Genomic DNA, 57,671 nt, shown 5'->3' with positions numbered 1-57,671 from the left:
GACTTCCTGGTAGCCGTGGGGGAAGCGGCGCAGGACGCGGTTTGGAAGACGCAGCATCCGCTCACCCACCACCTGGCGGAGGATGACCCGCGCCGGGTGCAATACCTGCGCGAGTACCAGATGTCGGTGGGCCGCCAGGTGATCGCGGCGATCGAGCACCTGCGCCGCGGCGGCTCATGCCACGACGCACCCCGGGAATGCGCGCCCGTAATGCCGCCGAAGACGGATTTCGCCTTGCTTCCGGTGGCGCGGATGCCCGCCGGCGGGTCGTCACTTCCAGGCGAGCACTTCCGCCCGTAAGCCTTCTCCGTCACGCATTGACGGCGCACCGGCGGGTTGACCCGCCGGTGCATTCGAGGCAATGCCACATTCGCGCACATCCGCCGGGTAGGCGACGGTAGTTTCAGTCTGTGCCGCCGGCGTGCCCGCCGGCGCGAAGGCCGCGCTATCGGCGTGCCGTACGGACGGACGAAGGAGGATGGGTGAAAACCATTCCTAAGATGCTGGTCTTCGCTGTTATCGAGTTTGTCGTCTTCGGCGCGATGCTGTTTTTCCCGGCGGGCACATTCAATTACTGGCAGGCGTGGGTTTTTCTGGTGGTGGTCGGCATCTCGGCCTGGATCCCCGCCGTGTACTTGCTGCGGATGAACCCGGCCGCCCTCGAGGCCCGGATGCGTGGCGGGCCGGCGGCCGAGGGCCGGATGGCGCAGCGGGTCATCATCGCCGGCTTGTACGCGTCGCTGGCGGCGATGGTCGTGGTCAGCGCCCTTGACCATCGCTTCGGCTGGTCGCCCGTGCCGACGGCGGTTTGCGTGGTCGGAGACGTTCTGGTCGCCATCGGACTGGGTGTGGTGGCGATGGTGATCATTCAGAACAGCTACGCCTCGGCGACCGTCCAGGTTCAGGCGGACCAAAAGGTCGTCTCCAGCGGCCTGTACGGGATGGTGCGGCACCCGATGTACACCGGCAACGTGATCATGATGGTCGGCATCCCCCTGGCGCTCGGTTCTTACTGGGGACTGATTTTCGTCGTGCCCGGCCTGCTCGTGCTGGCCTGGCGCATCGGCGACGAGGAGAAGCTCCTCCAAAAAGAGCTGGACGGCTACCGCGAATACACGCAGAAGGTTCGCTATCGCCTCGTGCCGTCGATGTGGTAGCAGCCGCGCGTGGTACTAGAGATCCGGGATGACCGGAACTTCTTCCACCGAGCGGGCATGTCCGCCCAACCGCTGGCTCAAGCGCCTGACGGACGGGGCCTCGAATAGGGCGGTTACGTCGAGGTTGGCATCGAGGGCCGTGTTGATCGTGGCGGTGGCTCGCATCGCGGCAAGGGAGTCCCCGCCGAGGTCGAAGAACGAATCGTCGACGCCGACCCGGTCCACGCCCAGCACCTGCGTGTAGATGCCGGTCAGGATCTGCTCGACCAGGCTGGTCGGGGCGTGGTGGCCCTCGCCGTTGTGATGGTGCTCGGGAACCGCGACCGCCGGCTGGGCCAGCTGCGCGTGGCGGCCCGACCGCTCCGGGCGCGCGTGCTTGCCCTCGTCTTGCACGTCGACCGACGACAGCGGTCGCGCCGGGTCGGCGGTCATGGCGACCAGCGTCTCCTGGAACCGCTCGATCAGCGCCTCGATGTCGGCCGGGTCGAAAACGTCGGCGCGGAATTGGACGTGCAGCTCCAACTCGCGGCCCGGCACCGCTTGGACCGTGAGCGGGTAGTGGTAGTAGTCGCGGTTGCTGATCTCGGTGACGGCCAGCCCGTCGGTCCCCGCCAACGCGGCGGCGTCGGCCGGGTAGTTCTCGTACACGAAAACGGTGTCGAAGAGCCGTCCGTGGCCGGTGACGCGGTGCACCTCGCTCAGCGCGAGGTGCTGGTGGTCCAGCGTGCGGTTGTGGTCGTCCTGCAGTTGATCGAGCAGGTCGGCGGCGGTCGTCTCCCCCGTGACGGTCGCCCGCACCGGCACCGTGTTGATGAACAGGCCCACCATCGAGTCCGCGCCCGGCACCTCGGCCGGTCGCCCCGAAACCACGGCGCCGAAGGCGACGTCGCGCTGGCCGGTCAGCCACATCAGCAGCTGCGCCCAGGCGGCCTGCAGGACGGTGCTCACGGTGGTGTGGCGCGAGCGCGCCAACTCGCCCAGCGCCCGCGTGGTCTGTTCGGGCACCCGGAACGACGCGACGCCGCGCCGGCCCAGCCCGAACCAATCGGGCGGCCCGACCAGGGTGGGCGCGGCGAAGCCGGCGAACATATCCCGCCAGACCGCGCGGGCGCCCTCGAGGTCACGGCCGGCCAGCCAGGACACAAACCTGCGATACGACCCCGCCGCGGGCAGCCGCTGCCCGTAGTAGCTGGCGAACAATTCGCCCAGCAGGATCGGCAGCGACCAGCCGTCGAGCACGATGTGGTGGTTCGACAGCACAAACCGGTGCCGGTCGTCCGCGGTGCGGATCAACGCGACCCGCAGGGCCGGATGGTCGGCCAGGTCGTAGACCGCGGCGCGTTCGGCGGCGCAGACCTGCTGGATCTGTTCGTCGAGATCGGCGTCGCCGCCGCTGAGGTCGAGATAGCGCCAGGGCACCACGGGATCGGCGGGGATGATCTGCACCGGCTGGTCGAACCGGGCGCTGAAGCGGGCCGCCAGGTTGGGGTGGCGGGCGACGACCGTGTGCACGGCGTCACGCAGGCGGTGCTGGTCGAGCCGGCCGCTCAACGTGACATCGAGCTGCACCGCGTACACGTCGTCGCCGCCCTGGGCGGTGCTGGCATGAAACAGCAGCCCCTGCTGCAGGGGGGTCAGGGGCAGCACGTCGGCGATGCGGTATTGCCGCGCGAGCTCGTCGATCTGCAGCTGGCTCAGCCGCGCGGGCGCGATGTCCGACGGCGTCAACCCGCCCCCGCCGCCGCGCACGTGCGCGCAGATTCCGGCCAGCGCGTCGAACCACAACCGGCTCAGGCGGCTGACCTGCGCCTGATCCAGGGCCGAGGGCGCCCACGTCCAGCCCGCACGCAGGCGCGGACCGGTCGCGGCGTCCAGCGTGCCGGCGTTGAGCTCCACGGTGTGCATCAGCGGCATCGGGGTCGCCGCGGCAACGCCGGTCACCGACCAGCCGTCCTGGCGGATCTCCCAGATGTCGCCGGACACCTCGGTCGCCGCGGCGCCCAGCCGGCCCAGGTAGTTGAACCCGATCGTCGGGTCGGCCCCCTCCAGGTCGACGTCGCTGTTCAGGTAGCGCAGCACCCCGTAGGTGAGACCGTCCGGCAACGCCCGAAGCTGCTCTTTGGCGTCCTTGATGACCGCCCCCAGCCCCGCGTCGCCGGCCAGCACCTGCGCCCAGTCCAGCCCGCCCACCGCGAGCGCCACCGGGTACTTGGTGGTGAACCAGCCCACCGTGCGCGACAGGTCGACATGGGGGTCCAGCTCCTCCTGGCGCCCGTGGCCCTCCGAGTCGATCACGACCGGCGTCGCGCCGGTCCCCAAGAACTCGGCGCACGCCAAAGCGAATGCGATCAGCAGGATCTCGTGGATCCCGGCGTGGAACGCCGCCGGCACCTCACCGAGCAGCATCCGGGTGGTCTCGGCGTCCAGCTCCACCGACAGGTTCCCGGCGGTCGCATAGGTATCCACCGCCGGCTGCACCGCCGGAAGCTGCGCGGGCAACGCGGCGATCTGCCGCCACGCGGGCGCCTGCGCCACCACCTCGGGCCGGCGCGCGTATTCGGCCAGCAGCGCGGCCCACCGGGCGAACGACGTCCTCGGCGCCGGCAACACCACCTGCTGCCCGCCGCGGTGCTGGGCCCACGCGAGGTTGAGGTCCTCGAGCAGGATCCGCCACGACACCCCGTCGACCGCCAGGTGGTGAACGATCAACAGCAACTGGCCGGTGGGCGCCGCCCACAGCGCGCTCACCATCACCCCGGCGGCCGGGTCCAACCGCGACCGCGCCGCCACCACCGCGTCGTCGGACAGCACGTCCACCGTTTGCAGGCACCCGCGCGCGTCGACCGAACCGGGTTCGGGCACCGTGACGGACCACCCGTCGGCGCCGTCGTCGTCGACGCGCAGCCGCAACATCGCGTGCCGATCGAGCAGGGCCTGCAGCACCGCGACCACGTCGGACGAGGTGACCCCGACCGGGGCCTGCACCAGCACCGTCTGGTTGAACTCCGTCACCGGACCGTCGACACTGCGCAGCCAGCGCATGATCGGGGTGGCCACCACCGCGCCGACGCCCTCGTCGATCACCTCGGCGTCGTCGGCGACCACCCCGGCCACCCGGGCGAGCTTCGCCACCGTTTGCTCGACGAAGATGTCGCGGGGCCGGCACACCACGCCGGCGGCGCGCGCCCGCGCCACCACCTGCATCGACAGGATGCTATCCCCGCCGAGCTCGAAGAACGACTCCTCGACGCCGACGCGCTCCAGCCCCAGCACCTGTGCATAGATGCCGGCCAGGATCTCCTCGACCGCGTCGGCGGGGGCGCGGTAGTGGTCGACGTCCTGATACTCCGGCGCCGGCAGGGCGCGGGTGTCGAGCTTGCCGTTGACCGTCAGCGGCAGCGCGTCCAACGCCACCACCGCGGACGGCACCATGTAGGCCGGCAGCCGGTCGGCCAGCGCGGCGCGCACCTCGGCCAGGTCCACCGGTCCGGTCACGTATCCCACCAGGCGTTTGTCGCCGGGGCGGTCCTCGCGGGCGATCACCACCGCCTGCTCGACCCCGTCCAGGCCGTTCAACGTCGCCTGGACCTCGCCCAGCTCGATGCGATAGCCGCGGATCTTGACCTGCTCGTCGGCGCGGCCCATGTAGCGCAGCTGCCCGTCGGCGCCCCAGGACATCAGGTCCCCGGTGCGATACATCCTTTGTCCCAGCGCTCCCGCGCTGACGAACGGGCACGCGACGAACCGCGTCCCCGTCAGACCCGCGCGGCCGATGTACCCGTGCGCCAACCCGGCGCCGGCGACGTACAACTCGCCGACCACCCCGGGGGGCACGGGCTGCAGCGACCCGTCGAGCACGAAGAAACCGAGGTGGGCCAGCGGCACCCCGATGGGGCTCACGGCGGTGTCGACGTCGCTGGCGACGATCTCCCGGAACGAGGCGTGCACCGTCGTCTCGGTGATGCCGTACATGTTGATCAGCCGGGGCCGGGCAGGGTGAGCGTCCAGCCACGCGCGCAGGCGCTGCGGTTCGAGCGCTTCGCCGCCGAACACCACGGCCTCCAGCTCCAACCGGGACCCCAGCTCGGGCTGCAACGCGTCGGCGGCCTGCAGGGCATAGAACGCCGACGGGGTCTGGCTCAGGACACTGACCCGTTCGGCCACCAGCAGCGCGTGCAGCTCCTCGGGCGAGCGCACCACCGAGTCCGGCGCCACCACCACGCGCCCGCCGTACAGCAGCGCGCCCCAGATCTCCCACACCGAGAAGTCGAACGCCAACGAGTGGCACTGCGTCCACACCCGGCCCTCGAGCTCCATGTTGCCGGCCAGCGTCGCAAGCAGCCGGGTCACGTTGCTGTGCGGGACGGCCACGCCCTTCGGCGTTCCGGTCGTGCCCGAGGTGTAGATGATGTAGGCGACGTCGTCCGGGCAAGCCACCGACCGTGCGGTGCCGAGGCGGGTGTCGACGGCGGGGTCGTCGGCGTCGTCGACGTCGACGATCAGCAGATCGCGTCCGGCCAGCCGGGGGCGGTACTCCGCGGTGGTGATCGCGGCGAGCGGCGCCGCGTCGCCGAGCACGAACTGCATCCGCGCCTCGGGCACCGCCGGGTCGATCGGCACGTACGCCGCCCCGGTCTTGACGACCGCGAGGATCGCGACGATGGCCTCGGCCGAGCGGGGAAGCAGCAGCGCCACGCGCCGACCCGGGCCGACGCCCCCGCCAGTCAGCCGGCGCGCCAGCCGGTTGGCCGCCTCGTCGAGCTCGCGATAGGTCATCGAGCGGCCCTCGCAGGTCACCGCTGCGGCGTCCGGCACCCGCGCCACCTGCGCGGCGAACAGGTCCGGAATCGACACCGGCGGGCCGACCGGCTCGGTCAGCGCCGCCCGGTTGCCCCAATCCGCCAACCGGGTGCGCTCGACGTCGTCGAGCACGCCGATCGACGACAGCCGCCGGGTCGGGTCGGCGGTCATCTCGACCAGCACGCGCTGCAAACGCTCGATCAGCGTTTCGATGGTGGCCGCGTCGAACACGTCGGTGCGAAATTCCACCACCCCGCCGATGCCGGCCGGCTCGCCGTCGGCGTCCACGTGCTCCTCCAGCGCAAACGCCAGGTCCATGCGGGCGGTGCCGGTGTCCACCGGCATCTGGGTGAGCTCGAGCTCCCCCGACGCGAACCGGGCGGTGGGGTCGCCGGTGGTGTCGTGCAGCGTCCGCCAGGCCAGGATCACCTGCACGAGCGGGTGGTGGGTGAGCGATCGGGTGGGGTTCAGCCGCTCGACGACCACTTCGAACGGCACGTCCTGGTGCTCATAGGCGGCCAGGCTGCGCGCCCGCACCTGGGCGAGCAGCTCGGCGACGCTGGGGTCGCCGGTCACATCCACGCGCAGCACCAGCGTGTTGACGAAGAAACCGACCAACTCGTCCAGCGCGGGGTCGCGGCGCCCGCCGATCGGGAACCCCACCGCCACATCGGAACTCGCGCTGAGCTTGGCCAGCAGCACCGCCAGCGCCGCCTGCATCACCATGAAATTGGTCGCGTTGTGTTCGCGGGCCACCCGCACGACCTGCCGCTGCAACTCGACGGGCAGATGCACCGCGACGCTGGCGCCCCGTTGGTCGGCGACCGGGGGGTAGGGCCGGTCGGTGGGCAAGCCGAGCCGCTCGGGCATCCCCGCCAGGGCGTGCTGCCAGTACTCCAGCTGCGCGGCGATCGGGCTGTCGGGATCCGTCAGATCGCCGAACTGCGCGCGCTGCCACAGCGTGTAGTCGATGTACTGCACCGGCAACGGCGTCCAGCCGGGGGCCTGCGCCACGCAGCGGCTGGCGTAGGCCACGGCGATGTCACGCACCAGCGGGGGGATCGACAGCCCGTCGGCGGCAATGTGATGCACCACGGCCACCAGCACGTGTTCGTCGTCGGCGACGCGGAAAAGCTTTGACCGCAAAGGGATCTCGGCGGCGAGATCAAAGCTGTGCCGCGCGGTCTCCTCGATGGCCTCCTGCAACCGGCCCGGCGACCACGCGGCCGCGTCGACCACGTCCCAACCGAAGTCGGCCCGCTCGGCGGCCAGCACCAGCTGTTGCGGTATTCCGTCGGGGGCGGTGAACAGCGTGCGCAGGCTTTCGTGGCGGCCCACCACGTCGGCCAGCGCCGCGCAGAACGCGTCGGCGTCCAGCGGCCCGCGCAGCCGCAGCGCGACCGCCAGGTTGTACACCGGCGACGGGCCCTGCAACTGGTCGATGAACCACAACCGGTTCTGGGCGAAGGACAGCGGAACCACCGCGGGCCGCGCCGCGGCCACCAACGGCTCCAGCACGCCCTCGCCGCCGTGGATTCGCGTCGCCAACTGGGCCACGCTGGGCGCCTCGAACACGGCGCGGACCGCGACGGCGGCGCCCAGGCCGCTGTTGATCGCGGCGACCAGACGCATCGCCGACAGCGAATCCCCACCCAGGTCGAAGAACGAGTCGTCCACCCCGACCCGGTCGACGCCCAACACCTGGGCGTAGATGCCGGCCAGGATCTCCTCGGTCGGGGTGGTCGGTGCGCGGTAACGATCGGTGGCGTCGTATTCCGGCGCGGGCAGGGCACGGGAGTCGAGCTTGCCGTTGACCGTCAACGGCAGCGCGTCCAACCCCACCACCGCGGCGGGAACCATGTAGGCCGGCAGCCGGTCGGCCAACGCGGATCGCACCGCGGCCGGATCCGCGGTCCCGGTGATGTATCCCACCAGGCGCTTGTCGCCGGGACGGTCCTCGCGGGCGACCACCACCGCGTGCTCCACGCCGTCGAACGCGGCCAGCGCGGCGCGGACTTCGCCCGGTTCGATGCGATAGCCGCGAATCTTGACCTGCTCGTCGGCGCGGCCCAGGTATTGCAGCTGCCCGTCGGCGCGCCACCGCACCAGGTCGCCGGTGCGGTACATGCGCGTCCCGGGCGCGTCCGCGCCGGCGAATGGGCAGGCCACGAAGCGCGACGCGGTCAGCCCGGTCCGCCCCACGTATCCGACGCCCACGCCCCGCCCGGCCACGTACAACTCCCCGACCACCCCGGCCGGCACCCGCCGCAACGACTCGTCCAGGACGAACAGCGCCGACGTCGACACCGGTCCACCGATCGGGGCCGCCCCGGTGCCCGCCGTCAACGGCGCGCTCATCGAGGCGTAGACGGTCGCCTCGGTGGGGCCGTAGGCGTTGATCACCACCCGCCCGGGCGCCCACTGGTCCACCACCTCGGCCGAGCACGCCTCGCCGCCGAGTAGCAACGCCTCCGCCTCCAGCCGCTGCGGGGACAGGGCGGCCACCGCCGACGGCGTCTGGGTGAGCACGTTGACCCGTTCGCGGGCCAGTAGGTCGTGGAAGTCGTCCGGTGAGGCGACGACCCACTGGGGCACCACCACCAGCCGCGCGCCGCCGAGCAGCGCGGCCCAGATCTCCCACACCGAGAAGTCGAAGGCATAGGAGTGGCATTGCGTCCACACCTGGGTCGCGGGCAGCGATGTGGGTGTCGACGGCGCCAGGTGGGCCAGGTTGCGGTGGGCGATGGCGACACCCTTGGGCGTCCCGGTGGTGCCCGAGGTGTAGATCAGGTAGGCGATGTCGTCGGCCGACGGCGCCGGCGGCGCGGTGGCGGGCTGGTTTTCGACGGCGGGGTCGTCGATGTCGATGACCGTCAGGTCCCGCCCGTCCAGCCGGTCGGCCAGTGCGGCGGTGGTGACCGCGGCGACCGGCGCGGCGTCGTCCAGCATGAAGTCGACGCGTGCCGCGGGCAGCGCCGGGTCGATGGCCAGGTAGGCCGCCCCGGTCTTCAGCACGGCCAGCATGGCCACGACGGCCTGGGCCGACCGCTCCAGCAACAACGCCACGCAGGCGCCGGGGCCGACGCCTTGGCCGGACAGCAAGTGCGCGAACCGGTTAGCGGCGTCGTCGAGTTCCCGGTAGGTGATCGACCGGCCCTCGAAGGTGACCGCCGGCGCCTCGGGGGCCCGGGCCACCCGCGCGGCGAACAGCTCCGGTACCGACACCGCCGCCGGGGCGGGGGCCGTCAGGACCGCCCGGTTGCCCACCTCGTCGAGGCAGGCGCGCTCGGCCTCGTCGAGCAGATCCACCGACGACAGCCGGCGCGACGGATCCGCCGTCATGGCGGCCAACACCCGTTGGAGTCGCTCGATCAGCGTTTCGATGCTGGCGGCGTCGAACACGTCGGTCCGGAATTCGACCGCCCCGGCGATTCCGGCGGGCTCGCCGGCGTCGGTCCACGTCTCGCCCAGGGAGAACGCCAGGTCGGTGCGGGCCGTCCGGGTGTCCAGCGGCAACGGCGTGACCTGCAACCCGCCCAAGGCCAAGCCGGCCGCCGGGCCGGTCGGGCCCTGACCCTGCCCGCTCTGCCAGGCCAGCATCACCTGGACCAGCGGGTGGTGGGTCAGGCTTCGGGTCGGGTTGAGCCTTTCCACCAGCACCTCGAACGGCACGTCCTGGTGCTCGTATGCGGCCAGGCTGCGCGCCCGCACCTGGGCGAGCAGTTCGGCGACGCTGGGGTCACCGGCCAGATCGACCCGCAACACCAGGGTGTTGACGAAGAAGCCCACCAGCTCGTCCAGCGCGGGGTCCCCGCGCCCGGCGATCGGAAACCCTACGGACACATCGGAACTCGCGCTGAGCTTGGCCAGCAGCACGGCCATCGCGGCCTGCATCACCATGAAGCTGGTGGCGTTGTGTTCCCGGGCCACCCGGGCGACCTGGCGCTGCAGCTCGGCGGGCCAGTCCACCGACACGCTCGCGCCGCGGTAGTCGGCGACCGGCGGGTAGGGCCGATCGGTGGGCAGTTGCAGGTGCTCCGGCATCCCGGCGAGAGCCTCTTGCCAGTAGGCCAACTGCGCGGCGATGCGGCTGCCGCTGTCGCTGAGATCCCCGAGCTGCGCGCGCTGCCACAACGTGTAGTCGGCGTACTGCACCGCCAGATCGGCCCAGTCGGGGGCCTGCCCCACCCTGCGGCTGGCGTAGGCCACCCCGAGATCCCGCACCAGCGGGGCGATCGACGCGCCGTCGGCGGCGATGTGGTGCACGACGGCCACCAGCACGTGGTCATCGTCGGCGACCCGGAAAAGCCTTGCCCGCATGGGGATCTCGGCCGCCAGATCGAATCGGTGATGGGCCACGGCGTCGAGGGCCTCGGCCAGCCGGCTTTCCGCCCAGCCGACGGCGTCGACGACGGCCCAGCCGAAGTCGGCCCGGTCGGGGGGCACGATCAGCTGGCGCGGTATGCCGTCGCGCGCGGCGAACAGGGTGCGCAGGCTCTCCTGCCGGACCACCACGTCGGCCAGCGCCGCGCCCAGCGCTTCCTCATCGAAGGCATCCATCCGCCCGCGCAGCCGCAGCGCGACCGCCATGTTGTAGATCGTCGAGGGGCCCTGGAACTGGTCGATGAACCACAACCGGCTCTGGGCGAACGACAGCGGAATCACCGCGGGCCGCTCGACGGCCGCGAAAGGCACCAGGGGCTCCAACCGGGCTTCGTCCCCACCGATGCGCGTCGCCAGCTGGGCGACGGTGGGCGCCTCGAACAACGTGCGCACCGAGAGGCCGGCGTCCAGGCCGCTGTTCACCGCGGCGATCAGGCGCACGGCCGACAGCGAATCCCCGCCGAGATCGAAGAACGAATCGTCGATCCCGACCAGCCGCGGCGGCTCCACGCCCAGAACCTGCGCGTAGATGCCGGCCAGCAGCTCCTCGACGGCGTTGGTCGGGGCGCGGTAGTGGCCGCCGTCCTGATATTCGGGTGCCGGCAGGGCGCGGGTGTCGAGCTTGCCGTTGACCGTCAGCGGCAGCGCCTCGATCACCATCACCGCGGCCGGCACCATGTACGCCGGGAGCCGCTCGGCCAGCGCCGCACGCGCCGACGCCGCGAACGAGGCCGGATCCGCGGGCCCGGTGACGTAGCCCACCAGGCGCTTGTCCCCGGGGCGATCCTCGCGGGCGATCACCGCGGCCTGCTTGACGCCGTCCAGCGCACCCAGCGCCGCCTGGATTTCGCCGAGTTCGATGCGATAGCCGCGGATCTTGACCTGCTTGTCGGCCCGTCCCACGTAGCGCAGCTGCCCGTCGGCGCCCCACCACACCAGGTCCCCGGTGCGGTACATCCGCTGTCCCGGCTCCCCGAACGGGCACGCCACGAACCGCGTCGAGCTCAGCGCCGGCCGGCCGACGTAGCCGTCCGCCACCCCGGCACCGGCCACGTACAACTCCCCCACCACGCCCGCCGGGACCGGCCGCAGCCACCCGTCGAGCACGAAAAATCCCAGATGGGCGAGCGGCACCCCGATGGGGCTGGCCAGGGTGTCCACGTCGCCGGCGACGATCTCCCGGAACGAGGCGTGCACGGTCGTCTCGGTGATGCCGTACATGTTGATCAGCCGCGGCAAACCGGGATGTTTGTCCAGCCAGTTCTTCAGCCGGTGCGGTTCCAGCGCCTCGCCGCCGAACACCACGGCCTCGAGCTTCAGGCGGGGTTCCGGCTCGGGCTGCGCCGCGTCGGCGGTCTGCAACGCATAAAACGCCGACGGGGTCTGACTCAACACGGTGACCTCTTCGGCCACCAGCAAGGCGTGCAGGTCTTGCGGCGAGCGCACCACCGAATCGGGCACGATCACCAGCCGGCCGCCGTAGAGCAGCGCCCCCCAGATCTCCCACACCGAAAAATCGAAAGCCAGCGAGTGGCACTGCGACCACACCTGCCCCGCCAGCTCAAGGTCGGCGTCCAGCGTGTCCAGCAGCCGGGTCACGTTGCGATGCGGGATCGCCACGCCCTTGGGGGTTCCGGTGGTGCCCGACGTGTATATGAGGTAGGCGACGTCGTCCGGGGCGGGCGCCGGCAGCGGGGTGCTGGGCTGACCGTCGATGGCGGGGTCGTTGATGTCGATGACCGCCACATCGCGCCCGTCCAGCCGATCCGCCAGGCCGACGGTCGTGATCGCCGCGATCGGCTCGGCATCATCGAGCACAAACCCCATCCGGGCCGCCGGCACCGTCGGATCGATCGGCACGTACGCCGCGCCGGTTTTGAGCACCGCCAGCATCGCGACGACGGCGTCGGCCGACCGCGGCAACAACAGCGCGACCCGCTGCCCAGGACCCACGCCCTGGTCGGCCAGCAAGTGCGCCAGCCGGTTGGCCGCCTGCTTGACCTCGCGGTAGGTCCACGAACGCTCGCCCGCGCTGATCGCCACCGCCTCCGGCGTGCGCGCCACCTGCGCGCCGAACAGCACCGGGATCGACACCGGCACGCCGACCGGCTGGGTCAACCCCGCGCGATTGCCCCACCTCTGAAGCTGGGCGTGCTCGGCGGCGTCGAGGACATCCATCGACGACAACCGCCGCCTCGGATCGGCGGTCATCGCCGCCAGCACCCGCTTGAACCGCTCGATCAGCGTTTCGATGTCGGCCGCGGCGAACACGCCAGTGTCGAATTCCACCCGCAGACCCATCTCGGTGCCCGGCATGGCCTGGACCGCGAGCGGGTAGTGGTTGTACTCGCGGTGGGTGAAATCGGTGATGGCCGGCCCGTCGGTGCCGGACAGCGCGGCCGCGTCGAGCGGGTAGTTCTCGTACACGAAAATGGTGTCGAACAGGTGGTCCTGGCCGGTGATGCGGTGCAGCTCGCTCAGCGCCAGGTGCTGGTGGTCGATCGTGTGGTTGTAAGAGTTCTGCAGCTGATCGAGCAGGTCGGCGGTGGTGGTGGTCGCCGTGATGCGGGCCCGCACCGGCACCGTGTTGATGAACAGGCCCACCATCGAGTCCGCGCCGGGCACCTCGGGCGGCCGGCCCGACACCGTCGTGCCGAAGGCGACGTCGGGCCGGCCGGTCAGCCACATCAGCAGCTGGGCCCAGGCGGACTGCACCACGGTGCTGACGGTGGTGTGGCTGGAGCGTGCCAGCTCGCCGACCGCCCGCGTGGTCTGCTCGGGCACCCGGAACGACGCGACGCCCCGCGGCCCCAGGCCCAACCGGCCCGCCGGGGCCACCAAGGTGGGGGTGTCGAATCCGGCCAACACCTCGCGCCAGGCTTCGCGCGCGGCGTCCAGGTCGCGACCGGTCAGCCACGTCACGTAGCTGCGGTACTTCGCCGCCGCGGGCAGCCACCGCCCGTGATAGCTGGCGAATATCTCCCCGACCAGGATCGGTAGCGACCAGCCGTCCAGCACGATGTGGTGATTGGTGAGCACCAGGCGGTGCTGATCCTCGGCGGTGCCGATGAGCGCGGCGCGGAAGGCCGGCTGGTTGGTGAGGTTGCAGACCGCGGCGCGTTCGGCCACGCACACCTGCTGGATCTGCTCGGCGAGGTCCGGGCCGCCCCCGCGAAGGTCGACGTAGCGCCAGGGCACCACAGGATCGGCCGGGATGATCTGCACCGGCTGGTCGAACTTGTCGGAGAACCGGGCCGCCAGGTTGGGGTGGCGGGTGACCACCGCCTGCACCGCGTCGCGCAGGCGGTCCTGATCCACCGGACCGCTCAGCGCGATCTCCAGCTGCACCGAATAGACGTCGTCGCCGCCGTCGGCGGTGATGGCATGGAACCACAGCCCCTGCTGCAAGGGGGTCAGTGGCAATACGTCAGCTATCCGCATATTGCCGCTGGAGGTCGTCGATTTGTTGCTGGCTCAGGCCGGCCGCGATGTCGGAGGGCGTCAACCCGCCCCCGCCGCCGCGCACATGGGCGCAGATGCCGGCCAACGCGTCGAACCACAACCGGCTCAGCCGGCTGACCTGCGCGTGGTCCAGCGTCGAGGGCGCCCAGGTCCAGCGGGCGTGCAGCTGTGGGCCGGTGTCGGCGTCGACCGTGCTGGCATTGAGCTCCACGGTGTGCATCAGCGGCATGGGAATGGCGGCGGCGACGTCGGTGACCGACCAGCCGCCCTGGCTGAGGCGCCAAACGTCGCCGGACACCTCGGCCGTCGCACCGAGGCGGCCGAGGTAGTTGAACCCGATCGGCGGGTCGGAGGGGGGCAGGTCGACGTCGTCGTTCAAGTACCGCAACGCGCCGTAGGTCAGGCCGTCGGGCAGCGCGCGGAGCTGCTCTTTGGCGTCTTTGACGACCGTCCCCAGGCGCGCGTCGCCGGCCACCACCCGCGCCCAGTCCAGCCCGCCGACCGCGAGCGACACCGGGTACTTGGTGGTGAACCACCCGACCGTGCGGGACAGGTCGACATGGGGGGCCAGTTCCTCCTGGCGCCCGTGGCCCTCCACGTCGATGACGATCGGCGCGCCGCCGCCGCCCACGAATTCGGCCACGGCCAAGGCGAACGCGATCAACAGGATCTCGTGCACCCCGGCATGAAACGCCGCCGGCACCTCGTCGAGCAGCGCGCGGGTGGTCTCGGCGTCGAGCTGCGCGGACAGGTTGCCCGCGCTGACATAGGTATCCACCTCGGGACGCACCGCCGGCAGGGCCGCGGGCGCCGCCGCGATCTGCCGCCAGGCGTCGGCCTGCGCCACCACCTCGGGGCGGCGCGCGTGCTCGGCCAACAGCGAAGCCCAGTGGGCAAACGACGTCCCGGGCGCCGGCAACACCAACTGCTGCCCGCCGCGGTGCTGGGCCCAGGCGATGTTGAGGTCCTCGAGCAGGATCCGCCACGACACCCCGTCGACGGCCAGGTGGTGAACGATCAACACCAACTGCCCGGTGTCGGCCGCCCACAGCGCGCTGAGCATCGCCCCGGCCGCCGGGTTCAGCCGCGACCGCGCCTCGACCACCGCGTCGTCGGACAACACCGGCACCGCGCGCAGGCACCCGCGGGCGTCCACCGAGCCGGCCTCGGGCACCGTCAGCGCCCAGCCGCCGGCGCCGTCATCCTCGACCCGCAGCCGCAGCATGGCGTGGCGATCCAGCACGGCCTGCAACACCGCCACCACGTCGGCCTCCGTCGCCCCCGCGGGGGCCTGCACCGACACCGTCTGGTTGAACTGATCGACCGGCCCCTCGACACCGCGCAGCCAGCGCATGATCGGTGTCGCGTCCAGCGGACCGAGGCCCTCGTCGCCGAAATCGGCGTCACCGGTGGCCACTTCGGCAACCCGGGCCAGCTGGGCCACGGTTTGCTCGACGAAAATATCCCGCGGTCGGCACACCACGCCGGCGGCCCGCGCGCGCGCCACCACCTGCATCGACAGGATGCTGTCCCCGCCGAGCTCGAAGAACGACTCGTCCACCCCGACGCGCTCCAGCCCGAGCACCTGCGCGTAGATGTCGGCCAGGATCTCCTCGACCGCGTTGCCCGGGGCCCGATAGCGGTCGACGTCCTGATACTCGGGTGCCGGGAGGGCCCGCTTGTCGAGTTTGCCGTTGACCGTCAGGGGCACCGCGTCGATCACCACCACCGCGGCCGGCACCATGTACGCCGGCAACCGCTCGGCCAGCGCGGCGCGCGCGGCGGCGGGCTCGGCGGACCCGGTCACGTATCCCACCAGGCGTTTGTCACCGGGGCGGTCCTCGCGCGCGAGCACCACCGCCTGCTCGACCCCGTCCAGGTCGGCGAGCGCGGCTTGGACTTCGCCGAGCTCGATGCGGAAGCCGCGGATCTTGACCTGCTCGTCGGCGCGCCCGACATACCGCAGCTGCCCGTCGGCGCCCCACCACGCCAGGTCGCCGGTGCGATACATGCGCGCGCCGGGCTCGCCGAACGGGCACGCCACGAACCGCGTCGACGTCAAACCCGGACGCCGCCAGTACCCGCACCCCGCGGCGCCGCCGGCCACGTACAACTCCCCGACCACGCCGGCCGGCACCTGACGCATCCACCCGTCGAGCACGAAGAACGCGTACTGGCCCAACGGCACGCCGATCGGACTGGCGGAGCCGTCGACATCCTCGGGGAGGATCTCCCGAAACGAGGCGTGCACCGTCGTCTCGGTGGTGCCGTACAAGTTGAGCAGCCGCGGTGATTCGGGATGATTGTCCAGCCACGTCCGCAACCGCTGCGGTTCCAGTGCCTCACCGGCGAAGATCACCGCCCGCAGTTCCAGCTGACGCCCGAGCTCGGGCGAGAGCGCGTCGGCGGTTTGCAGCGCATAAAACGCCGACGGGGTCTGGCTCAAGACCTCGACCCGTTCTTGGGCCAACAACGCATGGAAATCCTCGGGCGAACGCGCCACCGACTCGGGCACCACCACGAGGCGCCCGCCGGACAGCAGCGCACCCCAGATCTCGCACACCGAGACGTCGAATGCCAACGAGTGCCACTGCGACCACACTTGCCCCGGCGACAGTTCGACGGCCAGGGACTCCAGCAGCCGGGTCACGTTGTGATGGGTGATGGCCACCCCCTTGGGCACGCCCGTGGTCCCCGAGGTGTAGATGAGGTAAGCGATGTTGTCCGGCTCCGGCATCGGCAGCGCGGCGCCGGATTCGGGGCCGACGGCGGGGCCCGCCAGGTTCGCGACGTCGATGACGAGCAGGTCGCGGCCGGCGAGCCGGTCGGCCAGGCCGGCGGCGGTGATCGCCGCGGTCGGCGCGGCGTCGTCGAGCATGAACTCGATTCGGGCCGCCGGCACCGCCGGGTCGATCGGCACATACGCCGCCCCGGTCTTGAGCACCGCCAGGATCGCCACGATCGCCTCGGCCGACCGCGGCAACAACAGCGCCACCCGCTGCCCCGGGCCGATCCCGTGGCCCGCCAGCAGGTGCGCCAACCGGTCGGCGGCCTGCTCGACCTCGCGGTAGGTCCACGACGATTCCCCGAACGTGATCGCCACCGCCTCCGGCGCGCGGGCGGCCTGGGCGGAGAACAGCGCCGGGATCGACGACGAAGCGGGTGCCGGCCGGCTCAACACCGCGCGGTTACCCCACCCGTCGAGCCCGTGCAGCTCGGCGTTTTCGAACAGGTCCATCGACGAGAGCCGCCGGCCCGGATCGGTGGTCATCGCCATCAGCACCCGGCCCAGCCGTTTCGCCAATTCGGAGACCTCGAAATTCGCGAGCGGGCTCCCGGCGCCCGCCGTGCTGAGGAAAAGCTGGTCGCCGCCGCCGGAGAACATCAACGCGAAGGCGCCCACCTGAACGGGATTGGTGAACGACGCAGACGCGGCGACACCGGCGAAGTCCATCGTCATCTTCGACGGCATGAAGTTGACGCTCACCCGGTCGGCTCGCTGTCCGGCCCCGGCCTTGCGTTCGAGGGCGTGCACCGGGAACCGCTGATGGTCCAACGCCTCCCGGATCCGCGCATCGACATACTCGCAAAAGCCGGCGACCGTGGATTGCGGCGAAACGCTCAACACCAGCGGCACCACGCCGGAAACCATCCCCGGCAGCGTCTTCGACTCCGGACGCACGCGCCGGCTCACCGGAAACTCGAGCACCACCTCCGAGCCCTCGGCGCACCACCCGCGCACCAGGAGGGCGCACGCCGCGGTGATGACCGACGAACGCGGCACATTCCACCCGTCGGCCAGTTCTTGAACGCGTCGAAGGAGGGCGGGGTCCAGGCGAACCGGCGCGGACGGCTGGGACCGGTCCCCCTCCTCTTCCGCGGCCGGCAGGAACCCGTTTTGCGGCCCGCTTTCCGGTGGGAGATTCCTGGTCCAATAATCCTGATCTTCCGCGTAATCGGCGGACGCTTCGTATTCTGATTCGCACCGAACCAATTCCTCCAGAGAGCCGAAGAAAGCGGGAGGAATGGGTGCGTTCGAAACAATTGCGGCGTAGACGGTTGCAATTCGATTCGCGATAAGCGTGATTCCGGTGCCGTCCACGATCATGTGATGGAAGCAGCCGAACAAATAGAATTCATCGGACCATGTTTGGAATAAAGCAAACTTGAACAGCGGGCCGGCCGGGGGCAATGGCGTGCGTTGTATCGACAACGCCATCCGACGGGCTTCCTGCACCGGATGGCGCGTGTCGCTCAGGTCGTGGAAGGCCACCTCGAAGTCCGGGTAATCGATCGCCTTCTGGAAAACCCGGCCATCCACTTCGAAGACGGCGGCCCGGGCCGGTTCGGCCTCCCGCATCGCGTGACGGATCGCCCGCTGGAGCAGGTCTCGGTCCACCGTGCCGTCGAATCGCACAAGGACGCCGAGCTGCCACTCCGTACCGGAGTGACCCGTTTCCTGCGCGAGCCAAATGTCCAGCTGTCCCCGCGTCAGCGGGAGAGCCCGGTCATCAAGTTCCATCGGGATTACCTATCAAACCCCTGTCCCGCCGCTAACCGTTCGCGCAGAGTTTTCGGCCGTATATCGGTCCAGTTCTGTTCGATGTAGTCCAGGCACGCTGCGCGGTCCGCTTCGCCGTGCACCACCCTCCAGCCGGCTGGAACATCGGCGAACGCCGGCCACAGGCTGTGCTGTTCCTCGTGGTTGACCAAGACGAAAAAACTGCCGTCGTCGTCGTCGAACGGATTAGTGCTCACCGCGTCTCCAGACCGTCTAACTGGACATGGGTATAACAAGTTCTAAACCATACTGGAGCCCCACAGAGCTTGTCTAAGCCTTCGCAGAATTTGAGGTGGCGGCGATCTACTGGCACGACCACATCCGGAATGTTGCCTAGACGAACTATTGGTACGGTTTTAGCGCCCGCTCCCCTACGCGTGGTCTGCCGAAACGGCGGCCACCGGCCTCGGCGCGGCGCTCACCCGCGGCGTCGCGGGCAGAACCCGCAGGCAGGGGACCGTCGGCAAGGACCGACCGGCCGCCGGGACTTCGATCGCCGTCCGCGACGCACATATGTATATAGGTGTCGAAATTGCGGAGCCGCCCGGCGGGACTCGTCGCAGCCTCGGGAACTACGCCCTCTCGTCGCGACTACACGTCTTCGAGCCTGCGGCCGGCTTGATCACGGTTGCCGCCCGGTTACGACGGGCCCGCACATTCGGCGACGCTCTCTTCCGAACTTCCGGACTTCCGAACTTCCGAACTTCCGAACGCGACGAAGCGGCCGTCTTCGGGACCGCACACATCGACGCTTCCGGGTAGCGCATCGGCCACGTCGCCTTACCGAATTCGCGCGGTCGCGGCGGCCCCGGACTAGATGAATTCATGAGGCCTGACGCGCGAAGCTTGAGCCCCTTCCGGTCGCGTGCCGGTCGTGTAGCATGCAACCTGATTGGGCGGCACGTTGAACCGGGTGAATTTCGAATCGAATATCCACAATAAAGACACCATGTGACCGATCATGGGTCAAAGCAGATCTGGTTGGGGCGACATAAATGGATAGCCATAGCGAATCTTCGGCACAGGTCGAGTCGAAGGATAATTCACCCGTTGCAATGTCGGAGCACCTCGCTGACGACCTACTTTCCACGACCGCCGGCGGGTGGAAAAGCTTTTATAATTTGCTCAGCCGCCGCCTTGAGGATGCCGGTGTCGCTGATTCATCGTTTTTCCTCAATTATGGGTACGCGTCGCTGGGTTCCAATGACGAATCCGCGTTCGACATTCGCCCGGGCACGTTCAACGCCAACTCGGTCCGGTTGGTGTTCGAAGTCCTCGGGCCGGTCGACCTCAACGACCGCACCGTCGTGGAGATCGGGTGCGGCCGCGGCGGCAACGCCGCGCTGGTCGCGGAGAAGTTCAGCGCCCAGGTGATCGGCATCGACATGTCCTCGGAAGCGATCGCCTTCTGCAGCAAAACGCACGTGAAGCGGCCGATCGACTTCCGGGTCGGCGATGCGCTGAACATCCCCCTGCCCGACGCGTCGTGCGATGCCGTCGTCAACGTGGAGTCCTCACATTCGTACGGCAACCTGCCGAAATTCCTGGGCGAAGTCCGCAGGATCTGCCGGCCCGGAGCATGGTTCCTGCACACCGACTTCCTGAGCCCCGAGGACTGGGAGCAGGTGAGGATGCGTCTGAAGCGCTCCGGCTTCGTCACCGAAAGCGACCGGGACATCACCGGTAACGTGCTGGCCTCGCGCGATCAAGCGAGCGATACCTGGGCTGAGGTATACGGAGACCGAAATGCCCGCGTCGCGAACTTCCTCTCCCTGCCCGGCTCCGCGATCTACGAACAGATGCGGGCCGGGCTATTGGAGTACCGGATTCTGAGATCGCAACTGCGGACCGAGGCCGCATAGCGTCGACATCACCACTCGAGGTCTGAGTAGAACAGCCTCGATATGTCGCCCGTCAGCTCTTTGATGGTCGTGATTTCGCGGTCGCTGAGCCGACTCTTCCAGTTCAAGACGTTCACCCTGCTGTTTCGCCTGATGCTGAATTCGTCGCCCCGCACCGGTTCCGATGGGTTCTGCTCGCCCGAGCTCGCCTCGATGGCGGTCCGGGCGCCGGTTGTGAATTCCAGGCCGAGCGCGGCATAGACTTTTTGAAAACTGTCCACCGGGTCCATGGACAGTTCTTCGTGCTTGAGGAACAGCCATCCCGGATAGCGCGTGCGGTACTCATTCACCACCGCGTAGATGCAGTTCCATAAAAGGGCCCCCACCAGGATGATTTCCTGCTCATGCGCGGCGAAATAACGGATCTCCGATTCAAAATCCGCCAACCGGGTTTCGCGCATGAGTCGCGGTTGCCTCAGGAAGTGGTTGAAATCGAATTTCCAATTCAGAATCTTCAGGCTGGAACACAACGCGGCCGGGTGCCGGATCATGACCACGACGTTCATGTCGAACCGGCGAGCCAACCAGGGGGCGGAAAAGACGGCGACCGGATCTTTCATGACCGCCGTGTCTTTTCTCAACCGGTGCGTGGACAGATTCGCAAACGCCAATAGCACTCGCGCCGCTTCCCTCGCGGTCCTGGTGTGAACGAGGTTTGTCCACACGGGATACTTGAAATCAACCAGGCCCTCGAGATAGTTGTCGAATTGGCAAGCGTTCTCGTCGGTTATGTACTGAAACTTGACCTTTATCGGATTGGCGAAGCCGCATAAGTCGCCATTTTCCGGGGTGAAGGGTTCATGGATATAACCCATCCCGGGCGCATGGGCGATCATTCGGCCGGCCCAGGTGGTGCCCGATCGGGGCGCGCCGGTAACGAGAATCCGCTGCCTGCCCTCGACAGGGTTGGCGAACTCCCGTTCTACGGCCACGTCCCACATGCTCCCGTCTAATTTTGTGCTGTCTGGCGAGGCTCAAGGGGAACGGCTATCGGCCTCCTGATTTACAAACTGGGTCGCTGACTTACCGGCATCCTTCGTCGAACTGACACGCGCGCGAACGCCGCCCTGTCCCGGTCATTTCGTGGCGCGGATTACGTGGGCTCGGCCAGGCCGACCGAATCCGCCTTATCCGACTCCGGCACCTGGCCGGCCAGGTACTCGGCCAGCGACCCGATGGTCGGATAGTCGAATACCGCGGTGGCGCTGATCGTGAACGCGCCGCCAAACTGCGGGAGCAACCGGTTGCTGAATTCGACCGCCATCAGCGAGTCGGTGCCCAGTTCCAGGAACCGGCTGGTGGCGGCCGGCGGTTGCGCGAGCCTCAGGAAATTCTGGACTTCGTAGCGCAGGTATTCCGTGAGGAAGCTGCCGCGTTCGGCCTCGGGCACCTCGTGCAGCTGCCGCAACAACTCGCTGTCGCCGCGTGTCGCCGTGACGGCACTCGGCAGCACATGGTCGAGCATCGCCGGGCGGGAGGCGCCCAGCCCCTTCGCGGCGCGCTGCCAGTTGGCTTTGATGACGGTTGCCTGCCCGGTTCCGTGGGCGAGGATCTCATCGAGCGCGTTGAGGGCGGCCGAGGGTTCCAGCGGGATCAGGCCTTGGGCGCTGAGATTTGCGCGCGCGGCGTGCGACGTGGCCATGCCGCCCTTGGCCCATGGACCCCAGTTGATCGCGGTCGCGGGCAGGCCCTGGGCCCTGCGCTCCGCAACGAGCCCGTCGAGCAGCGCGTTGGCGGTCGCGTAGTTGGCCTGGCCGGGCGAGCCGATCACGCTCGAGGCCGACGAGTAGACGACGAAGAAATCAAGATCGTCGTTCTTCGTCAGGTGATGCAGGTGGCAGCCGCCGAAGGCCTTGGGCGCCAATGCCTTCCGGAAGCCTTCGAGGCTCTGCTGTGGCAGGAGCGCGTCGTCGAGGACGCCCGCCAGGTGGGCCACCCCCGCCAGCGGCGGCAACTCCGCCCGGATCCGCTCCAGCAGCCTTGCGACCTCCGACTCCTCGCCGACGTCGGCCGCGACGACGTGGATGCGGCTTCGGTAGCGCTCGGTGATGTCGTCGATTGCCGCCTGTGCGTCCGCATCGGGTGCGCGGCGGCTGGTCAACACGATGTCACCGGCGCCGAGCTGGGCCAGGTGGGCCGCCGTGTGCAAGCCGAGCGCACCGAGCCCGCCGGTGATCAGATAGCTGCGGTCCGCCCGCGGCTGCAGCGGTTGCGGCATCTGCAGCACGATCTTGCCGATGTGGCGCGCCTGCTGCATGCGCCGGAACGCCGTCTTCGCCTCCGTCACCGGGTAAACCTCGGCCGCGAGCGGCGCCAGGTCGCCGGCGGCCATGCTGTCCGCCAGCTCGGCCAGCAGGTTCCCGGTCCGTTCGGGTTCGTGCTCGATGCACCAGTCCAGCGCGATGATCTCGTAGGCGAGGTCGGGACGGGCCGCCGCCATCTGCTCGCGCGTCCAGATGTCCCGCTTGGCGATCTCGGCGAACCGGCCGCCCTGCGCGGTCGCCCGCACGGTCGCCTCGATGAACCCCTCGTTGGTCAGGCTGTTGAGCACCACGTCGACGCCGGCGCCGCCGGTGTCCGCCAGTATTTGGTCGGCGAAATCCGTGCTGCGCGAGTCGTAGATGTGCTGCACGCCCATCTTGCGCAGCGTCGCGCGCTTGTAGGCGCTGGCGGTGGCGAACACGGTCGCACCGCGCTGCTGGGCGATCTGGATCGCGGCCAGGCCCACACCACCGCTGGCGGCGTGGATCAGCACCCGATCACCGGGCCCGACCTGCGCCCAGTCGAACGCCAGCCGGGTGGTCAGCGCCCCGGCGGGGATGGTCGCCGCTCCCACGGCGCTCACGCCGTTCGGCACCGCAGCCAGGAACTGTGCCGGCACGTTGACCCGGGTGGTGAACGACCCCGGCATGAAGCCGAAGACGCGCTGGCCGACCTCGAAACCGGTCACGCCGGAACCCAATTCGGTGACGACGCCGGAGAGGTCGCCGCCGCCGATCCGTCCCGGATCGCCCGGGTACAGGCCGAGTACGTTGAGCACGTCCCGGAAATTGAGGCCCGCGGCCTCCACCCGGATCTGGACCTGGCCCGCCGCCGGCGGCGGCACGGTCATCTCGGTCAGACGAAGGTTGTCGATCGCGCCGCGTTCCGTCACGTCCAGGATGTAGTCGGTCGCGCGCGGCACCTCGAGGTGGCCGTCGCGCGTCCAGGGCAGCAGCCGCGGCACGAAGTACTTTCCTTGCCGCAAGGCGATTTCGGGTTCGTCCGCGGGCGTGCCGAGCAGGCCGGCCAGCGAGCGCACCGCGTCGCCGGCCCCGTCGCTGTCGACCAGCCGGCAGCGCAGGCTCGGCTGCTCGGTGATGACGGTCCGCCCGAAGCCCCACAGCGCCGCCTGCGCCGAGTCGACCGGCTCGCCGGACTCGGTCGCCACCGCCCGTTCGGTGACGATCCACAGCCCGCCGCTGAGCTTGAGGTCTTGCTGCGCCAGCAGCGCGCGCACGACCGTGAGCAGCTCGTCGATCTCGGTCTCCAGCCGGGTGGCGAATTCGGCGCCCGACTCTTGGGCGTCGGGCCGCCCGGGGCTGCGCCAGACGACGCCGGAGACCGGAGCGCCGCGCTCCTGGGCCTCCGCGAACAGCCGCTTCCAGCGCTCCGCGTCCGCCGACGCACGGTCGACCGAGACGCAACCCGCCACCTCGGCCGCCAGCTCGTCGAACCCGGCGATCAGCCAGGTGCCGTCGCCGTTCGCGGCGGCGCCGTCCGTCGCCGGCGCCGGCACTTCCTCCCAGCCGAGGGTGTACAGGTTGCGGGTGGCGTCGCCGCCGAGCCCGCGCAGCAGCGCGTCCCGGGGTGCGCGCTTGACCGTGAAGTCGCGGATCTCGCCCAGCTGGCGACCGTCGCGATCCACGAAATCGAGATCGAAGGCCTGCGTTTCGCTGTCGAGGCCGCCGCTTTGCCAACGCGCGCGGCAGTAGAACCGCCGCGGCATCTTGTCGTGCAGCACCACCCGCCCGTACCGCAGCGGCAGGAACAGGTCGCTCAACCCGCCGCCCTCCTCGGTCGCCGAGAGCGCCGCCTCCAGGGCCGGGAAGGCGATGCCGGTGCACAGGTCCAGCAGCACCGGGTGGATCGGCTCGGCGCCGAGCTGTTCGGCGAGCTCCTCGCCGATGGCGATGTCGCCGACCGCCTCGCCGTCACCGGCCCACAGCGATTTGAGCGACGTGGACCAGGTGGGACCCCAGGTCAGCTCCATGTCGGCGAAGGTGTCGAACAGCTGCTGCGGACGCGTGCGGCCCAGCCGCTCGCAGGCCGCGTCGATCGATTCCGTCGGCTCCAGCGCGGGCTCGTCGTCATCCCCACTGACGATCCGGCCGTCGGCGTTCAACGCCCACTCGGCGTCACGGTCACCGTACGGGCGGCTGTGCACCTGGAAGGTCCAGCCGCCCCCGTCCACGGGATGCACGGTCAGCTGCACCTCCCGGGAGTTCTTGTCGGGCAGGATGATCGGCTCGTAGAAGAAGACGTCGCGCACCTGGGCCGGGGCCCCGACCGCGGCGATGGCCATCGCCGCGTAGGTCGCGCCGGGAACGACGACGGTGCCGTAAATGACGTGATCGGAAAGCCACGGCTGCGACTTGACGGACCACCTGCTGGTGTAGACGGAGTCGCCGGAGGCGAGATCCTTTGCGCTGCCCAGGATTCCGGACGCGGCGGCGCCGTCGATCGCGACGTCGGCGGTCTTGGGCCAGAAGCGACGGCGCTGGAACGGATAGGTGGGCAGCTCGACCGTGTGATGTGGCCGCTGGTACAGCGCGGCGAACTCGGGCCGGTGCCCGGCCACGTACACCGCGGCCAGCGCTTCGGCAATCTGCCCCCGGGCGTCGACGCCCTTGCGCAGGGACACGATGGAACGCGGAGTGGCCGAGGATTCCGGCCACGCCTGCACCGCGGCGCCGGTCAGGACCGGTTGCGGCCCGATCTCCATCAACACCGAGCAGCCCAGCGCCGCCACGGTTTGCACGCTTTCGGCGAACTGCACCGGCTGGCGGGAATGCCGCCGCCAATACTGTGCGTCCAGCGGGGTGTCCGCGGTGATGACCGCGCCGGTGCGGTTGCACACCAGGGGCAGGGTCGGAACCGCGAACGCGAACCCCTTTGCGTACGACTCGAACTCGTCGAGCGCCGGCTCCAGCAGCTCCGAATGGAAGGCATGGCTGGTTTCCAGCCAGGTGCAGCGGGTTCCGTCGCCGCTGAGCCTGGCGACGATCTGCTCGAGGTCCGCGGCCGGGCCCGACAGCACCGTGTTGGGGCCGTTGTAGGCGGCGACCGAGATGTGCGGGAATTCGTCGGCGATGCGCTCCACTTGCTGGGGGTCGGCGAACACCGCCACCATCCGGCCGCCCTCGGGCAGGTTCCCGAACAGCCGGCCGCGTTCGGCCATCAGCCGCGCCCCGTCCTCGAGGCTGACCACCCCGGCCACGCAGGCCGCCGCGTACTGGCCCACGCTGTGGCCCAGCACCACGTCGGGCTCGACGCCCCACGACTGCCACAACCGCGCCAGGCCCATCTCGACGGCGAACAGCGCCGGCTGGGCAAAAGAGGTGTGCCGCAGGGTGTCCCCGGCCTCGTCGTCGAACAGCACCTCAAGCAGCGGGCGCGGCAACATCGGGTCGATCGCTTCCGCGCACCGCTTCACGGTGTCGGCGAAAACCGGCTCCGTGTCGAACAGCTCGCGCGCCATTCCCGAATATTGGCTGCCCTGCCCGGTGAACAACCACGCCGTCTTCGGCGGGTCACCGCACTCGCCACGCACCGCGCCCGGCCCCAGCCGGTTCTCGGCCAACCCGGCCAACAGATCGCGGGCGCCCTGAACCGAGTCCACGACCAGCGCCGCCCGGTGTTCGAAATGCGAACGCCCCACGGCCGCCGTGTAGCACGCGTCGGCGATGTCGGCCTCCGGGTGCTCCTCCAGCCAGGCCCCATACCGCTGCGCCAGCGACACCAGCGCCTGCGGTGAGCGCGCCGACAGCGGCAGCACGCTGACCGGCGCGTGCTCGGCGGCCGGCTCGGTCGCCGCGGCGACGTCGCCCGAAGAGTCCTCGGGCGCCCCGGATTTCGCCGGCGCCTCCTCGATGAGGACGTGCGCGTTGGTGCCGGAGAACCCGAACGAACTCGTCCCGGCGCGGCGCGGCCGGCCGTTGGCGTGCCACGGAATCGGCTTGTCCACCACCCGAACCGGCAGCGAGTCCCACGGAATGTTCGGCGACGGGTTCTCGAAGTGCAGGTTCTGCGGCAGGGCCTCGTGCTGCAACGACAACACGACCTTGATCAGGCCGGCGATCCCCGCCGCCGATTCGAGGTGACCGATGTTGGTCTTCGCCGATCCGATCAGCAGCGGCCGGTCCGGGTCACGACCGACGCCATAAGCAGCCGCGGCGGCCTGGACCTCGATCGGGTCGCCCAGCGAGGTGCCCGTGCCGTGCGCCTCGAGGTAGTCGACGTCCCCGCCGACGAGACCGGCGCGAGCCAGCGCCGCGGCGATAAGCCGTTGCTGCGCACCACCATTGGGCACCGTCAAACCGCTGGACGCGCCGTCCTGGTTGACCGCGCTGCCGCGGATGACCGCGCAGATCTGATCGCCGTCGCGCTCGGCATCGCTGAGCCTCTTGAGCACCAGGATCCCGCAGCCCTCGCTGCGCGCGTAGCCGTTGGCGGCCGCGTCGAAGGTCTTGCACCGGCCGTCGGCGGCAAGCATGCGGGCGCGCGCGGTGGCAACGATGGACGCCGGGCTCACCAAGACGTTCACCCCACCGGCGAGCGCCATGTCGCAGTCACCGGAATGCAAGGCCTGGCAGGCCTGGTGGACGGCCACCAGCGAGGCGCTGCACGCGGTGTCCACCGCCATCGCCGGGCCTTCCAGGCCGAGCGCGAACGCGACCCGGCCCGCGATGACGTTGAGCGCGTTGCCGGTGATGAAGTGGGCCTCGATGGTGTCGACCGAGTTGGCGTTCAGCAGCTGCGAATATTCGTTGGCGGCCACGCCCACGAAGACGCCGGTTCGGCTGCCGCGCAACCCCGCCGGCGCATACCCGGCCCGTTCCAGGCCCTCCCACGCGATCTCGAGCATCAACCGCTGCTGGGGATCCATCCAGACGGCCTCGCGCGGGGAAATGCCGAAGAACTCCGGATCGAATCCGTCGATGCTTTCCAGGTATCCGCCGTAGCGGGTGTAGATCTTGCCCGCCGCCTCGGGATCCGGGTCGTAGTACTCGTCGACGTCGAAGCGGTCGTCCGGGATCTCCCGGATCGCGTCGACACCGCCGGACAGCAGCTCCCAGTAGGCGTCGGGGTCGGGAGCGCCCGGGAAGCGGCAGGCCACCGCGACGATCGCGATCGGCTCGTCCGTGCGCGCCGTCACCGCGGCCACCGCCGGCGCCGGCTGCGCCGCCGCACTCGCGGGCGCCGGTGCGTCGAGGCTGAGCACGTCGTTGACGAGGAAATTCGCCACGTCGGTGATGCGCGGGTAGTCCATCGCCAGCGTCGACGGCAGCTCCGCGCCGACCGCTCGCTCGAGCCGGCGCCGCAGCTCGACGGCCATCAGCGAATCCATGCCCAGGTCGAAAAGCCCGGCCTCCTCGCGGATCTCCGCGGGGTCGATCCGGGTCACGTCCGCGACGGCGTCGCGCAGGTAGTCGACGACGAGTTTCTTCCGCTGCTGCACCGGGGCCGCGGTGAGCCGGTCGACCAGCTGGGTGGTCCCGGACGCGGCCGCCTGTTCCGCCCCCGCCGCCTCGGCGGGCACCTCGCGCTGCAACTGCGTGAAGAACGCTCGCTTGCCCGCCATCTGGTACAGCGGCAGGAACTTGGCCCAGTCGATGCGGGCCACCACGCCGTGCGACGCGCCGTTGGCCGAAGACGCGATCAGCTCGGCCATGCCCGCCAAGGCATCGGCGGGCGACAAGGGCCGGACCCCACGCTTGTCCAGTTCGGCGCGGGCGGCCTCGTCGGCCATGCCGGCGTTCGACCACGGGCCGAAGTTGACGCTGACCCCGGGCACACCCTGCTCACGCAGGCGCCAGGCCAGCCCGTCCAGGAAGGCGTTGGCGGCGCTGTAGGCGGTCTGGCCGCCGGCGCCCCACACCCCGGCGATCGAGGAGGTGCTGAGGAAGAAGTCCAGCTTCAGGTCGGCGGTGGCTTCGCTCAAATTCCAAGCGCCCCACACCTTCCCGGCGAACACCCGATCCACCTCGGCGTCATCCAGGGATTGCAGCGGGGTGGTGCTGATCTCGCCCGCGGCGTGCACGACCCCGGCCAGCGGCGGCAGGTCGGCCCGCAGGGTGGCCAGGACGTGAGCGACGTCGTGCGGGTTGGACACATCGGCCGTGATGACCCGGACCTCGGCGCCGGTCTGCTCGCGTATCGCGTCGATGCGTTGCTGCGCGGCCTCGCTGGGTGCGCGCCGGCTGGTGAGCACCAGATGCCGGGCGCCGTGCGCGGCCAGGTATTCGGAGACTTCCAGCCCGATCGCGCCCAGCCCGCCGGTCACCAAATACGTTGCGTCGTCACGCAGTGCCAGCGGCGTCCCGGCCGGCTGGCCCGAGCGCCGAGAGAGCCGGGGCACGTAGACCGCTTGGTCGCGGAGCGCGAACTGGTCTTCACCCGCGGGGGCTGCCACCAGTTGGTCGACCAGCGCGGACCACTGGTCGGCACCGCCGCCGGCCAGGTCCGCCAGCCCGCCCCACAGCCGCGGGTGTTCCAGCGCGGCCGCGCGACCGAAGCCCCACAGGCAGGACTGCGCCGGTGACACCTTGTCCGCGTCGGTGACCCGTTGCGCGCCACGGGTTATCAGCCAGATCGGTGCGCGCAGGTCGGCGCCGGCCGCGGCGCAGAAGAGTCGCCGCGTTCCGCTCAGGACCTGGTGCTGCATCCGCAACAGCGATTGCGTCGACGATGACGGGTCCGACCCGAGGGCCGCGAGATGCAGGACACGCAGCGCCGGTTCGTCCGCTACCGCGTCGCGCAACACGCCTTGGAGCCGCTCCGCGTCGGCGTCGGACACCGGCAGCCCCACGATCCGAGCCCGGTGCCCGCGCGCCGTCAGCGCGTCGACCAACGGCTGAACCGCCTGCGCGTCGTCGCTGACGAGCAGCCACGCCGAACCCTCGCCGGCCGCCGCAGCGGCCTTGGTGGCCGATTTCTCCCAGCGGATCTCGTAGCGGGAGTCCGCGATGGACTGGGCGTTGCGCTGTTGGTTGTGTTCTGCCGCAAGCTGTTTCAGCACATCGACGGTCTGTTGATTGCTGGTCCCGCCGCCGAGCAGCGCCGCGAGCTCCTCGAACCGGCCGTCCTCCAGCAGCCCGACGGCCTGGGTCCGCATGGCCGACGGCTGGCTGGAGGTTTGGGCGGCCGCGGCCTTCTGCTCGCGGAACCAGTACTGGCGGTGCTGGAACGGATAGGTGGGCAGGTCGAGCTTGCGCGCGCTCACCGGCGCCAGGGCGCCGAAGTCGGGCCGGTGCCCGACGATGTAGGCGTTCGCGAGGGCTTCGGTGATCTGGCGATGGTCGGCGATGTTCTTACGCAGCGACGCGATCGCCCGCGGCGCGGTGGCCGGGTCCGGCCACGCCCGCATGGCGGCGGCGGTCAGGATCGGCTGGGGGCCGATCTCCAGCAGCATCGTGCAGTGCAGTTCGGCCAGCGTGCGCACGCTCTTGGCGAACTCGACCGGCTGCCGCGCGTGGCGGCGCCAGTAGGCGCCGTCCAGCTTCGCGCTTCGGCCCAGGGCCGCGCCGGTGCGGTTGCACACCAACGTCTTTTGTGGCGCGCCGAACTCGAACCGGTTGGCGTACGCCTCGAATTCGTCGAGGACCGGGTCCAGCAGCGCCGAGTGGAAGGCGTGGCTGGTGTCCAGCCAGTCGCAGCGCACACCGTCGGCTTCCAGGCCGGCCACCGCCTGGTCGAGATCCTGAACGGGCCCCGACAGCACGGTGTTCGCGCCGTTGTAGGCGGCCACGGACAGGCTGGGGAACTCGTCGGTGATGCCCTCCACCCGCTCGGGGGCGGCGAAGACCGCGACCATCCGGCCGCCGTCGGGCAAGCTGCCGAACAGGCGGCCGCGCTCGGCCATCAGCAGCATTCCGTCCTCGAGGCTGAACACGCCCGCGACGCAGGCCGCCGTGTACTGGCCGACGCTGTGGCCGATCACCACGTCCGCTTCGAAGCCCCACGACTGCCAGAGGCGGGCCAGGCCCATCTCGACCGCGAACAGGGCGGGCTGGGCGTAACTGGTCTGCCGCAGGGTGTCGTCGCCGTCCGGGTCGAAAATCACGTCCAGCAGCGGCTTTTCGAGCACGTCGGCGACCGCCGCCGCGCACCGGGTCATCGTCTCGGCGAACACCGGTTCGGTCTCGAAGAGCTCCCGCGCCATGCCGGCATACTGGCTGCCCTGGCCGGTGAACAACCACGCCGTCTTCGGCCGGTCGGTGCAGTCGCCGCGCAGCAGGCCCGGCGCCGGGCGATCGTCGGCCAGCGCGGCGAGTTGCTCGCGCGCGGACTCCGTCGAATTCACCACCAGCGCGGCCCGGTGCTCGAAGTGCGAGCGCCCGGCGCCGGCCGTCAGGCAGACGTCGGCCAGCGAGGCGTCCGGGTGGGCGGCCAGCCAGCCGCCGTAGGCCTTGGCGAGCTCCGCCAGCGCCGCCGGGTTGCGCGCCGAGAGCGGCAACAGGCTGAACCGCCGGTCGTCCGACGGGGTCTCCGGCGCGGCGGCGACCGGGGCCACCTCGGGCGCTTCCTCCACGATGATGTGCGAGTTGGTCCCGGAGAACCCGAACGAGCTGACCCCGGCGATGCGGGGCCGGCCGTCGCGTTTCCAGGGCAGGGCCTCGTCCACCACCCGCACGGGCAGCCGGTCCCACGGAATGTGCGGCGACGGCTTGCTGAAGTTCAGGTGCTTCGGCAGCACCTCGTGCTCGAGGGACAGGATCACCTTGATCAGGCCCGCGATTCCCGCGGCCGCCTCCAGGTGCCCGATGTTCGTCTTCACCGACCCGATCAGCAGCGGCCGGTCGGCGTCACGCCCCTTGCCCAACGCCGCGCCCGCAGCCTGGACCTCGATCGGGTCGCCCAGCGAGGTGCCCGTCCCGTGCGCCTCCAGGTATCCCACGTCACCGGGCGCGACACCCGCGCACTGCAGCGCCTCGGCGATCACGCGCTGCTGGGCGACACCGTTGGGCACCGTCAATCCGCCCGACGCGCCGTCCTGGTTGATCGCGCTGCCCCGGATGACGGCCCGGATCCGGTCGCCGTCACGGATGGCGTCCTCGAGGCGCTTGACGACGACGACGCCGCAGCCCTCGCCGCGCACATAACCGTCGGCGGCCGCGTCGAAGGTCTTGCACTTCCCGTCCGGGGCCAGCATGTGCGCGTGCGAGAAGGTCATCGCGGTCTTCGCGCTGAGCAGGACGTTGACGCCGCCGGCCAGCGCGAGGTCGCATTCGCCGAAGCGCAGCGCCTGGCACGCCTGATGCACGGCCACCAGCGACGAGCTGCACGCCGTGTCGACGGACACCGCCGGGCCCTGCAACCCCAGCCCATAGCTGATCCGGCCCGCGCCCGCGGCGGACGACGTCCCGATCGCGACGTAGGCCTCGATCTCCTCGTAACTCAGCTGTTCGGAGATCAGGCCCAGGTAGTCGTGGGTGCCCAGACCCATGAACACACCGGTCTTGGTGTTCGCCAGCGCCGACGGGGCGGTTCCCGAATGCTCCACCGCCTGCCAGGCCGTCTCCAGCAGGATCCGGTGCTGCGGGTCGATCAGCATGGTTTCCCGGTTCGACAACCCAAAGAACGGCGCGTCGAACCCGGTCACGTCCTCGATGAACCCGGCCCGGCGGCTGACGATCTTTCCAGGGGCATCGGGATCCGGGTCGTAGAACTGGTCGACATCCCAGCGGTCCGGGGGCACCTCCGAGAGCGCGTCGCGGCCTTTGCACAGCACATCCCAGAACGCGTTGGCATCGGGGGCGCCCGGCAGGCGCACCGCGTAGCCGACGATGGCGTAGCTCTCGCCCGTGCCCTGCGATCCGCGGGCGGGTTTTGGTGTTTCGAGACCGTTCTGTAGATCAGTCATTTCCGACCGCCGATCATCTGCTGTTGCTTCTCGTCGTTGACCAAGACGAAAAAGCAGCCCCCGCCATCATCGAAGGGATTGATGCTCAACCGCGTCTCCAGACGTCTACTCGACATGGGTATAACAAGTTCTAGACCATACTTGCTGGGTGAGACCCCTGTCACGCGAATAGGTAACTGAGACGGCCGTCACGCGGGTCGCCAATCGGCGGGCGTGCGAGGCGCTCCGTCGGTTGGCCCGTCCGACCGGCTTGACCTGCGGTGATGGGTGCTCGCGCGGTGGCGTTTCGAGCCGGTCAGCCGGCAACTCGCGCGCGGGCGAAATTCTCGACCAGGTCGCCGGCGGCAACAGTGCCTTTAGACGCGTCGCTCATTTGCGACGCGACTTCACGCGCCCGGGCCGCGTATTCCGGGGTGAGGATCGTGCGGAGGTCCTTCAAGAGCGTTTCCGTGGTGGCCGTCGAAAGCCGCCGGGCGGTGCCGACCTTCAATCGCTTGATTTGATTTCCCCAGAAGAACTGGTCGGGCAACTTCCACAGAATCAGCGCGGGCACGCCCGAGCGCAGGGCGGCGTTCGTGGTGCCCGAACCGCCGCGATGCACGATCGCGCGAACGGTGGGAAAGATCCGCGCGTAGTTCATCGTGTCCACCACCTTGACGTGGTCGAAGTGGGGGCCGTTGCTGTAGTCGCTGCCGGCCGATACCACCAGCCCCCGCACCCCTAGCTCCGCGGTGGCCGCGCCGATCATGGCCATGATCGCGGTCGGGTCGTCCACGGGGATGCTGCCGAAGCCGAAGGAAATCGGCGGTTCCCCTTCGGCGATCCACGCCGCGATCTCGTCGTCGGCGTCGGTCTGCCACTCCAGCGTCAGCGTGCCGACGTTGGGGCGCTCCTTGGTGTATTCCGCCCATTGGGCCGGCAACCAGGGAAACAGCGCCGCGTCGTACGCCTGCAGCTCCAGCGAGCCGCGTTCGACGATCCGCTGGGGTGCGGGCTTGGTGGCCTTCGGCAGGCCGAGTTCACGACGCTGCGCGCCCTCGACCCTCTTGCTCAGCAGCCAGTAACCCCATTCGTACGCCCGCACCTGCCGGGCGGCGGTGGCCCGGATCGGGTTGTAATGCAGCGTTGCCAACGGAATGTTGTAGTACTCCGCGACGCTGCTTGCCTGCTCCTCCCAGCTCTGGCCGGTCAACAGCAGGTCGGCGCCCTCCGCCGCCGCCACGAGCGTCCTGCTCATGTCGGCCCAGCACGTGGTGAAGACATCCCATCGGTCGCGCCAGAACTTGATCAGACCCCGGATCCGCCACGGCTCGCGGAAAAACAGGCTCATGAAGCTGCGCAACGGTTTCATGCTCTCCGACCAGTCGACCCCGTAGGCGACGGCCGAAAGCCCGAGCTTCTCGACGAAGGCGATCTGGTCGGGCGGGACGGCCATGCACACCTCGTGCCCGCGGCGCGCCAGCTCGCGGCCGACGACGGCCACGGGCTCGATATCGCCACGGCTTCCCCAGCACGCCAGCACAAACTTCATGGAGCTCCTCGCTCTTCTACTTGGGTCTAACAAGTGCTAAACCATACTTCCTGGCCCTGGCCCCTGCCTCAAAAATCGCCCTGGCCGCTCAGCTAGCCCGCTTGCGTCGGGCGAAATTCTCCAGCAGGTCGGCGGCGGCCGCGGCGCTTTTGGCCGGTTCGGTCATTCGGGTGGCCAGTTCGCAGGCCCGGGCGGCGCACTGCGGGGCGAGGACGGTTCGCAGATCCGCGATCAACGATTTCTCGCTGGCCGTCGAAAAGCGCCGGGCGGTGCCCACCTCGAGCCGTTTGACCGCGGCCCCATAAACCGCGTGCACCAGATCCCAATAGAGGATCACCTGTGGGACCCCCGCACGCATCGCAACGGGCGTGGTGCCCGAGCCGCCGTGGTGGACGACCGCGCGGCAGGCGGGAAACACGGTCGCATAGTTCATCGCGCCCACCACCTTGACGTGGTCGAACTGCGGCACGCCGCTGTAATCAGTCCCGCCGGCGACCACCAAGGCCCGCTCGCCCAACCGCGCGCAGGCCGCGGCGATCATGGCGATCGTGTCCGCCGGGGATTCGACCGGGATGCTGCCGAACCCGAAAAAGATCGGCGGCGTTCCCGCGGCGATCCAGGACGCGACCTCGTCGTCGGCGTCCGTCGGCAATTCCAGCGTCAGCGTGCCCACGAAGGGACGCTGACCGTCCCACTCCGACCATTCCGCCGCCAGCCCGGGAAAACACGCCTCGTCGTAGGCCTGGATTTCCAGCGATCCGCGTTCGGTGATCCGCCGCGGTGCGGAACCGGTTGCCTTTGGCAGGCCGAGTTCACGGCGCTGGGTGTCTTCTACCTTTTTCATCCCACGCCACGAGACCCACCAGAAGGCCGCGACCGCCGGACGCCGCAGCCGTGCCGGCAGGAATCGGAGGGTCTGACGGTTGGGCCGCAGCGGGAAGTAGTGCAAGGTGGCCAGCGGAATGCCGTAGTACTCCGCGACGTTGGCGGCAGCGTCCTCGAAGTTGATGCCGGTGAAAATCAGGTCGGCGCCGTCGGCCAGGGAACTCAGGGCCGTGCTCATGTCCTGCCAACCCTGGAGTAGAGGCCCGCCGATCGCGAGCCGCGCCCTCGTCAGATCCCTGATCCGCCAAGGGTGGCTGAAGAAACAGGTCCAGAATTCGCGGTGCGAGTCGAGGATGGAGTTCGACTCCGGTCCGAAGCCGACGGCCGCGACACCGGCCGCCTCCGCGAAGCCGACCAGATCGGGGGGGACTGCCATGCACACGTCGTGCCCCCGGAGCGTCAGCTCACGCCCGACGGCGAGGTTGGGCTCGACATCACCGCGACTGCCCCAGCTTGCCAGCACAAACTTCATCGCGGCCCGAGTCCTAGGTCACGCTGGGCGGTTTGGATCGAGCTTGCCGAGACCCGTGATTTCCAGGCTGACCGACTTCCGCTGTCCGGCGGCACCCAGCATGAAAAGGATGTCGCCCATCGGCGCGCCCAGCCAGAAACGCCAGAACCGCCTGCGGAAGAACTTCCAGACATAGCTGCCGTCCCCCACCAACCAATAGCCCGCAATCCAGGGCAGGTAGTAGGTGGCGCGTTTCCACCGCGAGACGACCATCTCGAGGTTCATCTCCATGATCTCGAGGCCCCACGCCCGGTACCGCCATTCCAGTTCGTACTTGCTCTGGAACTCATAGAACGCGAGCATTTCGGCATTGGTGACGAGGTATTCGTCGAAGACGAGAACGGATCCTTCGACGAAGCGGTCCTTGCACGTTTCCAGCGCGTGCAGGCAACTCTCGTAGGTGTCCAAGTCCATGTGGAACAACGCGATCGGGGCGCCGGGGCGATCGGCCAGGAACGGCGCCAGCGTCTCGTACGTGCTGCCCTTGATGAACTGCACCTTGCGACCGAGCGCGTCGGGAACCCCGTCGTGCAGGGTCACTCCGGTGTCCTTCATAGACCGTTGCGCGAGCGGTTCAGACAGTGAGAAGGTCCCCTGCTTGATGAGGGCCTGGTCGTCGATTTGCCAGTCCTCGACGAGGCCCTCGAAGGTATCGAAGCCGTACACCTGGCGGCCGGAGGCGTCGGACGTCAGCCGCGTCGACCAGCCGAGCCACACGCCCAGGTCGAGCAGCAGTTCATCGCGGCTTGGCCTCGCCAGTTGCGACGCCTCGCGTAGCAGCGTGTGGCCCGCGATCCTGCACCGCCGGATGTCGGCGAGCGTGCGGCGGATGAACGCGCGATATGCGTCGTCGTAGACGCTGATGTCCCGGGCGTACAGGTTCGGGATGTAGCGGTCGCGATCCCGATGAACGAGGCGCGCAACCACAAGTAAAAGGAGCAGCGCGCCCAACGCGGCGAGGAGCAGCGGCTGGAAATAGCACGCCGCGGCCAGCAGAAGAGCGTCGCCGGCCAGGACCGCCTTCCATACCTTGTGCAGGTTCGTCCGATCGACTCCCGGGCTTTCCACCGTCGGGCTGTCGACGACGCTCACCGCACCTCCAGGTTGGTCATGGGCGAGCTCCGCCTTCCGTCAGCTCTCGGACAATGATTCGCAAACATACCCAATGCGTTCAACACGTGTGTGATACTTCCCCCGACCGGGGGGACACGTCCTCATTTCTCCTTCTTTCCAAGGTTGCTTCCTTGCTTCACGCCGACCGCGTCAGCCCTGTCGACCGACCGCGGGGTCAGCGCTCGGCTGAGTCGGGCTTTCGCGCCGACATCGAAGGCCTGCGCGCCGTCGCGGTCGTGGCCGTCGTCCTCTTTCACGCCGGCCTGCCCGGTGTCGGTGGCGGGTTCGTCGGCGTGGACCTGTTCTTCGTCATCTCGGGCTTCCTGATCACCGGGCTGCTGTGGCGCGAGGTGAGCTCCGCCGGCACCGTGAAGTTGAGCCGGTTCTACGGGGCCCGGGCTCGCCGGCTGCTGCCGGCCTCGGCCCTGGTCGGCGTGGTCACCGCGATCGCCTCGGCGGCCCTGCTGCCCCCGCTGCAGGCCCGCGGCGTGCTGGAGGACGGCGTCTACAGCGCGCTGTATGTCAGCAACAACCACTTCGCCCACGAGGGCTTGAGCTACTTCTCCCCTGCGCAGCCGCCGTCGCCGTTTCAGCACTACTGGTCGCTGGGCGTGGAGGAGCAGTTCTACCTGGTGTGGCCGGCGCTGATCATCGGCACGACGTGGCTCATCCGGCTCGTGCGACGGCGCACCAAGGCCGAGGCCCCGTCCAAGCAGACGCCATATCTGGTGGTTCTGGCGCTGGTCGCCGCCCTGTCGTTCGTGCTGTCGCTGGCCGCCACCTTCGTGGCGCCCTCCGTGGCGTTCTTTTCCCTGCCCACCCGGGCGTGGCAGTTGGCCGCGGGCGGCCTGGTCGCCCTCTTGGCCGCCCAGCTGCGCCGACTCCCGGCACGCGCCGCCACGATCTTGGGGTGGGCGGGCCTGGCGGTGATCCTGCTTTCCTGCGGCCTGCTCGGTCCCGGCACGCTCTATCCGGGCACCGCCGCGCTGTTGCCGGTGCTGGGCGCGGTGCTGGTGATCGGCGCCGGCTGCGCCACCCCCGCCCAGGGATGCGGGCGCGTGTTGGGCGCGGCGCCGATGCGCGCGATCGGCCGGATCTCCTACTCCTTGTACCTGTGGCACTGGCCGGTTCTGCTGCTCGCGCCGGCCCTGCTGGGCCACCCCCTGGGGCTGGCCGGCCGACTGGCGATGGTCCTCGTCTCCGGCGCGCTGGCCGTGCTCACGTTGCGCTTCATCGAGGATCCCTTCCGATTCGCCGCCCCGATACGCCGCTCCGCCCTGGCCAGCCTCGCGCTCGGCGGCGTCGCCACCGCCGCCGCGGTCTGCGTGGGCGTGGCGCTGATCGGCCGGGTGCCCGACCCGGTCGGCGGCGGAGCGCCGGGCGCGCGGTTGGCCATCACGGCGTCGCCTGCCCCGGCGGGCTCCAGCATCGACGCCTACGACGCCGCGGTGCACGACTCGTTCGCCCAGGTGCAGGCCGCGGTCGCGGCGGCCGCGAACCTGCGGGCCGTCCCGTCGAACCTCGAGCCGCCGCTCGCCCACGCGGCCGCCGAATACCGGGCGGAGTTCTTCAACGGCTGCCAACGCAACCTGTTGGCGGTCGGACAACCCGGGTGCGTGCTGGGCGATCCGGCCTCGAAGACGACGGTGGCCCTGCTGGGCGACTCGCACGCCACGATGTGGGCCCCGGCCTTCCAGCAGGTCGCCGAGCAGCGGCACTGGCGGCTGGAGACCCTGACCAAGGGGGCGTGTCCGCCGATGAGCCTGCCGGTCAACGGCTTCGTCGGTCGCTTGGTGGACTACGTTCAGCGCTGCGAGCAGTGGCGCGGTGCGATGCTGGCCCGGTTGCGCGCCGAACACCCGCGGCTCGTCGTGGTGAGCATGTCCCGCGGGTACGGCGGCCTGGACTACCTGCCCAAGCCCTACAACCGGGCCTGGTCCGACGGCCTGACCCGGCTGGTGCAGCAGCTGCGCGGCGTCGGTGCGCAGGTGCTGGTGCTCGGGCCGGTTCCGAATCCCTACGAGTCGGTGCCGATCTGCCTGTCCGACCACCTCGACGACGCGATGGCCTGCTCGTCGCCACGGTCGAAGGCGTTGAACCGCGCCGGCATCGCGGACGAGACCACCGCCACCAAAGCCGGTGGCGGACACTACGAAAACCTCACCCAGCTGTTCTGCACCGCCGACCGGTGCCCGGTCGTCGTGGGCGACACCATGGTGTATTTCGACGATCACCTGACGAGCGAATACGCGCGGGCGCTCGCACCCGCGATGGGTGCGCTGGCCGACCGCGCGCTCGCCGGCGCGGCCGGGGTGCCGGCCAACCGCACGCCCGCCGGCTGACCCTTCCCGCCGATAACGGCGATCGATATACGGCTTCGCCGTTATGATCACCCGGACCGCGCCCACGGCAACGCGTGCCGGTCACCAATTTTCTGCACGCAGGAACCGGAGGCGTCGGCAGTTGTCCACATCGGTGCTCATCACTGGCGGGGCGGGATTCATCGGGTCCGCGCTTGCTCGCCGCCTCGTCGACGCCGGCTACGACGTCGCTGTCATGGACGTCCTGCACCCGCAGGTGCACGCCGAAGGCGCCGCGATCAACCTGCCGCCGTCCGTGCGGTTGTTCACCGGCGACGTCACCCACGCCCCGGACTGCGACGCGGTCCTTCGGTTGGTCCGCCCTGCCCAGATCGTCCATTTGGCGGCCGAGACGGGAACGGCGCAGTCGCTCTCCGAGGCGACGCGCCATGGCTCGGTGAACGTGGTGGGCACGACCCAGCTTCTCGATGCCCTGGGCCGCTCGGGACACGTGCCCGACCAGCTCGTCCTGGCGTCGTCGCGGGCCGTCTACGGCGAGGGGGCCTGGCAATGCGGCCCGCGGGTCTTCTACCCGCCGCCGCGCAGCCACGCTCAGCTCCTGGCCGGGATCTGGGACCCGCAGGGGCCGACGGACGACCCCGCGATACCGCTGCCGAGCGGCGCCGGCCGAACGGAGCCGCGACCGACGAACATCTACGCCGCGACCAAACTCGCCCAGGAGCACATCCTGGCCGCCTGGACCGCGGCCCATGACACCAACGTGAGCATGCTCCGGCTGCAGAATGTCTTCGGGCCGGGCCAGTCGCTGACGAACTCCTACACCGGAATAGTCGCCCTTTTCGCCCGGTTGGCGCGCGCGGGGCAGGCGCTGGAGGTCTACGAAGACGGCCGGATCGTGCGCGATTTCATCTATATAGACGATGTCGTGCAGGCCCTGTTCGCCGCGATCGAAAAACCCGCGACCGTGGCCCGCTGCGTCGACATCGGCTCGGGGATCCCGACCACCATCCACGAGCTGGCGCAACAGATCGCCGCCATCTGCACGGCCCCCGAACCGGTCGTCGTGGCCAAGTTCCGCGACGGCGACGTTCGCGCGGCGAGATGCGACATTGAGCCGGCGGGGGTCGAGCTCGGCTGGAGTCCGAAGTGGACGCTCGAGGACGGCCTGCGTGCGCTGCTCGACTGGATCGGCGAGCAGGCCTAACTGCCCACGGTCGTCGCGCTTTAGGCCCACGGACCGAATCGGGCGAGCCTGTTGAACGGGTGTGTGATAATTCCTCGATTCGGGAACGTGTCCTCTTTTCAGGTAGGTGACCTTGCGCCAGTCCGACAGCGTTCGCCCTACCGAAGAGGCGCGGGGTGGGGGCTCGGCGCAGTCGCGGTTCCGCCCGGACATCGAGGGCCTGCGCGCGGTCGCGGTGCTGGCGGTCGTCCTGTTTCACGCCGACGTGCCCGGGGTGGACGGCGGGTTCGTCGGGGTGGACGTGTTCTTCGTCATCTCGGGCTTCTTGATCACCGGGCTGCTGTGGCGAGAGGTGAGCGGGACCGGCACCGTCGGGCTGGGCAAGTTCTACGGGGCCCGGGCCCGCCGGCTGCTGCCGGCATCGGCCACCGTCGGCATCGTCACCCTGATCGGCTCGGCCGTCCTGCTCCCCCCGCTGCAGGCCCGGGGCGTCATCTTCGACGGCATCGCCAGCGCCCTGTACGTCAGCAACTACTGGTTCATTCAGCAAGGCGTCGACTACTTCGGCGGCATGACACCGACCTCGCCGTTCCAGCACTACTGGTCGCTCGGGGTGGAGGAACAGTTCTACCTGATCTGGCCGGCCCTGATCATCGGGACCGCGTGGCTCGTCCGGCGTGCGCGCCGGCGCGCCAAGACCGACACCGGCTCCTCGCAACGCCCGTATCTGGTCGTCCTCGCGTTCGTCGCTGCCGCGTCGTTCGCACTGTCGTTTTTGATCACCGAGGCGGCACCGGCGATCGCGTTCTTTTCGCTTCCCACCCGGGCCTGGCAGTTGGCCGCGGGCGGGCTGATAGCCCTCACGGCCGACCAGTGGCGCCGCCTGCCGGCACGACCCGCCGCCCTGACCGGATGGGCCGGAGTGGCGCTCATCCTGATCGCCTGCAACCAGTTCAATTCGGCCACGCTGTATCCGGGTAGCGCCGCGCTGTTGCCGACGCTGGGCGCGATGCTGGTGATCGGGGCCGGCTGCGCCACAGCGTCGCAGGGATGCGGCCGCGTGTTGGGATCCGCGCCGATGCGCGCGATCGGCCGGATCTCCTACTCGTGGTATCTGTGGCACTGGCCGGTGCTGCTGCTCTTACCGGCGTTGCTGGGCCACCCGTTGGGGCTGGCCGCCAGGTTGACCGCCGCCATCGCCTCCGGCGCGCTGGCCGTACTCACGCTGCGATTCATCGAAAACCCGCTGCGGTTCGCCGATCCCGTGCGCCGCTCCGCGCGGGCCAGCCTCGCGCTCGGCGGTGCATCCACCGCGGTGGCGGTCTGTGTGGGAGTGGCGCTGCTCGTGGCGGTGCCCACCCCGGTCGGGCGCGGCGCACCCGTCACCCCGCTGTCCATCACCGCGGCGCCTCCCCCCGCGGGCTCCGCCATGGCGGCCTACGACGCGGCGGTCCAGCAGGCGTTCGCGCAAGTGCATGCCGCGGTGGCGGCGTCGGCCGACCTTAGAGCCGTGCCCTCGAACCTCGATCCCCCGCTGGCCGACGCCGCGGCCGAACACCAGGTCTTTTTCCGCGACGGCTGCATGCGCAATTTCTCCCAAGACGGACAGCCGGAATGCGCGACGGGCGACACCTCGTCGGCGACGACGGCGGCCCTGATCGGCGACTCCACCGCGGTGATGTGGAATCCCGCCTTGCAGCAGATCGCCACCCAGCGGCACTGGCGGCTGGAGATGATGGCCAAGGCCGGTTGCCCGCTGCTGGACCTGCACATCATCAGCCCCAACCTGCACCGCGACTACACCGAGTGCACGCGGTGGCGCGGCCAGATAATCGGCCGATTGGGCGCCGAGCACCCGCGGCTGATCGTGCTCAGCGTGATGCGCCAATACGGCGCCCGCTACGGACTCCCGTCGGGTTTCACGTCCTACGACTCGGCGTGGAACAACAGCCTCTCCCGTCTGGTGCAGGAGCTGCGCGGCACCGGTGCGCAGGTGCTGGTGCTCGGGCCCACCCCGGACCCGCAGTCCTATGTGCCGATCTGCCTGTCCGGCCACCTCGACGACGCGAGCGCCTGCTCACCGTCCAGGTCGACGGCGGTGAACGAAACCGGCATCACCGCCGAATCCGCGGCCACCACCTCCGCGGGCGGGCAATATGCCGACATCACCGATCTCTTCTGCACCGCCAACTGCTGCCCGGTCATCGTCGGCAATACCCTGGTCTACCTCGACCGGAGCCACCTGACGTTCGAGTACTCCCGGCTGTTGGCACCGGCGATCGCGGCGCTGGCCGACCGCACGCTCGCCCACGGTTGAACGCCGCGGTCGGCGATCAGCCCACCCGCTTGAGGCGCGCGAAGTTCTCCACCAGATCGGCGGTAACCGCCACGCTCTCGGCGGGTTTGGTCATCCGGGCGGCGAGCTCGCGGGCGTTGGTGAGGCATTCCGGCGCGAGGACGGTCCGCAGGTCGGCGACCAACGATTTCTCGGTGGTGGCCGAAAAGCGCCGCCCGGTGCCCACTTTCAGTCGTTTGACCCGCGCTCCCCAGAGCCCCTGATCGGGCAGCGTCCAGAGGATCAACGTCGGCAGTCCCGCGCGCAGGCCCGCGTTCGTGGTGCCGCAGCCGCCGTGGTGCACGAACGCGCGGCAGGCGGGCAGGGCCGCGGCGTAGTTCATCACGCCCACGACCTTGACGTGCTCCGAGTGGGCGACGTTGCTGTAGTCCGAGCCGGCCGCGCACACCAGCGCCCGCTCGCCCAGCTGGGCGCACGCCGAGCTGATCATCGCGAGCGTGTCGGCGGCGGATTCGACGCCGACGCTGCCGAATCCGAAGCAGATCGGCGGCGTCCCCGCGGCGATCCACGACGCGACTTCCTCGTCGGCGTCCGTCGGCAACTCCATCGTCAGCGCGCCGACGAACGGCCGCCGGCCGCCGAATTTCGCCCACTCGGCCGCCAGACCGGGGTAGCACACCTCGTCGTAGGCCTGGATTTCCAGCGAGCCGCGCTCGGCGATCCGGCGCGGCCAGGGGCGCGTCGCCTCCGGCAGACCGAATTCACGGCGCTGCGCATCCTCGACCGTCTTCCCGCCGCGCCAGGCCAGCCAGTCGAGCGTCCGCGTCGCGGCGCGGGCCAGCGGCGCCGGCAGGTACGGGAGGAGCCGGCCGTTGGCTCGCAGCGGGAAGATGTGCAGGGTGGCCAGCGGGATGCCGCAATACTCCGCGGCGTTGAGCGCGTCGTCCTCGAAATTCATGCCCGTGAGCAGCAGGTCGGCCCCCTGCGCCAGCGACGTCAGCGTCGCGCTCACCTCGGCGCGGCACTGGGAAAGCGGCGCCGAATATTCGGCCGACAACCTGCCGAGCTCGCGGACCTTCCAGGGGGTGGTGAACAGACCCGCCCAGAAATCGCGGTGCGGGTCCAGGATGGCCTTCAATTCCGGTCCGTAGGCGACCGCCGTCGGCCCGGCCGCCTCGGTGAAGCCCACCATTTCGGGGGCGACGGCCATGTGCACGTCGTGCCCGCGGCGCACCAGCTCGCGGCCGACAGTGACATAGGGCTCGACTTCGCCGCGAGTTCCCCAGTTTGCCAGCACGAACTTCATCGGCGAGATCCTAGCCTTTCGCTTCCCCTGCGCGGGTGGAATGGACGCGGCCGCTCGCGTTCCCGGCCCAGCCGCCCAGCAGCATAACCGGGCACCCGGCGGATTCGCCCGAGAGGCATTGAACGTGTGTGTGATAATGCCTCGATTCGATGAACGCCTCCTCAGAACAGGTGGGTGACCGTGGTCCAGGCCGAAAGCGTTAGCCCTGCCGGGGTAGCGCAAGATCGGGGCTCGGCACACAAGGAATTCCGCCCGGACATCGAGGGCCTGCGCGCGCTGACGCTGGTGGCCATCCTGCTCTTCCACGCCGACGTGCCCGGCGCGAGCGGTGGGTTCGTCGGCCCGGACATCTTCTTCATCATTTCGGGTTTCGTCATCACCGGTCAGCTCTGGCGCGAGGTGAACAACACCGGCACGCTCGGGCTGCGCAAGTTCTATGCGGCGCGGGTCCGCCGCCTGCTGCCGGTGGCCGCCCTGATCGGCAGCGTGACGGTGGTGGCCTCGGCGGTCCTGTTGTCGCCGTTGCAGGCCAAGGGCGTCGTGGAGGACGGCATCGCCTGCGCGTTGTACGTCGGCAACTACTGGTTCATTCACGAGAACGTCGACTACTTCGGCGGCCATCAGCCGCCGTCGCCGTTCCAGCACTACTGGACCCTGGGCGTCGAGGAGCAGTTCTACCTGGTGTGGCCGCTGCTGATCATCGGCACCTGGTGGCTGATCCGGCGCACCCGCCGCCGGCGCGCCGGCGCTACTACTAATACGTCGTCGAACACACCGAAGCGCGCCTTCCTGGCGGTCTTCGCGCTCGTCGCGATCCTGTCGTTTGCGCTGTCGCTGCTGACCACCTACCTGGTGCCGTCGGCGGCCTACTTCTCGCTGCCCACGCGGGCCTGGGACCTGGCCGTCGGCGGCATGCTGGCCCTGACCGCCAACCAGTGGCGCCGGCTGCCGGCACGGGCGGCGGCGATCACGGGATGGGCCGGGCTGGCCTTGATCGTGCTGGTCTGCAACCGGCTCACCCCGGCCACACCGTATCCGGGCACCGCCGCGATATGGCCGCTGCTCGGCACGGTTCTGGTGATCGGCGCCGGCTGTGCCATACCCACGCAGGGCGCGGGCCGCATCCTGGCGGTCAAGCCGATGCGCGAGATGGGCCGGCTGTCCTACTCGTGGTACCTGTGGCACTGGCCCGTGCTGGTCCTCGCCGTGCCGCTGCTGGGCCACCAGCTGGGGCTGGCCGGCAGGTTGGTGGCCGTCCTCCTGTCCGGCGGCCTGGGGATGCTCACGCTGCGCTATGTCGAGACCCCGCTGCGATACGGCGCCGCGCTGCGCAGGTCCCCGCTGGCCAGTTTCGCGGTCGGCGCCATCGCCACCGCGGTGGCGGTCGGGGTAGGCGTGGCGATGCTGGCCTGGATTCCGATCCCGGTCGGCCGCGGCGCGCCCGGCACGCCGTTGACCATCACCGCGGCGCCGGTCCCCGCGGGCGACGGCATGGACGCCTACGACGCGGCGGTGCAGCAGGCGTTCGCGCAGGCGCAGGCCGCGGTCGCGGCGTCGGCCGACCTGAGGGCCGTGCCGTCGAACCTGCAACCGCCGGTCGCCGAAGCGACGGCCGGCCAGACGGCGATGTGGTCCAGCGGCTGCTTCCGCGGCGCCAACCAAAGCGGACAGCCCGAGTGCGCGACGGGAGACACCGCCTCGAGCACCACGGTGGCCCTCGTCGGCGACTCGCACGCCGCGATGTGGGATCCGGCGTTCGAGCAGATCGCCGAGCAACGGCATTGGCGGCTGGAGATGATGGCCAAGGCGGGCTGCCCCCTGCTCGACGTGCCCATCGCCAAACACCTCGACGGCCTGATCGAACGCTTCATGCACTGCGACGAGTGGCGCGCGCTGATCCTGGCCCGGTTACGCGCCGAGCACCCGCGGCTGGTCGTGGTGAGCATGTCGCGGGAGCGCACTGAGGGCAGTTGGCAGGCGGGTTACACGCCGTACGACCCCGCGTGGATCGACAGCCTGACCCGGCTGGTGCAGCAGCTGCGCGCCGCGGGCGCGAAGGTGTTGGTGCTGGGCCCGGTCCCGGACCCGGGCACGCCGGTGCCGGAATGTCTGTCGGGTCACCTCGATGACGCCACGGCCTGCTCCCCGCCCCGGTCGGCCGCGGTGAACGACGCCGGGGTCGCGGCCGAGACCGCCGCCACCAAAGCCAGCGGCGGGCAATACGCCGACCTCACCGAGCTGTTCTGCACGACCAGCCGCTGCCCCGTCATCGTCGGCAACGCCATGGTTTACCTGGACTGGAACCACATCACGGCCGACTACTCCCGCGAACTGGCGCCGGCGATGGGGACGCTCGCCGACCGCGCGCTGGCGCACGGCTGACGCGGCGCTCGGGCTAGTCCCCCGCGGGTCCCTGGAGGTACCACGGGTTGGCCCGGGCCCAATCGACGGTGCGGCGGATGCCCTCCTCGACATCGACCTTCAGGCGCCAACCCAGCTCCCGTTGCGCCTTGGTCGAGTCCGGGATGCGCCGGGGGATGTCCTCGTAGCGACCCCCGTAGCGCGCCGCCGTGTCGACGACCTCGGCCTCGGTCACCGAGTCGACGTTGGCGATCTTGATCGCCAGCTCGACGGCGTCGCGCATGGTGGTTTCGGTCATGCTGCCGATGTTGAAGGCCTCACCGATCGCCGCGTCGCTGTCGGCCGCCAGCAAGGTGCCGGCGATGGCGTCGTCGACGTAGGTGAAGCACCGCGTCTGGTCACCCGAGTCGTAGAGCAACGGTGGCAGGCCGTTGAGGATGCGGTGAACGGTCTGGGAAATCACGAAAATCGGGTTCTGCCGCGGGCCGTAGACGTTGAAGTAGCGAACCACCGTCACCGGCAGCCCGTGGGCGGTGTGCATCGCGAACACCAGGTGCTCGGCCATGGCCTTGCTGGTGCTGTAGCTCCATCGCGCCGTCTTGGTGGAACCGAGCACGCGGTCGTCGTCCTCGGCCCAAGGTGGGTTGGGGTTCTTGCCGAACACCTCGGACGTGCTGGCGAACACCACGCGGGTGCCGTGCCGCTGGCTCAGCTCCAGGACGTTGCGGGTGCCGGTCACGTTGACGTCGAGAACCTGGAGCGGATCCTTCATATAGTTCTTTACGCCGACGACCGCGGCGAGGTGGAAGACCTTGTCGACACCGGGTGTCAGGGCCTGTTCGAGTGCCCCCAGGTCGGTGACGTCGCCTTGCACGAACCGGAAGTTGGGGTGCCGGTCGAAGTCGATGCTGGTGTCGCGGGTGTTCTTCGCCTGGTCGAACACCGTGACCGAGTCGCCGCGGTCCAGCAGCGTGGAAACCAGATGCGATCCGATCAAGCCGTAGCCGCCCGTTACGACGACATGAGACATATTCGCTCTTTCTATATGTACAGGTTTGCCTTCGCCTGCAGTATGCCTACCGGCCGATCCCCTTGTAGACGAATCCGGCGGCGCGCACGGCCGCCGGGTCGAAGCTGTTGCGCCCGTCGAGGAACACGCAGCCCGGTGCCGTGAGGTCCGCCAGCCGGGCCAGCGGGATCTGGTGGAATTCGCGGTGGCCCGCGAGAACCACCAGGGCGTCGGCATCCTTGACCGCCGACTCGATGTCCGGGGACAACGGAATCTTCGTCACCGTGGGGGCCTCCTCGTCGGGCACCCAGGGGTCATGGATGGAGAGATCGCAGCCGGACTGCTCGAGCAACTCGACGACGTACTTGGTGGGCGTCAGCCGGCAGTCGCCGGTGTTGTTCTTGAACGCGATGCCCAGGACCGCGATCTTGCTGGTCTCGATCGTCTTGTCCTGCTCGGCGAGCAGTTGCGTGAGCAGCCCGTAGGTGTAGGCGGGCATGGTGTCGTTGACGGTCCGCGACGTCCGCGGGATGCCGAGCTCCAACCCGAGCATCTGTCCGAGATGGTTGACGAACCATGGGTCCTTCGTCAGGCAGTAGCCGCCCACGCCCATGCTCGGCCGCAGGATGTTCACGTTGTGGGTGCCCTTCGGCATCGAGTTGGCCGCGTCGATGACCTGCAGCCCGTCCATGTCCAGCCGGTCGCACACCTTGGCCAGTTCGTTGGCCATCGCGATGTTGAGGTCGATCCAGAGGTTGTCGGCGAGCTTGACCATCTCGGCCGTGCGTGGGTCGTCGACGACGATGGATTCCACCCCCAGGGCGTGCCGCCACAGCGTGGAGCAGGCGCGCGCGGTGCGCTCGTCGACCGCGCCGACGACGACGGGGATCGACGTCAGCTCGCGGATGGCCTGGCCTTCGGCGAGCCGTTCCGGGCAGAACGCCAGCCCGAAGTCGATCCCGGCCCGCAGTCCCGAGGTCTCCTCGAGGATCGGCAGCACGAGGTTCTCGGTGGTGTCGGGCGGCACCGTGCTCTTGAGGATGACGAGGTGGCCGCGGTGCAGGTGCTCCCCCACGGCGCGCGCCGCCGCCTTGATGTCGTCGACGATGGGCTCGTAGTCCGGGCCGAGCGGGGTGCCGACGGTGACGATGACGAAGTCGTTGTCCGCGACGGCGCCGAAATCGGTCGTGGCCCGCAGGCGCCCGACGCGCGCGTTGTCGGCCACCAGCTCGCCCAGCCCCGGCTCGGGAACGGTGGTCCTGCCCGCGTTGATCTCGTCGACGACGTTCTGTCTCACGTCGATGCCGGTCACCGGCCAGCCGCGGTCGGCCAGCACGGCACCGATCACCGTGCCGATGTAGCCGAAGCCGACGACTGCGATCCCGGACCGCATGCCGCGGACGATCAGATCGATCTCAGCGTCGCTGCGCCCGAACACGCCTTCAGCCATCGCGGAACCTCGCCCTTCGGTCCCCCGTGTGCCTGTGGATTTCAAGGGGCCTCCCGCCCCTGGCTAACCGTCCGGAAGTCTAATCCAACACCGGTACAATAGACCAGAAGTTCGGATATGCACCCGGAGTTGGGCTGCGAGTACCGCCTGGGTGGACGACCGCGATAGACCGGAAAGATCTCCTCGCATGGCTGATATGGTCGCCCGCATGGACCTGTTCGTACGCGAATCCGGTCCGGTCGGGGCCCCCACCATCGTCTTCCTGCACGGCGCATACACCAGCGGCTGGTATTGGGAACCGGTGGTCGAACGCCTGCAGCAATACCACTGCCTGGTCCCCGATCTGCCCCACTACGGCAAGAGCTTCGAGCAGGGGCCGTTCGAGATGGGCCGGGCCGCCGCGGCGGTCGCGGAACTCATCCGCTCCCGGGTCGACGCCGGCCGGGCGCACGTGGTGGGCCTGTCGCTCGGGGCCCAGGTGGGGGTGCAGTTGCTGGCGACCGAGCCCAAACTCGTCGACCGCGCGGTGCTGTGCGGGACGATCGTCAACCGGGTGCCGTTCGTGGAGCTGACGCGGCGGCTGGTGTCACTGCCCGCCCGCAACCCGGCGTACCGCTGGATGGTGCGCCGTTACCGGAACGCTTGGCAGGCAAGGGTTCCCGCGGCCCACCTTGACGAGTATCGCGAGGACGTGCGCCTGATCACCAGCGGGCAGCTCGCCGACGTCACCATGGCGTCCTCGGGATTCACGATTCCCGAGGAACTCCAGCAATCGGATTCGCCCACCATGTTCGTGACCGGCGCCAAGGAGTTGCCGCTGGTCCGCCGGTGGGCCGCGGCGCTCGCCCGGCAAATGCCCAACGGGGTCGACCGGGTCGCTCTCGGGATGCCCCATGACTGGCCCACGCGCTATCCGGACCTATTCGCGCGCACCCTCGACGCGTGGTTCACCGGCGCCGCGCTGCCGCCGGAGATCGCAGTGCCGAAGTCTCAGCCCGGCTGGCGCAGCGGCAGGCCGGCGGCGCGATAGATCGCGTCGATGACGGTCATGTTCTCGATCGCGCCCTCGGCCGTCGTCTTCACCGGTTCCCCGCGCAGCACCGCCCCGGCGAACGCGTCGAGCTGATACGCGTAGGTGGTGCGCCGCGGGAAGCGCTCCACCCGCTTGCCGTCGGCCGAGCGGATCGAGAGCCGGGGCAACAGGTGCGGTGCGGCGGGGCTGAAGTAGCTCAGCTGGCCGCGGTCGCCGATGATCTTGGCGTTCGCCCAAAACAGGTTCGACGACCACAGCGCGCAGTGCAGCCGGCCCGTGTGCCCTTCGGCATACCGCATCTCCGCCGTCATGACCCGGTCCACCTGGGGACCGTCCAGTTTGGCTTTCGCCGAGACGACCTCGGGAGTCGAACCGCCGAACGTCCGGAGCATGTCGACCGTGTACACGCCGGCATCCATCACCGCGCCCCCGGCCAGGGCGTAGTCGTAGACGTTGGCGTTGGAGCGCTTGGGCAGCAGCACGCAGACGGCGACCTCCACCCGCTCCAGCTTCCCCAGCTCCCCCGAACCGATGATCTGCTCCACGCGCTGAGTCAACGGATGGAAGCGGTATTGGAGCGCCTCCATGACGACCCGGTCGGACTTGGCGGCGAGTTCGGCGATCTCGCGGGCCTCGGCGGCGTTGGCGGTGAACGGCTTTTCGCACAGCACGTGCTTGCCCGCGTCCAGCGTGGCCCGGGTCCACCTGCCGTGCACGCTTGTCGGCAGCAGGTTGTAGACGGCGTCCAGGTCCGGGTCGGCGACCAACTCCTCGTAGCTGTCGTGCGCCCGCGCGATGCCGTGCTTGGCGGCGAAGTCCCGCGCGCGCGACGCGTCGCGCGACGCCACCGCGGCCACGACGACCTCGTTGTTCTCCTTGGCCGGGGTGAGGAACGTCGTCGGCGCCCAGCGCGATGCGCCCAGGATGCCGATGCGTACGGGGGCGCCGCCTGCAGACATGACGGCGATGCTAACAGCCGATCCGGCTGGCCACCGCAACAATTTTGAACGGATCGGACGACGGCAAACCGATGCTAGGATCGCGATTCGCCCGGACCGGGCAAAGCTTGGACACCATCCGGTGAGGAGCTCGATTGGCTGACGGCGAGCTGAGTGCGCGCGAGGCCGAACGCGTTCTGTGGGACGTGATCGTCGTCGGCACCGGCATGGGCGGCGGGATGCTCGGCCACTCGCTGGCCCGCGCGGGCCGCCGGGTGCTGTTCGTCGAAAAGGGCCGCTCCACGCTGCCCGGGACGCCGGGAACGATCCGCGCGGCCATGCCCGAACTGGCCGAACCGGGGGCGGTCCGTTCGACGGAGGCCTACTACGACGCGCTGGCCCGCGCCGGACGCACCACCGACGAGATCGAAGACATCAGCGGGCGGCGCCCGAAGCGGTACGTGCCGTTCATCGGCAGCGGCACCGGCGGCTCCTCGGCCCTCTACGGCATGGTCTGCGAACGGTTCTTCGCGCAGGATTTCACCCCCCGGCAGAACTTCCACGACCCCGGCGATTCCACCGTGCCCGAGGCGTGGCCGATCAGCTACGACCAGATGAGCCCCTGGTACGACGAGGCCGAAAAACTGCTCGGGGTGCGCGGCGCGCCCGATCCCCTGCGCCCCGAGGCGGCCGACGTGGGTTTGCCTGCGGCCCCGCCGTTTTCGACGGACAACCAGCCGCTGGTCGATTATCTGACCGGGCGGGGTCTGCACCCCTATCACCTGCCGATGGCCTGCAACTACACCGAGGGCTGCACCACCTGCCAGACGTATCTGTGCCCCCGGTCGTGCAAGAACGACGCGGCCCGCAACGGCGTGCTTCCGGCGATCACCCAGCACGGCGCCCAGCTGCTGACCGAATGCCGGGTCGTGCGCCTGGAGGCCGGCCGCACCCAGGTGCAGCGGGTGATCGCCCGGCATCGCTCCGACATGCTGGCGCTGCAAGGCAAGGTCGTGGTGCTGGCCGCCGGCGCGCTGGCGACCCCGGTGCTGTTGTTCAACTCCCGCTCCGGCGACTGGCCGCGCGGACTGGCCAATGGCTCGGACTGGGTGGGCCGCAACCTGATGCGCCACCTGCTCGAGCCGATCGAGATCTGGCCGAACCCCAAACGCAGGATCAGCACGCCGAACAAGGAAATCGGGCTCAACGACTTCTATTTCTGTGACGGGCAGAAGTACGGCACCGTGCAGTCGTTCGGCGAGATACCGCCGATGGAGTGGCTGGCCAACCGCCCCGGCTTGCGGGGAAAGGCGCTGCGCGCGACGGGCCCGGCGGGACGCGGGCTGTATCGGCGGTTCGTCACCGGCGGCCTGGTACTGGCCGGGATCATGGAGGACCTGCCGTATCTCGACAACCGGGTCCTGCCGTCCGATCGGCCCGGCGCCGACGATCGCCAGCGGCTGCGGCTTCGGTACCGGTTACACCCCAGCGAGGTCGAGCGCCGCGCGGCGTTCGTGCGGCAGCTCAAGGAGGTGCTGCAGCCGTTCCGCAACCTCACCCTGGGCACCGGCAAGGACAATGCGAACCTTGGCCACGTCTGCGGCACCTGCCGCTTCGGGACCGACCCCAAAACCAGCGTGCTGGACCCGCAGAACCGGGCGCACGAAGTGGACAACCTCTACGTGGTGGACACCTCGTTCTTCCCGTCCAGCGCCGGGCTGAATCCCAGTTTGACGGTGGCGGCCAACGCGTTGCGGGTGGCCGCGCACGTGAACCAGGCGCATTTCGCCGCCTGACGTCTCAGCCGTCGGCGAGCGCGCGGTCGGCCAGCGCCCCGATCGCCGGCGCCAGCAGCCGGGAGTATTCCAGCGTGATGTGGCGCCAGTCGCGGTAGACCAGGGTGTTGCCGACGATGACCGGGCAGCGGGCCTTGGTGCAGAACAGCTCGGTGAGGTCGGCGTATTGGCCGCCACCTGCTTTGGTGGCGGCGGACTCGGCCGCGATACCCGGTTGGTTGACCGCGGCCGACGCGGGCGGCGAGCAGGCCGTCGCGTCGTCGAGGTGCCCGGACAGGCAGATCGGCACCTCGGACTGCGGATCCGGGATCGGCCCGAGCACCAGCACCTTGGCGCCGATGCCGCGCAGCTGCTGCGCGAGACGGGTCAGGCTGTCGACCCAGGCGGGCCCATACGCGTCGACGCCGAGCAGCCGTTCGCTGGCGGCGGTGTAACCCCGCCACATGCTCAGCACCACCAGCCGTGGGCGCTCGGCGCGCAACCGGGCGACGATTTGATCGCGCCACTGCTGGCAGTGTGAATATCGTTCGGCCAGGTGGTGCAGGGGGACGGCGCTGGGCAGGTCCATCAACGGACAGGCCCCCTTGGCCAGCGTCTCCAGCCGCCAGTGCCGCTGGGCCGCGATCTGCTGGAACGCCGGATTCCACATCGCCGCGTTCGAGTCGCCGACCACGGCCACCGTCGTGCTCGAGGCGGTATCGCCCGTCACGCACTCGGGCTGGCCGACTTCGGCGATGTTGCGCAGGCAGCCGTTGAACAGCATGTCCCCGGACGTCGCGAGGGGCGGGCTCAGGTTCGACGGGACGGCTTTGAGGTCGGCCGATGCCGCCACCGCGATCTGCGCCTGCGCGAACGCCTGCCGCACCGCCGCGTCGTAGGCGTCGATGTTGGAACCCGCGGGCACGGGCGCCGTGGTGATGGTCAGCGCCGCGGCCGCCGGGCCGCGCCCGACCGGGGTCGGCACGTGCTCCAGCAGCACCAGGCCCACGCTTACCGCGACCGCGGTGGCCGCCCCGCCCAGCGCGAGGCTGGCCCACGCGGACCGGCGTATCGGGGCAGCGAATCGCAGCGGGTTCTCGATGAAGCGCAGGGTCAGCACCGCCAACCCGCCGGAGATCAGGGCCGCGGTCAGCCTGGCGGCCAGCCCCAGCGGGTGGCCCAGCAACGCCGGCGCGAGGACCAGCACCGGCCAGTGCCACAGATACCACGAATAGGAAATCCGGCCGATCGCCCGCATCGGCGACGTTCCCAGCGCCCGGCCGCATCCCTGCGACGCTGCCGCGCAGCCGGCCCCGATCACCAGCGCCGCGCCCAGCGCGGGCAGCAGCGCGGCGATACCCGGATACGGTGTGGTCGGGCCCAGCCAGGTGCAGGCCAGCAGGATCAGGGCCAGCCCGGCCCATCCGGTCGGCACGGCCGCGCGCGGTGCCAGCCGGCGCCATTGGTCGGCGATGAGGGCGACGATGCCGCCGACCGCCAACTGCCAGGCCCGGGTCGGCAGCGAATAGAACGCCACCGAAGGCAACCACAGGGTGTCGACAAGCGACAGCCCGAGTGACGCGACGGCGACCAGCGCGAGGACCACTAGATACGGGCGTTTCGAGGCGGTGGCCTGGGTCCTGGTGCGCCGACCCACCCGCCGGATGACCCAGGCCGTACCGATGATCAAGGCCGGCCATACCAGGTAGAACTGCTCCTCCACGCCCAACGACCAGTAGTGCTGGAACGGCGACGGCGGCAGGTGGCCGCCGAAGTAGTTGACGCTGCCGTTGATGAACCAGTAGTTGCTGACATATAAGGCGCTGGCGATGCCGTCCCGAAGGACGCTCACCACTTGCAGTGGCGGCAGGAGGAGAAATGCCGCGATCGCGGTGATGATGCCGACCGTGGCCGACGCCGGCAGCAGTCGGCGGGCCCGCGCCCCGTAGAAGCCGGCCAGCCGGACCTTGCCGCTGGCGTTCGCCTCGCGCCAGAGCAGCCCGGTGATGAGGAAGCCCGAGATGACGAAGAAGACATCCACGCCGACAAACCCGCCGCTGAGACCCGGCATCCCGGCGTGGAACAGGACCACGGCCAACACGGCGACGGCACGCAAGCCCTCGATGTCGGGGCGAAACCGCGTCTGCGCGGAGGGCCGACTCTGCGTCTGTTCGGTCGGGCTGACGCTGTCGGACTGTTGAGAGGTCACCAAGCGAGGATTATCACACGCGTGTTCAACAGATTGCCAGGTTGGTGAAATCACCGCACCCAGCGCAGGGACCCGTGGCGGCCGAAATCGGGTCAGCTCTCGATCTCCGCGGTCAGATCGAATTCGGCGAGGGTGCGCGAAATGATCTCCCGCAGCTCGTCTTTGGTGTTTTCCCGGCCGAGAACATACGCGGAGATCCTGAGAAAGATCTTGCCGTTGCCGCGTCCCGAACCGACGAACAGTTGTCCCCCGATGTGCTCGAGCGTGCTTTTCTTGATGTCGGGCTCGTAGGAGCGCATGTACGCATAGTCGGCGTCGCTGCCGTCGGGCCGGTTCACCGCCGCGGACAGGTCACCGAAATTGGAGACGGTAACCGGAAGGCTGGCACCGCCCGCGGCCATCCCGGCCAGCCTCCTGTTCAGCCGCTTCGGAACCATCGCTGCCAGTGGGAATGTCGCCAAAAACTCTTCGTCCGGGTTCTCCATCCCGGCGAGAATCGCTCGCGTGATCTTGGCCTGCGCATCCCTGAGGTCCGTCGCAGCATGCGTTGGGTCCACGGCGACGTCGACCACGGTGAGCGCGTTGCCACGGGTATCGCCTTCGGTCCGCAGCGATACCGGAAATCGCAGGGTGACCTTTCCGTCGTCGCGAACACGCCCCACCCGCACCGCGAGCCTGCACGCGACCCCGGCCACCAGCGAGTTACTGCTCGCACCAAGGCTTTTCGCGCGGGCATCCCATTGCGCCGGGTCGATGTACGCGGTCAGGGCGGGCACCTCCACCGCCTGATCGGTGCCGGCCGCCCCGGGGGAAGGCGGCGCCGCCTTGATCGAGGAGGCGAATTGCTTGCGGTCGGGCCAGGCCCTTCGGGCCGCGGCAACCAGAGCCCGCGCGATGCCGGGCAGTTCTTGGACGGTTTGCCGGGAATCCTCACGCAGGGCGCGCCGGACGGTGCGCGACCCTGGAGGCGGATAGCCCAGGTCGCGCGTCCTGCCCTCGGCGGCGTCGGCTATCGCCTCGACAAACCCGATCCCGTCGACGATCGTGTGCGAGACCACCAGGCTTATCGCGGCCCCGCCGCCCTCGAGCGGAAGCATTCCGAGATGCCAGCCGGGTCCCCACTCCGGATCGACGGGCAGGCGCACCCGCTCGTCGGCCCAGGCGCTCACATCGGAGCGGCGCCGCGGCGTTGCGGCGATGTCGATCCCGTCCCGGGGCGGTGCCATGACCCAGTGATCGCGCGCGAACGGTATCGGGGAACGTTCGACCCTGCGTCCCAAGAGCCCGCGTCCGAGATTGCGTTGGAAACGTTGCAGCCCATCAAGATTGACGTCGCGGTCATAGACCCAGATGAACTGGACCTGCGTGCCGTGGACCGCGCGCATGGTGAGAAATACCGCTTGGTCCACGTGCGCGAGCCGGTTGCCTGCCGGGTCGTCGCCGCGCGTGCCGGCTTGGGCCGCCGGGACCGGGGGTGCGGCGGGGTCGTCGAGCAGCTCGGCCAGGTGGCCGGCGAGCTTCGCCGGGGTGGGGTGGTCGAACACCACCGTCGCCGGCAGCGCCAGCCCGGTGTGTCGGTTGAGAGCGTTGCGTAGCTCCATCGCCGTCAGCGAGTCGATGCCGAGATCTTTCAGCGGCCCGTCGGGATCGAGCCCCGCCGGGTCGGGATGGGCCAGCACGGCGGCGGCCGTCGCGGTGACCATCGCGGTGAGCGTGTCGAGCCGTTGCTGAGGGCTCTGGGTGGCCAACGTGGCGGCCAGCGTTCGGGGGCTCGCCGCCACGGCTTCTTCCCCGTCGGCCAGTGCGGCGACCGGGCTGGGTCCGCTGGGGGCTAGCCAGTAGCGGCGGTGGTCGAAGGGATAGGTGGGCAGTGCGACGGTGTGCGCGCGTGGGTACAGCGCCGGCCATGAGGGGCTGTGGCCGTGGGTGTGCAACTGCGCCAACGCCATTGCCAGGCTGTCGTGATCCCGACGTTCCCGGTGCAGGGTGATCACGACCGTCGACTGGGCCCGACCCGGGGTCTGGGCCAGCGTGTCGCTCAGTGCCGGGGCCAACACCGGATGCGGGGACAGCTCGACGAACGTGCACTCCCCCGCGGCCAGCCGCTCGGCCACCCGGTCGTAAAACCTGACTGGCTCACGCAGGTTGCGATACCAATACTCGGCGTCCATCGTGGTGGTGTCCAACGGCTCACCCGAAACCGCCTGCCCCACCGTCGAATACAGCGGGATGCGCGCCAGGGCCGGATTGAGTGGGCCCAACTCGGCCAGCAGCCGCTCACGCACCGCCTCGACCTGCGCGCAGTGCGAGGCGTAATCCACCGCGATCTGACGAAACTGGATGCCATCACGCTCACACGCCGCGCTGAACTCCTGCAGCGCGCCCGGCTCGCCGCTGATGATGGTGTGCGACGGGCCGTTGATCGCCGAGATGCTTACCGCGTTGTTCCAGGGTTGGAGCAGCGGTTCGAGTTGCTCGGCGCCCAACAACACCGAGGCCATCGCCCCCGCCCCACACAGCTCACCCAGCGCCTGGCTGCGCCGCGCCACGATCTGGGCGGCCTCGGGCAGCGAGAACACCCCGGCGATATACGCCGCGGCGATCTCGCCCTGCGAATGCCCGATCACCGCGTCGGGGGTGATGCCATAGGAGCCCAGCACCTCGGCCAGCGACACCATCATGGTGAACAGCACCGGCTGCACCACATCCACGCGCTCCAGCGCCGCCGCCCCCGGCTCCTGGCGCAGCACGTCGCGCACCGACCACCCGGTGAAGGGGCGCAACGCCTCATCGCAGTCGTCGACCATGTCGGCGAACACCCGATGCTGTGCGTAAAGCTCGCGGCCCATGCCCACGTATTGGCCACCCTGACCGGGCAGCACGAACACCGTCTTACCGCGCAAATGCGCCAGATAATGGTGCTCAATCAGCTGCGGATGCGGGTGACCATCACGCAATGCCTCTAGCGCGCCCAGCACGTCGTCGCGGGGATCGGCGCCGTCGACCGCTCCGGTGATCACCGCCCGGTAGGGGTGGTGGGCACGGGTGGTGGCCAGGCTGTACGCCACATCGGCCAAATCCACGCCGGGATGGGCGAGCAGGTGGGTATGCAGTCGGTCGGCCTGCGCGCGCAACGCCGCGGGGGTGCGCGCCGACAGCGGCCACAACCCCAACCCGAAGTCGGGTTGCTCGGCCGGCAACTCAGCCTCGGCCGGCGGGGCGGGGGCTTGTTGGACGATGACGTGGGCGTTGGTGCCGCTGATGCCGAACGAGGACACCGCCGCGGTGCGCGGATGATCGGTGACCGGCCAGGGCACCGGCTCGGTCAGCAGGCGCACCGTGCCCGCCGACCAATTCACATG

The 57,671-nt window shown here is 69.6% G+C and carries 23 protein-coding genes (1 of these 23 running past the window's edge); 9 read left to right on the top strand and 14 right to left on the bottom strand.

What is annotated here, in order from left to right; genetic code table 11:
- On the top strand, positions 1-300 hold the 3' portion of the coding sequence (locus A5655_RS21355) for a hypothetical protein (protein WP_156764971.1). The gene continues 33 nt to the left of window position 1, outside the view; 300 of the gene's 333 nt are visible here — the last part of the coding sequence; its start codon lies off the left edge, out of view; its stop codon occupies positions 298-300.
- A 182-nt stretch (positions 301-482) separates the two neighbouring features.
- A complete protein-coding gene (locus A5655_RS21350; RefSeq protein WP_067013474.1) occupies positions 483-1,157 on the top strand; it encodes an isoprenylcysteine carboxylmethyltransferase family protein in 675 nt (224 codons plus the stop codon).
- Between the two features lie 15 nt (positions 1,158-1,172).
- Here A5655_RS21350 and A5655_RS28015 read toward each other — a convergent pair whose 3' ends face one another.
- From A5655_RS28015 to A5655_RS21305, 3 genes are read right to left on the bottom strand one after another with little or no spacing between them, the layout of a single operon-like run.
- Entirely contained in the window at positions 1,173-13,763 is a 12,591-nt protein-coding gene (locus A5655_RS28015; protein WP_231999228.1) for a non-ribosomal peptide synthetase, read from the bottom strand.
- 4 nt (positions 13,764-13,767) lie between these two features.
- Positions 13,768-18,324 (bottom strand): non-ribosomal peptide synthetase, encoded by a 4,557-nt coding sequence (locus tag A5655_RS29295; RefSeq protein WP_082978792.1) that lies wholly within the window; start codon positions 18,322-18,324, stop codon positions 13,768-13,770.
- 5 nt (positions 18,325-18,329) lie between these two features.
- Positions 18,330-18,560 (bottom strand): MbtH family protein, encoded by a 231-nt coding sequence (locus A5655_RS21305; RefSeq protein ID WP_067013458.1) that lies wholly within the window; start codon positions 18,558-18,560, stop codon positions 18,330-18,332.
- 798 nt (positions 18,561-19,358) lie between these two features.
- On the opposite strand from A5655_RS21305, the gene A5655_RS21300 reads away from it, so the two are divergent.
- Positions 19,359-20,225, top strand: a complete 867-nt coding sequence (locus A5655_RS21300) for a class I SAM-dependent methyltransferase (protein WP_082978791.1) — start codon at positions 19,359-19,361, stop codon at positions 20,223-20,225.
- Positions 20,226-20,233: 8 nt separating this feature from the next.
- Here the strand turns inward: A5655_RS21300 and A5655_RS21295 are convergent, their stop codons facing one another.
- From A5655_RS21295 to A5655_RS21275, 5 genes are all read right to left on the bottom strand, one after another.
- A complete protein-coding gene (locus A5655_RS21295) occupies positions 20,234-21,196 on the bottom strand; it encodes a sulfotransferase (RefSeq protein ID WP_197508761.1) in 963 nt (320 codons plus the stop codon).
- A 161-nt stretch (positions 21,197-21,357) separates the two neighbouring features.
- Positions 21,358-32,388: a type I polyketide synthase gene (locus A5655_RS21290; protein WP_067013452.1), complete on the bottom strand. Its 11,031-nt coding sequence runs from the start codon at positions 32,386-32,388 to the stop codon at positions 21,358-21,360.
- 295 nt (positions 32,389-32,683) lie between these two features.
- Positions 32,684-33,919, bottom strand: coding sequence for a glycosyltransferase (locus A5655_RS21285; RefSeq protein WP_067013450.1), 1,236 nt, complete (start codon positions 33,917-33,919; stop codon positions 32,684-32,686).
- A gap of 88 nt (positions 33,920-34,007) precedes the next feature.
- Complete coding sequence (locus tag A5655_RS21280; RefSeq protein ID WP_067013448.1) at positions 34,008-35,276, bottom strand: glycosyltransferase; 1,269 nt, start codon at positions 35,274-35,276, stop codon at positions 34,008-34,010.
- An 18-nt stretch (positions 35,277-35,294) separates the two neighbouring features.
- Positions 35,295-36,407, bottom strand: coding sequence for a class I SAM-dependent methyltransferase (locus A5655_RS21275; RefSeq protein ID WP_067013446.1), 1,113 nt, complete (start codon positions 36,405-36,407; stop codon positions 35,295-35,297).
- Between the two features lie 152 nt (positions 36,408-36,559).
- Here A5655_RS21275 and A5655_RS21270 point away from each other — a divergent pair, with 152 nt between their 5' ends.
- The 3 genes from A5655_RS21270 to A5655_RS21260 all read left to right on the top strand — a co-directional run bounded on the left by A5655_RS21270 (position 36,560) and on the right by A5655_RS21260 (position 42,249).
- Positions 36,560-38,770 (top strand): acyltransferase family protein, encoded by a 2,211-nt coding sequence (locus tag A5655_RS21270; RefSeq protein WP_067013444.1) that lies wholly within the window; start codon positions 36,560-36,562, stop codon positions 38,768-38,770.
- Positions 38,771-38,903: 133 nt separating this feature from the next.
- On the top strand, positions 38,904-39,953 hold the full coding sequence (locus tag A5655_RS21265; protein ID WP_067013442.1) for an NAD(P)-dependent oxidoreductase: 1,050 nt from the start codon (positions 38,904-38,906) through the stop codon (positions 39,951-39,953).
- Between the two features lie 106 nt (positions 39,954-40,059).
- Positions 40,060-42,249: an acyltransferase family protein gene (locus A5655_RS21260; protein WP_067013440.1), complete on the top strand. Its 2,190-nt coding sequence runs from the start codon at positions 40,060-40,062 to the stop codon at positions 42,247-42,249.
- A gap of 16 nt (positions 42,250-42,265) precedes the next feature.
- On the opposite strand, the gene A5655_RS21255 is transcribed toward A5655_RS21260, so the two are convergent.
- A complete protein-coding gene (locus A5655_RS21255) occupies positions 42,266-43,534 on the bottom strand; it encodes a glycosyltransferase (protein ID WP_067013438.1) in 1,269 nt (422 codons plus the stop codon).
- A gap of 174 nt (positions 43,535-43,708) precedes the next feature.
- On the opposite strand from A5655_RS21255, the gene A5655_RS21250 reads away from it, so the two are divergent.
- Positions 43,709-45,916, top strand: a complete 2,208-nt coding sequence (locus A5655_RS21250) for an acyltransferase family protein (protein WP_067013436.1) — start codon at positions 43,709-43,711, stop codon at positions 45,914-45,916.
- Positions 45,917-45,929: 13 nt separating this feature from the next.
- Here A5655_RS21250 and A5655_RS21245 read toward each other — a convergent pair whose 3' ends face one another.
- Positions 45,930-46,925, bottom strand: a complete 996-nt coding sequence (locus tag A5655_RS21245; protein WP_067013434.1) for an NAD(P)-dependent oxidoreductase — start codon at positions 46,923-46,925, stop codon at positions 45,930-45,932.
- A 46-nt stretch (positions 46,926-46,971) separates the two neighbouring features.
- A complete protein-coding gene (locus A5655_RS21240; RefSeq protein WP_082978788.1) occupies positions 46,972-48,354 on the bottom strand; it encodes a nucleotide sugar dehydrogenase in 1,383 nt (460 codons plus the stop codon).
- A gap of 187 nt (positions 48,355-48,541) precedes the next feature.
- On the opposite strand from A5655_RS21240, the gene A5655_RS21235 reads away from it, so the two are divergent.
- Entirely contained in the window at positions 48,542-49,384 is an 843-nt protein-coding gene (locus tag A5655_RS21235) for an alpha/beta fold hydrolase (RefSeq protein ID WP_082978787.1), read from the top strand.
- Here A5655_RS21235 and A5655_RS21230 read toward each other — a convergent pair.
- Positions 49,345-50,346 (bottom strand): Gfo/Idh/MocA family protein, encoded by a 1,002-nt coding sequence (locus A5655_RS21230; RefSeq protein ID WP_067013430.1) that lies wholly within the window; start codon positions 50,344-50,346, stop codon positions 49,345-49,347. The genes A5655_RS21235 and A5655_RS21230 overlap by 40 nt on opposite strands.
- 134 nt (positions 50,347-50,480) lie before the next feature.
- Here A5655_RS21230 and A5655_RS21225 point away from each other — a divergent pair, with 134 nt between their 5' ends.
- Positions 50,481-52,121, top strand: coding sequence for a GMC oxidoreductase (locus tag A5655_RS21225; protein WP_067013428.1), 1,641 nt, complete (start codon positions 50,481-50,483; stop codon positions 52,119-52,121).
- A gap of 4 nt (positions 52,122-52,125) precedes the next feature.
- On the opposite strand, the gene A5655_RS21220 is transcribed toward A5655_RS21225, so the two are convergent.
- Both A5655_RS21220 and A5655_RS21215 read right to left on the bottom strand, forming a co-directional pair.
- Complete coding sequence (locus tag A5655_RS21220; protein WP_067013503.1) at positions 52,126-54,309, bottom strand: acyltransferase family protein; 2,184 nt, start codon at positions 54,307-54,309, stop codon at positions 52,126-52,128.
- Between the two features lie 92 nt (positions 54,310-54,401).
- On the bottom strand, positions 54,402-57,671 hold a 3,270-nt coding region (locus A5655_RS21215), incomplete at its 5' end, for an acyltransferase domain-containing protein (protein ID WP_156764967.1).

The organism is Mycobacterium sp. 1081908.1, from assembly GCF_001673535.1.
Taxonomy (GTDB): Bacteria; Actinomycetota; Actinomycetes; order Mycobacteriales; family Mycobacteriaceae; genus Mycobacterium.
This window is presented reverse-complemented; position numbering and strand designations above follow the sequence as displayed.

Excerpts from the sequence above, each read along its gene's own strand:
- A5655_RS29295 (WP_082978792.1), bottom strand. The coding sequence starts at position 18,324 with ATGGAACTTGATGACCGGGCTCTCCCGCTGACGCGGGGACAGCTGGAC.
- A5655_RS21300 (WP_082978791.1), top strand. The coding sequence starts at position 19,359 with ATGGATAGCCATAGCGAATCTTCGGCACAGGTCGAGTCGAAGGATAAT.
- A5655_RS21290 (WP_067013452.1), bottom strand. The coding sequence starts at position 32,388 with ATGACTGATCTACAGAACGGTCTCGAAACACCAAAACCCGCCCGCGGA.
- A5655_RS21285 (WP_067013450.1), bottom strand. The coding sequence starts at position 33,919 with ATGAAGTTTGTGCTGGCGTGCTGGGGAAGCCGTGGCGATATCGAGCCC.
- A5655_RS21280 (WP_067013448.1), bottom strand. The coding sequence starts at position 35,276 with ATGAAGTTTGTGCTGGCAAGCTGGGGCAGTCGCGGTGATGTCGAGCCC.
- A5655_RS21255 (WP_067013438.1), bottom strand. The coding sequence starts at position 43,534 with ATGAAGTTCGTGCTGGCAAACTGGGGAACTCGCGGCGAAGTCGAGCCC.
- A5655_RS21245 (WP_067013434.1), bottom strand. The coding sequence starts at position 46,925 with ATGTCTCATGTCGTCGTAACGGGCGGCTACGGCTTGATCGGATCGCAT.
- A5655_RS21240 (WP_082978788.1), bottom strand. The coding sequence starts at position 48,354 with ATGGCTGAAGGCGTGTTCGGGCGCAGCGACGCTGAGATCGATCTGATC.
- A5655_RS21235 (WP_082978787.1), top strand. The coding sequence starts at position 48,542 with ATGGCTGATATGGTCGCCCGCATGGACCTGTTCGTACGCGAATCCGGT.
- A5655_RS21230 (WP_067013430.1), bottom strand. The coding sequence starts at position 50,346 with ATGTCTGCAGGCGGCGCCCCCGTACGCATCGGCATCCTGGGCGCATCG.